57 protein-coding genes (1 of these 57 cut by a window edge) are annotated in these 54,589 nt (G+C 68.1%); 20 read left to right on the forward strand and 37 right to left on the reverse strand.

Annotated elements, in window-relative coordinates; translation table 11 throughout:
• Both VFY73_RS26845 and VFY73_RS26850 read right to left on the reverse strand, forming a co-directional pair.
• Positions 1-2,149: malate synthase G (locus VFY73_RS26845; RefSeq protein ID WP_329724648.1), on the reverse strand; the 2,149-nt coding region annotated here is incomplete at its 3' end.
• A 36-nt stretch (positions 2,150-2,185) separates the two neighbouring features.
• Positions 2,186-2,872: a haloacid dehalogenase type II gene (locus tag VFY73_RS26850; protein ID WP_329724649.1), complete on the reverse strand. Its 687-nt coding sequence runs from the start codon at positions 2,870-2,872 to the stop codon at positions 2,186-2,188.
• 98 nt (positions 2,873-2,970) lie between these two features.
• Here VFY73_RS26850 and VFY73_RS26855 point away from each other — a divergent pair, with 98 nt between their 5' ends.
• The 3 genes from VFY73_RS26855 to VFY73_RS26865 all read left to right on the forward strand — a co-directional run bounded on the left by VFY73_RS26855 (position 2,971) and on the right by VFY73_RS26865 (position 5,069).
• Entirely contained in the window at positions 2,971-3,882 is a 912-nt protein-coding gene (locus tag VFY73_RS26855; RefSeq protein WP_329724650.1) for a LysR family transcriptional regulator, read from the forward strand.
• 306 nt (positions 3,883-4,188) lie between these two features.
• Positions 4,189-4,467: a DUF4148 domain-containing protein gene (locus tag VFY73_RS26860; RefSeq protein WP_329724651.1), complete on the forward strand. Its 279-nt coding sequence runs from the start codon at positions 4,189-4,191 to the stop codon at positions 4,465-4,467.
• A gap of 152 nt (positions 4,468-4,619) precedes the next feature.
• The gene (locus VFY73_RS26865) at positions 4,620-5,069 is read left to right on the forward strand and encodes a DUF4148 domain-containing protein (RefSeq protein ID WP_329724652.1); all 450 of its coding nucleotides are present in this window, start codon (positions 4,620-4,622) and stop codon (positions 5,067-5,069) included.
• Between the two features lie 204 nt (positions 5,070-5,273).
• On the opposite strand, the gene VFY73_RS26870 is transcribed toward VFY73_RS26865, so the two are convergent.
• From VFY73_RS26870 to recA, 16 genes are all read right to left on the reverse strand, one after another.
• On the reverse strand, positions 5,274-6,740 hold the full coding sequence (locus tag VFY73_RS26870) for a M20 family metallopeptidase (protein WP_329724653.1): 1,467 nt from the start codon (positions 6,738-6,740) through the stop codon (positions 5,274-5,276).
• Positions 6,741-6,840: 100 nt separating this feature from the next.
• Positions 6,841-8,586, reverse strand: a complete 1,746-nt coding sequence (locus VFY73_RS26875; protein WP_329724654.1) for a PglL family O-oligosaccharyltransferase — start codon at positions 8,584-8,586, stop codon at positions 6,841-6,843.
• 38 nt (positions 8,587-8,624) lie between these two features.
• A complete protein-coding gene (locus tag VFY73_RS26880) occupies positions 8,625-10,079 on the reverse strand; it encodes an O-antigen ligase family protein (protein WP_329724655.1) in 1,455 nt (484 codons plus the stop codon).
• Complete coding sequence (locus tag VFY73_RS26885; RefSeq protein WP_329724656.1) at positions 10,076-11,188, reverse strand: O-antigen ligase family protein; 1,113 nt, start codon at positions 11,186-11,188, stop codon at positions 10,076-10,078. The genes VFY73_RS26880 and VFY73_RS26885 overlap by 4 nt, the downstream gene beginning before the upstream one ends.
• 146 nt (positions 11,189-11,334) lie before the next feature.
• Positions 11,335-13,236, reverse strand: coding sequence for a sulfatase-like hydrolase/transferase (locus VFY73_RS26890; RefSeq protein WP_329724657.1), 1,902 nt, complete (start codon positions 13,234-13,236; stop codon positions 11,335-11,337).
• Positions 13,237-13,348: 112 nt separating this feature from the next.
• Positions 13,349-13,777, reverse strand: a complete 429-nt coding sequence (locus VFY73_RS26895) for a pilin (RefSeq protein ID WP_329724658.1) — start codon at positions 13,775-13,777, stop codon at positions 13,349-13,351.
• A 190-nt stretch (positions 13,778-13,967) separates the two neighbouring features.
• Entirely contained in the window at positions 13,968-14,747 is a 780-nt protein-coding gene (locus VFY73_RS26900; protein WP_329724659.1) for a 3',5'-cyclic-nucleotide phosphodiesterase, read from the reverse strand.
• 254 nt (positions 14,748-15,001) lie between these two features.
• Positions 15,002-15,637 carry an FHA domain-containing protein gene (locus tag VFY73_RS26905; protein WP_329724660.1) on the reverse strand — a complete coding sequence of 212 codons (636 nt, stop codon included), beginning with the start codon at positions 15,635-15,637 and terminating at the stop codon, positions 15,002-15,004.
• Positions 15,638-15,703: 66 nt separating this feature from the next.
• A complete protein-coding gene (locus VFY73_RS26910) occupies positions 15,704-16,492 on the reverse strand; it encodes a Stp1/IreP family PP2C-type Ser/Thr phosphatase (protein ID WP_329724710.1) in 789 nt (262 codons plus the stop codon).
• 20 nt (positions 16,493-16,512) lie between these two features.
• A complete protein-coding gene (locus VFY73_RS26915) occupies positions 16,513-17,436 on the reverse strand; it encodes a serine/threonine-protein kinase (protein ID WP_329724661.1) in 924 nt (307 codons plus the stop codon).
• Between the two features lie 283 nt (positions 17,437-17,719).
• On the reverse strand, positions 17,720-18,463 hold the full coding sequence (locus VFY73_RS26920; protein ID WP_329724662.1) for a TerC family protein: 744 nt from the start codon (positions 18,461-18,463) through the stop codon (positions 17,720-17,722).
• Between the two features lie 178 nt (positions 18,464-18,641).
• Complete coding sequence (gene sucD / locus VFY73_RS26925) at positions 18,642-19,535, reverse strand: succinate--CoA ligase subunit alpha (protein ID WP_329724663.1); 894 nt, start codon at positions 19,533-19,535, stop codon at positions 18,642-18,644.
• Between the two features lie 17 nt (positions 19,536-19,552).
• Positions 19,553-20,713, reverse strand: a complete 1,161-nt coding sequence (gene sucC, locus VFY73_RS26930) for an ADP-forming succinate--CoA ligase subunit beta (RefSeq protein ID WP_329724664.1) — start codon at positions 20,711-20,713, stop codon at positions 19,553-19,555.
• Between the two features lie 57 nt (positions 20,714-20,770).
• Positions 20,771-21,382 (reverse strand): DUF2889 domain-containing protein, encoded by a 612-nt coding sequence (locus tag VFY73_RS26935; RefSeq protein WP_329724665.1) that lies wholly within the window; start codon positions 21,380-21,382, stop codon positions 20,771-20,773.
• Between the two features lie 133 nt (positions 21,383-21,515).
• Positions 21,516-22,079 (reverse strand): regulatory protein RecX, encoded by a 564-nt coding sequence (locus VFY73_RS26940; RefSeq protein ID WP_329724666.1) that lies wholly within the window; start codon positions 22,077-22,079, stop codon positions 21,516-21,518.
• A 27-nt stretch (positions 22,080-22,106) separates the two neighbouring features.
• Positions 22,107-23,153, reverse strand: a complete 1,047-nt coding sequence (gene recA, locus VFY73_RS26945; RefSeq protein WP_329724667.1) for a recombinase RecA — start codon at positions 23,151-23,153, stop codon at positions 22,107-22,109.
• 204 nt (positions 23,154-23,357) lie between these two features.
• On the opposite strand from recA, the gene VFY73_RS26950 reads away from it, so the two are divergent.
• Complete coding sequence (locus tag VFY73_RS26950; protein WP_329724668.1) at positions 23,358-24,029, forward strand: response regulator transcription factor; 672 nt, start codon at positions 23,358-23,360, stop codon at positions 24,027-24,029.
• 119 nt (positions 24,030-24,148) lie between these two features.
• On the forward strand, positions 24,149-25,648 hold the full coding sequence (locus VFY73_RS26955; protein ID WP_329724669.1) for a sensor histidine kinase: 1,500 nt from the start codon (positions 24,149-24,151) through the stop codon (positions 25,646-25,648).
• A gap of 9 nt (positions 25,649-25,657) precedes the next feature.
• On the opposite strand, the gene rodA is transcribed toward VFY73_RS26955, so the two are convergent.
• The 5 genes from rodA to VFY73_RS26980 form a co-directional block, all read right to left on the reverse strand.
• Positions 25,658-26,812 (reverse strand): rod shape-determining protein RodA, encoded by a 1,155-nt coding sequence (rodA, locus tag VFY73_RS26960; RefSeq protein ID WP_329724670.1) that lies wholly within the window; start codon positions 26,810-26,812, stop codon positions 25,658-25,660.
• Positions 26,809-29,031: a penicillin-binding protein 2 gene (mrdA, locus tag VFY73_RS26965; protein ID WP_329724671.1), complete on the reverse strand. Its 2,223-nt coding sequence runs from the start codon at positions 29,029-29,031 to the stop codon at positions 26,809-26,811. The genes rodA and mrdA overlap by 4 nt, the downstream gene beginning before the upstream one ends.
• A gap of 235 nt (positions 29,032-29,266) precedes the next feature.
• Complete coding sequence (gene mreD, locus VFY73_RS26970; RefSeq protein WP_329724672.1) at positions 29,267-29,785, reverse strand: rod shape-determining protein MreD; 519 nt, start codon at positions 29,783-29,785, stop codon at positions 29,267-29,269.
• A gap of 129 nt (positions 29,786-29,914) precedes the next feature.
• Positions 29,915-30,835 carry a rod shape-determining protein MreC gene (gene mreC, locus VFY73_RS26975; protein WP_329724673.1) on the reverse strand — a complete coding sequence of 307 codons (921 nt, stop codon included), beginning with the start codon at positions 30,833-30,835 and terminating at the stop codon, positions 29,915-29,917.
• A gap of 147 nt (positions 30,836-30,982) precedes the next feature.
• Positions 30,983-32,026, reverse strand: a complete 1,044-nt coding sequence (locus VFY73_RS26980) for a rod shape-determining protein (protein WP_329724674.1) — start codon at positions 32,024-32,026, stop codon at positions 30,983-30,985.
• Between the two features lie 403 nt (positions 32,027-32,429).
• On the opposite strand from VFY73_RS26980, the gene gatC reads away from it, so the two are divergent.
• From gatC to gatB, 3 genes are read left to right on the forward strand one after another with little or no spacing between them, the layout of a single operon-like run.
• Entirely contained in the window at positions 32,430-32,729 is a 300-nt protein-coding gene (gene gatC / locus VFY73_RS26985; protein ID WP_329724675.1) for an Asp-tRNA(Asn)/Glu-tRNA(Gln) amidotransferase subunit GatC, read from the forward strand.
• Positions 32,726-34,219 (forward strand): Asp-tRNA(Asn)/Glu-tRNA(Gln) amidotransferase subunit GatA, encoded by a 1,494-nt coding sequence (gatA, locus tag VFY73_RS26990; protein WP_329724676.1) that lies wholly within the window; start codon positions 32,726-32,728, stop codon positions 34,217-34,219. The genes gatC and gatA overlap by 4 nt, the downstream gene beginning before the upstream one ends.
• On the forward strand, positions 34,216-35,685 hold the full coding sequence (gatB, locus tag VFY73_RS26995) for an Asp-tRNA(Asn)/Glu-tRNA(Gln) amidotransferase subunit GatB (protein ID WP_329724677.1): 1,470 nt from the start codon (positions 34,216-34,218) through the stop codon (positions 35,683-35,685). Before gatA ends, gatB begins: the two co-directional genes overlap by 4 nt.
• A gap of 29 nt (positions 35,686-35,714) precedes the next feature.
• Here gatB and VFY73_RS27000 read toward each other — a convergent pair whose 3' ends face one another.
• The 5 genes from VFY73_RS27000 to pyrE all read right to left on the reverse strand — a co-directional run bounded on the left by VFY73_RS27000 (position 35,715) and on the right by pyrE (position 39,549).
• Positions 35,715-36,068 (reverse strand): EF-hand domain-containing protein, encoded by a 354-nt coding sequence (locus VFY73_RS27000; RefSeq protein WP_329724678.1) that lies wholly within the window; start codon positions 36,066-36,068, stop codon positions 35,715-35,717.
• On the reverse strand, positions 36,065-37,678 hold the full coding sequence (locus VFY73_RS27005) for a S10 family peptidase (RefSeq protein ID WP_329724679.1): 1,614 nt from the start codon (positions 37,676-37,678) through the stop codon (positions 36,065-36,067). Before VFY73_RS27005 ends, VFY73_RS27000 begins: the two co-directional genes overlap by 4 nt.
• A 79-nt stretch (positions 37,679-37,757) precedes the next feature.
• A complete protein-coding gene (locus VFY73_RS27010) occupies positions 37,758-38,153 on the reverse strand; it encodes an MliC family protein (protein ID WP_329724680.1) in 396 nt (131 codons plus the stop codon).
• A 23-nt stretch (positions 38,154-38,176) separates the two neighbouring features.
• Complete coding sequence (locus VFY73_RS27015; RefSeq protein WP_329724681.1) at positions 38,177-38,875, reverse strand: hypothetical protein; 699 nt, start codon at positions 38,873-38,875, stop codon at positions 38,177-38,179.
• An 8-nt stretch (positions 38,876-38,883) separates the two neighbouring features.
• A complete protein-coding gene (pyrE, locus tag VFY73_RS27020) occupies positions 38,884-39,549 on the reverse strand; it encodes an orotate phosphoribosyltransferase (RefSeq protein WP_329724682.1) in 666 nt (221 codons plus the stop codon).
• 23 nt (positions 39,550-39,572) lie between these two features.
• Between pyrE and VFY73_RS27025 the strand changes: the two genes are divergently transcribed.
• Positions 39,573-40,361 (forward strand): exodeoxyribonuclease III, encoded by a 789-nt coding sequence (locus VFY73_RS27025; RefSeq protein ID WP_329724683.1) that lies wholly within the window; start codon positions 39,573-39,575, stop codon positions 40,359-40,361.
• Between the two features lie 183 nt (positions 40,362-40,544).
• The gene (locus VFY73_RS27030) at positions 40,545-41,198 is read left to right on the forward strand and encodes a hypothetical protein (protein ID WP_329724684.1); all 654 of its coding nucleotides are present in this window, start codon (positions 40,545-40,547) and stop codon (positions 41,196-41,198) included.
• Positions 41,199-41,208: 10 nt separating this feature from the next.
• Here the strand turns inward: VFY73_RS27030 and VFY73_RS27035 are convergent, their stop codons facing one another.
• Positions 41,209-42,102, reverse strand: coding sequence for a DMT family transporter (locus VFY73_RS27035; RefSeq protein WP_329724685.1), 894 nt, complete (start codon positions 42,100-42,102; stop codon positions 41,209-41,211).
• 203 nt (positions 42,103-42,305) lie between these two features.
• On the opposite strand from VFY73_RS27035, the gene VFY73_RS27040 reads away from it, so the two are divergent.
• The 3 genes from VFY73_RS27040 (at position 42,306) to VFY73_RS27050 (ending at position 44,775) form a co-directional block, all read left to right on the forward strand.
• Positions 42,306-42,944, forward strand: a complete 639-nt coding sequence (locus VFY73_RS27040; protein ID WP_329724686.1) for an MBL fold metallo-hydrolase — start codon at positions 42,306-42,308, stop codon at positions 42,942-42,944.
• Positions 42,945-43,261: 317 nt separating this feature from the next.
• Positions 43,262-43,981 (forward strand): helix-turn-helix domain-containing protein, encoded by a 720-nt coding sequence (locus VFY73_RS27045; protein WP_329724687.1) that lies wholly within the window; start codon positions 43,262-43,264, stop codon positions 43,979-43,981.
• A gap of 122 nt (positions 43,982-44,103) precedes the next feature.
• Positions 44,104-44,775 (forward strand): Crp/Fnr family transcriptional regulator, encoded by a 672-nt coding sequence (locus tag VFY73_RS27050; RefSeq protein WP_329724688.1) that lies wholly within the window; start codon positions 44,104-44,106, stop codon positions 44,773-44,775.
• 24 nt (positions 44,776-44,799) lie between these two features.
• Here VFY73_RS27050 and VFY73_RS27055 read toward each other — a convergent pair whose 3' ends face one another.
• Both VFY73_RS27055 and VFY73_RS27060 read right to left on the reverse strand, forming a co-directional pair.
• A complete protein-coding gene (locus tag VFY73_RS27055; RefSeq protein WP_329724689.1) occupies positions 44,800-45,726 on the reverse strand; it encodes a M48 family metallopeptidase in 927 nt (308 codons plus the stop codon).
• A gap of 109 nt (positions 45,727-45,835) precedes the next feature.
• Complete coding sequence (locus VFY73_RS27060; RefSeq protein ID WP_329724690.1) at positions 45,836-47,413, reverse strand: AmpG family muropeptide MFS transporter; 1,578 nt, start codon at positions 47,411-47,413, stop codon at positions 45,836-45,838.
• A gap of 160 nt (positions 47,414-47,573) precedes the next feature.
• Here VFY73_RS27060 and VFY73_RS27065 point away from each other — a divergent pair, with 160 nt between their 5' ends.
• A complete protein-coding gene (locus tag VFY73_RS27065) occupies positions 47,574-48,251 on the forward strand; it encodes a hypothetical protein (RefSeq protein WP_329724691.1) in 678 nt (225 codons plus the stop codon).
• Between the two features lie 90 nt (positions 48,252-48,341).
• Here VFY73_RS27065 and VFY73_RS27070 read toward each other — a convergent pair whose 3' ends face one another.
• Positions 48,342-48,518 (reverse strand): hypothetical protein, encoded by a 177-nt coding sequence (locus tag VFY73_RS27070; RefSeq protein ID WP_329724692.1) that lies wholly within the window; start codon positions 48,516-48,518, stop codon positions 48,342-48,344.
• A gap of 123 nt (positions 48,519-48,641) precedes the next feature.
• Between VFY73_RS27070 and VFY73_RS27075 the strand changes: the two genes are divergently transcribed.
• The 5 genes from VFY73_RS27075 to trxC all read left to right on the forward strand — a co-directional run bounded on the left by VFY73_RS27075 (position 48,642) and on the right by trxC (position 51,318).
• A complete protein-coding gene (locus tag VFY73_RS27075; protein WP_329724693.1) occupies positions 48,642-49,574 on the forward strand; it encodes a LysR family transcriptional regulator in 933 nt (310 codons plus the stop codon).
• A gap of 337 nt (positions 49,575-49,911) precedes the next feature.
• A complete protein-coding gene (locus VFY73_RS27080) occupies positions 49,912-50,145 on the forward strand; it encodes a hypothetical protein (RefSeq protein WP_414654540.1) in 234 nt (77 codons plus the stop codon).
• A 166-nt stretch (positions 50,146-50,311) separates the two neighbouring features.
• Positions 50,312-50,545 (forward strand): hypothetical protein, encoded by a 234-nt coding sequence (locus VFY73_RS27085; protein ID WP_329724694.1) that lies wholly within the window; start codon positions 50,312-50,314, stop codon positions 50,543-50,545.
• Positions 50,546-50,590: 45 nt separating this feature from the next.
• On the forward strand, positions 50,591-50,794 hold the full coding sequence (locus VFY73_RS27090) for a CrpP-related protein (RefSeq protein WP_329724695.1): 204 nt from the start codon (positions 50,591-50,593) through the stop codon (positions 50,792-50,794).
• Positions 50,795-50,865: 71 nt separating this feature from the next.
• Positions 50,866-51,318 carry a thioredoxin TrxC gene (trxC, locus tag VFY73_RS27095; RefSeq protein ID WP_329724696.1) on the forward strand — a complete coding sequence of 151 codons (453 nt, stop codon included), beginning with the start codon at positions 50,866-50,868 and terminating at the stop codon, positions 51,316-51,318.
• Positions 51,319-51,339: 21 nt separating this feature from the next.
• On the opposite strand, the gene VFY73_RS27100 is transcribed toward trxC, so the two are convergent.
• From VFY73_RS27100 to VFY73_RS27120, 5 genes are all read right to left on the reverse strand, one after another.
• Positions 51,340-52,218 (reverse strand): transglutaminase family protein, encoded by an 879-nt coding sequence (locus tag VFY73_RS27100; protein ID WP_329724697.1) that lies wholly within the window; start codon positions 52,216-52,218, stop codon positions 51,340-51,342.
• 70 nt (positions 52,219-52,288) lie between these two features.
• Positions 52,289-52,807: an SRPBCC domain-containing protein gene (locus VFY73_RS27105; protein ID WP_329724698.1), complete on the reverse strand. Its 519-nt coding sequence runs from the start codon at positions 52,805-52,807 to the stop codon at positions 52,289-52,291.
• Positions 52,804-53,190, reverse strand: coding sequence for a metalloregulator ArsR/SmtB family transcription factor (locus tag VFY73_RS27110; RefSeq protein WP_329724699.1), 387 nt, complete (start codon positions 53,188-53,190; stop codon positions 52,804-52,806). Before VFY73_RS27110 ends, VFY73_RS27105 begins: the two co-directional genes overlap by 4 nt.
• Positions 53,191-53,260: 70 nt before the next feature.
• A complete protein-coding gene (locus VFY73_RS27115; protein WP_329724700.1) occupies positions 53,261-53,698 on the reverse strand; it encodes a VOC family protein in 438 nt (145 codons plus the stop codon).
• A gap of 40 nt (positions 53,699-53,738) precedes the next feature.
• Positions 53,739-54,161 carry a cupin domain-containing protein gene (locus VFY73_RS27120; RefSeq protein ID WP_329724701.1) on the reverse strand — a complete coding sequence of 141 codons (423 nt, stop codon included), beginning with the start codon at positions 54,159-54,161 and terminating at the stop codon, positions 53,739-53,741.
• 396 nt (positions 54,162-54,557) lie between these two features.
• Here VFY73_RS27120 and VFY73_RS27125 point away from each other — a divergent pair, with 396 nt between their 5' ends.
• Positions 54,558-54,589, forward strand: the 5' end (the start) of a protein-coding gene (locus tag VFY73_RS27125; RefSeq protein WP_329724702.1) for a TonB-dependent receptor. It continues 2,500 nt past the right edge of the window; only the first 32 of its 2,532 coding nucleotides appear in the window; the start codon lies at positions 54,558-54,560; its stop codon lies off the right edge, out of view.

The following is a 54,589-nucleotide window of genomic DNA, read 5'->3' on the forward strand; positions in this document are numbered from 1 at the left end:
CCTTGCCCTTGAACACCAGGTCGCATGCGGCCTGATACGCCATCGACGTGTCGAAGCGGCCGGCCATCGGCCGGTACGCCGGATCGCCGGCGTTTTGGCGGTCCACCACCGCAGCCATGCGTTCGAACGTGGCACGCACCTGGGCTTCGTCGACGATGCCGTGGTGCAACCAGTTGGCGATGTGCTGCGAGCTGATGCGCAGCGTCGCGCGGTCTTCCATCAGGCCGACGTTGTGGATGTCGGGCACCTTCGAGCAGCCGACGCCCTGGTCGACCCAGCGCACCACGTAGCCGAGGATGCCCTGTGCGTTGTTGTCCAGCTCCTGCTGCTTCTCGGCGTCGCTCCACTGCGGCGCGGCGACCACCGGGATGCTGAGCAGGCCCTTGAGGATCTCTTCGCGCACGTCCTCGCGAGTCGACTTCTTGTCGGCTTTCTCCAAGTCTTTCTGCACCTGCGCCACATCGACCTGGTGGTAGTGCAGCGCATGCAGCGTGGCGGCCGTCGGGCTGGGCACCCAGGCGGTGTTGGCACCGGCCTTCGGGTGGCCGATCTTCTGCTGCAGCATCGCGGCCATCAGGTCCGGCATCGCCCACATGCCCTTGCCGATCTGAGCGCGGCCGCGCAGTCCGCACTGCAGGCCGACCAGCACGTTGCTGCGTTCGTAGGCCTGGATCCACGCGCTGGTCTTCATGTCGCCCTTGCGCAGCATCGGGCCGGCGTGCATGGCGGTATGCATCTCGTCGCCGGTGCGGTCGAGGAAACCGGTGTTGATGAAGGCCACGCGCGACTTCGCCGCGGCGATGCAGGCCTTCAGGTTCACGCTGGTGCGGCGCTCCTCGTCCATGATGCCGAGCTTGACGGTGTGCTTGGGCAGCCCGAGCAACTTCTCGACGCGGCCGAAGAGCTCATCGGCGAACGCCACTTCCGCGGGGCCATGCATCTTCGGCTTGACGATGTAGACGCTGCCGGTGCGCGAGTTGCGCAGACCGTTCGCGCCGTGGCCCTGCAGGTCGTGCAGGGCGATGGTGGTCGTGACGACCGCATCCATGATCCCTTCCGGAATCTCGCGGCCGTCGGCGCCCCACAGGATCGCCGGGTTGGTCATCAGGTGGCCGACGTTGCGCACGAACAGCAGCGAGCGCCCGTGCAGCGTGACCGCCTCGCCCTTCGGGCCGGTGTAGACGCGATCGGGGTTCAGCCCGCGCGTCATCTGCTGACCGCCCTTGACGAAGGTCTCGGTCAGCGTGCCTTTCAGGATGCCCAGCCAGTTGCCATAGGCCTGCACCTTGTCAGCCGCGTCGACGACGGCCACCGAGTCTTCGAGGTCGAGAATCGTCGACAGCGCGGATTCGATCACCAGGTCAGCCACACCGGCCGGATCGTTCGCGCCGATCGGCGTCGAGCGGTCGATGCGGATGTCCAGGTGCAGGCCGTGGTGCTGCAGCAGCACCGACGACGGTGCGGCCGCGTCACCCTGGTAGCCGACGAACTGCTTGGCCTTCTTCAAGCCGGTGGTCGTGCCGTTCTTCAACGTGACGACCAGCGCACCGCCTTCGATGCGGTAGCCGGTCGAGTCGACGTGGGTGCCCTTGGCCAGCGGTGCGGTGCGGTCCAGCACGTGGCGCGCATAGTCGATGACCTTGGCACCACGCACCGGGTTGTAACCCTTGCCCTTCTCGGCGCCGTCGGTTTCGGGCAAGGCGTCGGTGCCGTACAGCGCGTCGTACAGCGAACCCCAGCGCGCGTTGGCGGCGTTCAGCGCATAGCGCGCATTGGTGATCGGCACCACCAACTGCGGGCCGGCCTGCGTGGCCAGCTCGGCGTCGACGTTCTTGGTCTTGGCCTTCACGTCGCCCGGGTCGGCAACGAGGTAGCCGATCTTCTGCAGGTGTTTGCGGTAGGCCTTCAGCTTGGCCTTCTTGTCGAGCGGGCCGGGATTGGCGCGGTGCCAGTCGTCCATCGCCGTCTGCAGGCGATCGCGCTCGGCCAGCAGCGCGGCGTTCTTCGGCGCCAGCTCGTGCACGATGCGGTCGAAGCCGGCCCAGAAATCGCCTGCATCGACGCCGGTGCCAGGCAGCACCTGCTCGTCGATGAAGGTCTTCAGTTCGGTATCGACCTGCAGGCCGTGGAGCGTCGTGCGGTTGGTCATTGTCAATGCCTCGTTATGTGATGGATCGAAAGAGGGTCAGGAGGGAAAGAAGTCGAGCACGTCGCGCAAGCTGGTGCCGGTGCGTGTCGGCGTCGTGCCCAGGCGTTCGAGCGGCAGCCCGGCGCGGTTCACCCACAAGGTCGTGAAGCCATACCAGGTGGCGCCAATCGCGTCCCAGCCGTTGCTGGACACGAACAGGATCTCGCGCGCCTGCAGGCCCAGGGCGGTCGGGCCGATCGCGTACGCGGCGGGGTCGGTCTTGAAGCGCTGCGTGGCATGCACGCTGAGCACCGGGTCGAGCAACTCGGCCATGCCCGCGCTCTTGACCGCGCTGGCCAACATCGGCGGGTCGCCGTTCGACAGGATGCCGGCACGGATGCCACGCTGCTTCAACGCCGCCAGCACGGCGTGGTTTTCGGGAAAGGCCGAGAGGTGGCGGTACTCGTTCAGCAGGCGCTGTTCGGCCTCGGCGGTCAGGGCCAGGCCCAGGCGCTCGGCCGAAAACTGCAGCGCTGCACGGGTCAGCGTCCAGAACGGCTGGTAACGCCCGCTCATCGAGGTGAGCCGGGAGTATTCGATCTGCTTGTCGCGCCACATCTGGGCCAGGCGCTCGCCGGCCCCCGGGAACAGCTGTTCCGCGGCCAGACCGACGCTGTAGACGTCGAACAAGGTGCCATAGGCGTCGAACAACACCGCGCGCGGCGCGGGGGTGGCTTTGTCCATGGGGCAGAATTTATTCGATACCTGGCTCGCCATTACCAACGCCGAACGCGATGGATTTGTGACTTTGACGCACAGATCGAGCACCGTACCATCGCAACGTGGACCGCCTGAAGCAGATCGAGACCTTTGTCGCCGTGGCGGCGAAGGGCAGCCTGACGGCCGCGGCACTGGCCGAGGGCGTCGCGCCGGCGGTCATCGGCCGGCGCATGGATGCGCTCGAGGCCCGGTTGGGCGTGAAGCTGCTGCAGCGCACGACCCGGCGCATCAGCCTGACGCACGAGGGCAGCGCATTCCTCGAGAACTGCCAGCGGCTGATCGCCGACTTCAACAACGCCGAGGCCAGCGTGTCGGCCGGCGGCGTGAAGGCGAGCGGCCACTTGCGCGTGACCGGCCCAGCCGGCTTTGGCCGCCGCCACCTGGCGCCGCTGGTGCCGTCGTTCCTGTCCCGGCATCCGGACGTCAGCCTGTCGCTGAACCTGTCGGACCGGGTCGTTGACCTGGTCAATGAAGGCTACGACTGTGCGGTGCGCGTCGGGGACCTGCCCGATTCGAGCTTGGTCAGCGTGCGGCTGGCCGACAACCGCCGGCTGTGCGTGGCCTCGCCGGGGTACCTGCAGCGCGCCGGCGCGCCGGCACATCCCAGTGAACTGATGCGCCACCAATGCCTGACGCTCAGCTCCGAGGCCAGCCAGTCGCGTGGCTGGGCCTTCTCGGTCGATGGCGAGGTGACCCACCTGCGGCCGGGTGGCCGGCTCGATTGCAGCGATGGCCAAGTGCTGCACGAGTGGTGCCGCGAGGGGCTGGGCATCGCCTGGCGCAGCACCTGGGAGGTGCAGGCCGACATCGCGAGCGGCCGGCTGGTCAGCGTGCTCGACGACTTTGCGGCACCGCCGAACGGCATCTACGCCGTCTTCCCCAGCGCCCGCCACCTGCCGCTGCGGGTCAGGCTGTGGATCGACTTCCTCAAGCACAGCTATGGCGATGCCGGCTACTGGGCCCGCGCTGTGTGAGCGACCCGTGCAGCCCGGTCAAGCGGCGCTGTAAGGCCCGGGCCCGGTCGCTCGACAAGGGTTCACCCTCGGTTTCCTAGCACAGAGTCCGGGTAATCCCGGGGTTTGATTGTTCGCGAATCGTTAACACGCAATAAACGCAGCGGGCATTTATTGCCTGGGCAGCAATCTCTACAGTTGCATCCATCGATGAGCCGCAACCGTATAACGACTCACCGAGGCTGGACAAGACGGAGCGCGACAGTAGGTGCTCACCGCCATGCCCGGACAAGTTTTTATCAACGTTTCACTCAAAGGATGACCACCATGTTCGCCAAGCAAGCCCAGATCGCCGTCGCCGCCCTCGCCTTTGCCGCCGCCGGCAGTGCCTTCGCCGCCGACCAGCAGCGCAACGTGTTCGACACCGAAACCAACCTGCGCGCCCCGGCCGCTGAAGCGAAGCTGACGCGCGAGCAAGTCCGCGCCGAGTTCCTGGCCGCCCGCGCCAGCGGTGAAGTCAACGTCTTTGACAACGAGACCGTCGCCTACGTCAAGCCGGTCGTCCGCGCCGACCAGACCCGTCTGGCTCAAGTCAAGGCCAAGTAAGTCCCGCGAGGGGCGCCGCCCAACTGCTGCCGCACCGACTCGTCCGACTGCTTCAAAGAAACGATACACGCCGATACCGGGCTGAAAGGACGCGCCACGAGCGCTCCCGCACGATGAGGCCCTGTCTCACCAAGACCTGAAAGGACACCACCATGAATGCCAAGCAAGCTCAATTCGCCCTCGCCGCCGTGGCCCTGTCGCTCGCCAGCGGCGCGTTCGCCCAGTCGGCGCAACGCAATGTTTTCGACACCGAAACCGACCTGCGCATGCCCGCGGCTGCGTCGGCCAATGGCCTGACCCGCGACGCGGTGCAAGCCGAGTACGTCGCCAAGCGTGATGCCAAGGGCATCTCCGAGTTCAATCCCCACGCCTGGTATTTCGCTCAGAACGCCGACTCGGCGCCGGCGCTGATGGCCCTGTTCTCGCCCAAGTCGGAGCAAACCGCGGTGGCCAAGGCCGAAGGTCGTACCCGGGCTGAAGTGCGCGCCGAAGTGCTGGCCGCCCGTGCCAACGGCGAACTGAACCCGTTCGACACCGAGACCAACCAGCGCGTGCCGCAAGACGTGCGCCGCCCGGCCCCGACGGCGCTGGCCCAGCGCTGAGCGTCAGCCGCTGACCGCGGCGACGCAGGGCCTGCATCGGGCCTGGCAGTCGCCCAAAGCAAAAAGGGCGGGGAAAACTCCCCGCCCTTTCGCATTCCCCGACCCCTCTGCAATTCGCCACTCGACTCTATGCAAGCCGGTGGCGGCTGCCACCCACAAAAGGTTGATCTGCGGCCCGTGTGCAGCAGGGGTTTGTGCGAAGCCTCACGGATGAGCAGCCATCACCTCGGCCACCGAGGCCGTCAGACGCTGGCCGTAGCCCAAGTGCAGGAATTCGTTCGGCCCGTGCGCATTGCTCTTCGGGCCCAGCACACCGCAGACCATCATCTGGGCCTGCGGGAAGCCCTGCTGCAGCAGGTTCATCAAAGGAATCGTCCCGCCCTGGCCGATGTAGCCGAGCGGCTCGCCGAAGTGCGTGCGTGACGCGGCGTCGAGCGCAGATTCCAGCCACGGTGTGGTGGCCGGCGCGTTCCAGCCGGTGGCACCCCAGTCCCCGGCCCGCCCGTCGGGCTGGAAAGTGACCTTGGCGTTGTAAGGCGCGTTGTCTTCCAGCAGCGCCTTCAGCGCGACGGCCGCTTCGTGGCCCGGCACCAGCGGCGGCAGCCGCAGGCTCAGCTTGAATGCGGTGTAGGGGCGCAGCACGTTGCCGGCGTTCGACAGGGGCGGCACGCCGTCGACGCCGGTGATCGACAGCGTCGGCCGCCAGGTGCGGTTCAGCAGCGCCTCGACCGGGTCGGTGGTGGTTGGCAGCGCGACACCGCCGTCGGCGCCGCAGGCCCAGGGGTAGCGCTTCCAGACCTCGTCGCCCAGCGTTTCAGCCGTTTGGCGAGCCTGCGCAACCCGCTCGGCTGGGATCGCGCAATGAAAGACGCCGGGCAGCAAATTGCCGGTCTTCGAATCCTCCAGCCGATCCAGCACCTGGCGCAGGATGCGAAAGCTCGACGGCACCAGGCCGCTGGCATCGCCCGAGTGAATGCCTTCGGTCAGGATCTCCACCTTCAGCGTGCCGGTGATGTTGCCGCGCAGGCTGCTGGTCAGCCAGAGCTGGTCGTAGTTGCCGGCGCCTGAATCGAGGCAGACGACCAGGCTGACGTCGCCGAGGCGTTCTTTCAGCTTTTCGAGGTAGAACGGCAGGTCGAACGAGCCGGACTCCTCGCAGCTTTCGATCAGGCCGACGATGCGCGGATGCGGGATGTTCTGCGCCTTCAGCGCTTCGATCGCGCTGACCGCGGCGTAGATGGCATAACCATCGTCGGCGCCGCCGCGGCCATAGAGCTTGCCGTCCTCGATCTTCGGTGTCCACGGGCCCAGATCCGAACGCCAGCCGTTGAACTCGGGCTGCTTGTCCAGGTGGCCGTACATCAGCGCGGTCTGCGTGCTGCCGGCGCGGGTCGATTCGACCTCGAAGAAGATCACCGGCGTGCGGCCTTCGGCGCGGATCACCTCCAATGTCAAGCCTGGAACCTTGCGGCTTTCGACCCAGGCGGCGGCGTCGCGCACGACCTTGTCGATCAGGCCGTGTTGCTGCCACTCGGGGTCGAACAGTGGGCTCTTGGCCGGCACGGCAATGTACTCGGTCAGCTGCGGCACGATGCGTTCGCGCCAGGCGGCGTCGACGAAGCGGCCGAGCGCGGCCGAGTCCAGCGATGGGAGTTTGTCGGGGGCGTTCATGATGTGAACCTCGGTGTGACGACGATGGCCGAAAAGTGCGGCCGGTAGGCCGAGCCAGCGATTGTGCGCTGGCCGGTCCCAGGCCCTGAAGCGCCGCGGCTTATTCGGTGCGGGTCTGGAAATCGCGCCAGGTCAGCCCGGCCGGCGGCGGCACGCACTGGAACGGTGGCGGCGAGGTGGCCATCTTGGCGGGGTCGTTGCAGACAGCGAAGAAGTCGGCAGACGCGGGATTGCGGAACTCGCGCAAGCGCGCCGCCAGGTAGCTGGCCTTGTCGCGGTGGCCGGACTCCGCGAGAGCCTGGGCCCACGCGAGCATCAAGCGCGTGTCGAGCAGCGAATGGGTCGTCGTGTTGAAGGCGGCCATTGCCGCCGAGGGCGGGTTGGTGGTGGTCGCGGCTGCGTAGTCGGCATGGTGCGAGAAGAAGACACTGCCTTGGCCCCGCTCGATCCGTTCGGACAATGGGCCAGCGTCATCGGTCGGGGCGTAGATCGCGACGACCTTCCAATAGTCGTACAACGCGAACAGGCTGCCGGCGACCATCAGCACGCCGGCCAGGCGCATCACGACGGGCGCACCGAACCGCGTTGCGGGCAGCTCATGCTTCGGTTTCGCGGGCTCGGGCGTGCGCAGCGCATAGCCCCACGCCCACGCCGTGGGCAGCAAGAAGTACGCATACCACAGCGGGTACTCGAAGAGGCTGTGCACGCCGATCATCAGGACCATCATGAAGGCGGCGCGCGAGCCGGCACCCTCTTCGCCCGGCACCCGCCATGACCGCACACCGGCCTGGACCAGCGCCCACAGCAGCAGGCCGAGGACGAGGCTGCCGAGCGGGATACCGAGTTCGACCCACAGCTGCAGCGGCAGGTTGTGCGTGTGATCGAAAAAGGCGACGGGGCGGTCGGGGAACGGCGTCAGCGTCCAGGCGAAGTTGAATTCACCGAAACCGACACCGGTCCACGGCTGTTGCCGAATGAGCGTCAAGGTATTGGCCCAGATGCCGAAGCGCGACGACGACACGTCGCCCTCGGCCAGCCGCTCTTCGCCGCCGAAGGTGTGGCCTGTCGCGTGAGCCCAGCCGGCCATGGCCAACGCGATCAGCAGATAGGCCACCGGCGCGCTGACCAACGCGGCGCGGACCCAGCGCGCGAGCCGCCTGTCGACCAAACCCCACAGCGCGAGCAGGATCACGCCGACGATGCCGGTTCGCGAGGCTGTCAACACAACGGCCCACAGCAGCAAAGCGCCGAGCAACAGAGCAACGCGTCGATCAACTTGCCAAGCCGCGACCCGGCCCGCCTGGGCCAACGGCACCCAGGCAATCAAGGCCCACAAAAGCAGGCTGCTCAGATGATTCGGTTGGCGCAGGTTACCGACGGCGCGGCCGGGCAGCCCCGAGGCGGCGATGAAGGTGCCGTCGGCCAGGGCGGGCGCAAAGACCTGGATCACTGCGATGCCTGTGCTGGCTAGGCCGGCCGCCAGCAAGACCGCCTGGAAAGCCGGCATGGCGCTGTGTTCGGCAGGCGCGGCCACAGGGCGCAGGACCGCGAATGTGGTCACGAGCAGCGCGGCGCCGATCAATGCTGCCATTGACAAGGCCAATGACGAGGGCAGACCGTCCAGCCAATGCACCACACAGGCGGTCAGACCCATCAGCAGCAGCGTGCCTTGCAGGGGCCCTGCCAACGGCCCGTCGAGCCTTGGGCTGCGAGGCGCCGCCACGATGGCCGCCCCCCACAGGCCCACTGCGAGCAACTGATTCATCAAGGTGGCGGACGGCGAGGCGTTGTACGCCAGCAGGGTCGGCGCAATCAGGGCGAAGGCGAGGGCCACGTAGAACGGCATGGGCCGCCATTGTTCCAGCCTTTCGCCGGCCCCGGCGGTCAGAACCAGCCGTGAGACCAGAAGCGCGGGTTGGTCTTCTCGTTGTGAACGAGATCTCTGCGCACGTGTTCGAGGTGCGCCCTCAGGTCGAGCGCTTCGGGCAAGACGGAGGCCACGAGCCAGATCTGGGACATCAACACCGCGACACCCGCCAGACGCCGTCCCCATCGGCCTGTGAGCGTCGCTGCTGTGCCAGCACTGCCGCCATGATGCATGCGCATCCACGCCCACGACCAGGCCGCGCACAGGGCGATCCACATCTGCGATACCGGCATCACGAAGTTGCCGGAGACGAAGCCGTCGATGAGCACCGCGACACAGGCGATCCACAACGTGGCGCCTTGCGTGCCGTCAGACTGCATCGATACCGAACGCACGGCTTGCCGCATCCGTTCCAGCCCACGCCAAGCCAACCCGAGCAGCAACACCAGCATCGGCAGCCCCCACTCGGCGGCTACCTGAAGGTAGACGTTGTGCGGGTGGGCGGCCTTGGGGTTGGGGATGTGCGCATAGTGCATCGGCCCGATGCCGAGCCACGTGGAAGCGCAGAGCTGGTCCCAGGCAATGCCCCACAGTTGCAGCCGCGCGCTGTCGGATGCCAGCGAGGCGACCGAGCGCGCCTCAGGAGCTGGCATGCGGTCGCCGGTCAGTGCGGGAAGCAGTGCGAGCGTTGCATAGAGTGCACCGCCGAGCAGCGCGGCCAACAGGATCGTGCGGATGATTGGCCACGCCGTGGCGCGGCCGAGCGCCAGGAGTCCGAGCAACGCAGCGCCGAGGACCGCCGCGGCGGTGCCACGCGCGCCGGTTCCCAAGATGACCACGACATAGACCACGAGCGACATCCAGCCCCACCACCACAGCAGGCCCCGGCGCCGCTGGAAGGTCACCGCGCCAGCCAGCAAAGGCAGCGCCACGGCCTGGGCATGGTTGAAGAATCGATAGTTGTCGTAGCCGATGATCAGTTCCTGCCAGATCAATGGCCGGCCCGAGAGCACGGTTGCCGTGGCAAGCATCAGCACCACGAAGGCATAGAGACCGCAGGCCCCCAGCACTGCCACTCGAGCGGATGCGTGGCCGGCTGCGCAGATGCCTTTCATCCCGAGGTGAATCACCGCGGCGATGCCGACGATCAATGCAAGCTCACGACCGGCCATGGCAGGCACGTCCGACGCTGCCACGCTGGCGATCGCCAGCACGCCGAGCAGGGCGAGCGTCCAGGGTCTCGAGGGAACGAGCCACGACCGCGCGGACCACTGGTAGGCACACCACTGCGCGGCCGCCACGAGCAGGACGGCAAGTTGGGCCATTCGCGCCGCGTCATGAGGGGCGTGGTGGGCATCCTGCACGGCGACAGGCACCAGCACCACAAAAGCGAGCAGCGGCAAAGCTGGAAGCAAGGCCCACGATCGCTTTCCGGGCTTGGAGGACAGCGTCGTCATGTCGTGGCTGCTCATGGCACGAATCTCACCGTGCGTCGCGCCGATGCCATCAGCAAGCCACTGAGGACCGCGAAGATGAGCAGCGGTACAGGGTAATAGAAGGGTCCGTCGACGAGGCCGAAGGCCAGCAAGCCGATCAGCATCGCTACCAACCAGCGTGTCTCGTCGTCGGCGCGCGCCAGCGCGAACCACCCGCGAGGACGCGCCTGGCTGCGAGCCAGATGGTTCACCAGCATGCCAATCAGCAACGTGCCGATCAAGCCGAACTCCTCGAGCAGCTGCAGCAGGACGTTGTGAGCTTGACTGGTGCGGGCGATGTAAGGTCCATAGCTGCCGCAACAGTTCAAGAAGCTGTGCCCGTCCGGGCCATAGCCCCACCACGGGTGCAGGGCGATCGCCTTGAGTACGTCCGTCCACAGCGGCAGTCGGCCGGAGGCCGCGGCAACTTCTCCGTGCTGAGCGCGATCGATCAGGCTGCCGCCACCGATCAGCCCCAGTTCGCCGAGCACCCAGCTCATGCCAAAGGCGAGCAAGGTCGATGCAGCCCCGAACGCCAGCAGCCGCCCGCGTTGGTCTTTGGGCGCCAAGCCGCATCCAGCTGCCAGGAAGATCAGCCAGCCCAGCAACGCGCCACGTGAACCGAGTTGCACGATGCCGTACAGCGCAGCGGTACCGAGCACCAACCCCGTCAAACCCAGACGTCGCCATCGAAGAGCAACGGCAATAGCCGCCGCGGCTGCGAGGTAGCCGAGGTATCCGAAATGGCGAATGTTGGCGTGGTACGGCATGCGAGGGCTGGCATTGGCTCCATTGCCTTGCAGTTGCAGCAGCCAGAACACCACCTCGACGAGCACCGCAGCGTGAACGAGTGCGATCGCCAGCCAGTACGGTGCGGCGCCCGGGGCGTCGTCATCGCGATGGAGCAGGTAGATTGACAGGCCCAGCAAGGCGAGCGCGTAGTAGAGCTCCAGTCGGTCCCAGGCGATGAACACTCGAGGTGAGGCCAACGTCGAGACCATCATTGATACGGCCACGGCGCCGACCAGCCATCGAACCCTCATCGACAGGCGCATGCTGGCATGTCCATCCAGCAGGCGCAGCAGCATCAGCGAGGCGGCGGCCACGGCGATGTTGCCGACGACCTGTTGCACATGGCCATCCTGGTAGGGCTTGTGGCCGGTGATGCTGACATAGGCCAGCGCGGCGAACACCAGGGCTCCCGCCCAGGGGCGCAGCGCTGATGGAACCGAAGGGCGATCCTGCGTGCCGGTCATCCGGCAGCCTTTGCACTGGCCTGCGCTGTGGCCTTGGCGCCGAGCTGCATGAGGGCGCGGCGATAGGCGTCGATGCGAGCGACGTCCTCCGGCAGCGGTTGCATTTCCTCTGGCGGCAGCCCGGTCGTCAGCCGGTAGGCGCGGTAACGGCCATCGACGGGCTTGAACACCGTGATGCGATCAGCACACCGCAGGCCGACATCCTTCTTCGCGAGCAGCCCTTCGAGGTGTTCTTCGCGCAGGCGCAGCCTGCCCTTCGAATCAACTTCGTACAAACTGGCGCCCTCCGCAGCAACGCGCCTGGCATCCAGATGGCGATAGTCGCTGGCGCTGGGAAGTCGAAGCTCCGTTTCGACAACAATGCAATCCGAACCGGGACGCAGCTGCACTTCACCGCTGCGCATGAAATGCTCCGCCGCCGCCCGCACGTCGAGCAGTGAAACCTGCTCGGACCGGATGGACGGTGCGTGCTGCACGCGGCCTCCACGGTAGTGCAGCGTGGCCATCACGATGCGGCTCTGGTGCTCGCTCAGCAGGTCGGCACCATGGCCGTAGCCTGCACGGCGTACCAACGTACCGCCGGCTTCTCGCAGCGGCTCGTCGTCGCCGACCGCCTCCCCGTGATCGGACAGCAGGATCACCATCGTGTCGTCGAGCCGCCCTTGGGCGGCCAGCACTTGCATCAGCCGGCCCACTTGCACATCGGCGGTTGTCAGCGCCTCGATGTGACGGGCCCGGATGGCATTGGCGTCGGGATGCTTCACCGTGGCGTGCCGGGTCTTGAATGGGAAGTGCCCGCTGAGAAAGTGAACCGCAAGAAACAGCGGCTGCGGCGAGGCGGTCGCGCCGGCGATCTCGTCGACAAAACCCTGGGCGTCATAGTTGGCAGCAGACGCGACGTTCAGGTAGGAGTACGGCAACAGCCATCTGGCGAGTCGATTTTGAAGCAGCACGTTGGCCAGCGGTGTGTCGTTGAACGGTTGGACAACAAAGTCCAGCACGCCGGCGCGCGGGCCGACGACCGCGTCGAAGCCGAAGCTTTCATCGATGTTGTTGAAGCGCCGCTCGTCTATCGCATAGACGCTGCGATAGCCCTGGGCCTTCAGTGTCGTGCCCAGCAAATCCTGACGCTGCGCGTGCTCGATCCCGCGCAGGTTGAACAGCGCACCGTGGCCGGCGGCGGGCTGGCCGCTGAGGATGGAGGCCCAGGCCGGGTAGGTCCGACCCAGTGGGGTGTAGGCTCGTTCGTAGGCTGTCGATTGGGACAGCAGCGCGCTCAAGTTTGGCAGGTGGGCTCGCTCACGCTGCATCAAGTGAGCGGAAAGCGAATCGACGCCGATGATCACGATGTTGCGCTGGTCGCCCTGCCCCTTCGGGTGGTCGTGATTCGACCAGCCTGTCAGGACCAGGGCCAACGTCGCGGCCAGTGCAGTACCCCCCAGCCACAACTTGGGTTGGCGCGGCACAGGCGGGTGACGCACGAGAACAAGGGCCAGCAGGCCGGCCAGCACCGTACTGGTGGCTGCGAACGCGACCCCATGCGGCGCCGCGCTGAACCAAACCGAATAGCCGGAACGGGCGAAGAGCATGCCGTTGCCGGACACCATCCACAACCATACGAGGGTGAGTGTCGCCCACGAGGCGATCGGTCGCGCCGTGCCGGTTCGGCTGGCCCACTGGCTGGCGAGCCAGGTGGTTGCTGCGTAGACGATCAGCAGCAAGCCGAGTTGTGTGCCCAGGTTGAGGGCCAGGCCCAGGACGACGGGGACTCGGACCATCGATTCCATCAGCGCCCCCATGGTGGGGGCATGCCAAGTGGTGCCGAGTGAAGCCAGGGGCAGCGCTGGCAGCGCGTACGCCGTCGCAAAAAGAACAAAGGCGATCAGGTGGCGGGCCATCATGGACGACGTGGCGGGCGCGTGTGGGTCGCAAAAACAACAAAGCCCCGAGGGCTAGCCGCGGGGCCTTGTGCTGGGGGATCCTCGACAAGAGCCGAGGATCCTTGTTTCATCAGGTGCCAGCAGCGTTGCGGCACTCGGACGGAACGTACTTGAACTGATCCGAGTCGGAGGTGCAAGACCACGCCACGCCAGCGCTGCTGGAGCTCGGCGACAGGGTGATCGTGACGGTGCCAACCGACGACACGCGGGAATCGACTTCGGCGGTCAGGACGCCTTCAGCGCACCCGAGAATCGTGCCGCCGACTTGGGTCGTGCCGTCTGCGTTCACGCCAGCGCAGAGATCGTCGCCGGTCTTGCCCGAAGCCAGGTTCTCGCCGACGGTCGACTTGGCGCCGCTGGCGATGCCAACACCTTCCGAGACGCGGGCACGGATCGTGTAGTCCTGATAAGCCGGCAGCGCAACCGCGGCCAGGATGCCGATGATCGCCACGACGATCATCAGTTCGATGAGGGTGAAACCTTGTTGGACGCGCTTCATGGTGAAACTCCTTGATCAGCGGGTGGGGGAAGAAAACGTTGGGGGGCTGGATCGCCCTTATCCCCCTAATTGCGAAACGCGTGCCAGCTTTTTCGGGCTTGTCTGGCGTGAACTTTGCACTGCCATTGACGGATCTGGTCGCTTTTTGCTGCCCAGTTCTGTCGATGCCCGCCTCGGGTGACGAAATTTGTCAGTCGAGGTGGAGGGTTTGGCCGGCGGCCAGGGCCTGCAGGCGCCGCCCGGGCAGGCGTTGTGCCAGTTCGGCGCGGATGGTGTCCAGCTCGCCGGGCTTGATGTGGGTCAGCAGCACGTCGGTGCCGTCTGGCACGTGGCGCAGTTCGTCGGCCAGCGACGACGGGCAGTGGTGGTGGCTGTCGGCGGCAATGGCGCGTTCGCTTTCGGCAAAGGCCACCTCGATCACCAGCTGCGCAACCGAACGCCCGGCCAGCGCCGCCCACAGCGCCGGATTCGGGCCGGTATCGCCGGTATAGACCCAGCTGCGGCCGCTGGGCGCATTGACGGCGTAGCCGCAGGCAGGCACGGCATGTGCGGCGGGCAGCACATCAATGGCCCGTTGGGCGGCGCCCAGATGGAGGGTCTGTCCGATGGCGAGCGGCCGCAGTTGCAGCACCGGCTGGCTGGCACTGGGCAGGCGCGTGAAATCGGGCCACAGCCGGTCGTTGAACAGGTGCTGGCGCAACACTTGCAAGGTCTCAGGCAGCGCATGGACCTGGATCGGCGCCCTGCCCTGACGGCGGCGCATCACGCTGTCGGCCATCAGCGGCACCCCCAGCACGTGGTCGAGGTGCGAGTGGCTGAGCAGGATGTGGTCGATGCGCGCCAGCTCGTCGAGCGTCAAGTCGCCAACGCCGGTGCCTGCGTCGATCAGCACATCGTCGTCGAGCAGGAAGCTGGTGGTCCGGCAGCCTTGGGCGATCGAACCCGAGCAGCCGAGAATGCGGATGTTCATGCGGCGGCAAGCGCGGGCGCCGAAAAGGTGACGAGCGGCAAGATGGATGGCGCCCCGGGGCGCAGGTCAGCGCGACAGGATTGCCGACGCATCGGGCCCGATGGTGCTGCGGCCCGCGCCGCAGCGCAAGATGCCAAGTGGGCAGATCGGGTGTCATGTTCGCCGATCGAGCTGTGCAGCGCGATCGGCTGTGAACAGCGTCACATTCGCGCCACGCCCGTCGGGGCACGCGTGGCGATGCCAGGGTCGACCGGTCAGCCCTGGATGAACTGCATCTGCGTGCCCGCGAGGTCAATGATGTCGCCGTTCTTCAGCGAGATCACGCCATCACCGACCGGGCTGCCGTTGACGGTGGGGTGCGACACACCTTCGACGTGCGAGAGCACATAGCCGGTCGGCCGCTTTGCGATCGAGGCCACCTGCACGCCGGGTTTGCCAACGGTGGTGACGGCCTTGGTCAGCAGCACTTCACGGCCGGCCGCGCCGCCGTTGAGCACCTTGATCGAGGCCGGGATCATCGCGTGCACCGGCGGCGGAATGGTCACCGGATTGGCCGGGTTGAAGCCCGGGCGCAGCACCATGGTCTTTTCGTAGTCGGGCACTTCGTCGACCAGGTACTTGATGCGGTACTTGCCGATCTCGACAGTGTCGTTGTGCACCAGCAGCTGCTTCTTGATCGCCTTGCCGTTGATGTAGGTGCCGTTGGTGCTGTTGAGGTCTTCGATGAACACATCGTGACCCACCGCCAGCATCACCGCATGCTCGCCGCTGACGGCGAGGTTGTCGATCACGATGTCGTTGTACGGACGCCGACCGAGGGTGGTGCGATCTTTGGTGATCGGCACTTCCTTGATCACGACGTTGTCTAGCGAAACGACCAGCTTGCCCATGCCTGTCCTCTTGTTGTCACAGTTCGAACCCGTAGGCTCGACCTACGTGTGAACCACCTTGCCCCCTCAGGCGCGGCGGAACGGCCACCATGCACGCCCGGCGTGGGCGGCTCCCCCTTTGGCGCGTACCAGGACCACCGAGATATTATCCCGCCCGCCCGCCGCATTGGCAGCGGCGATGAGCGCGTTCGCGGTGGCCTCCAAACTGTCGCTTGCACGCATCACCTGCGCGATGGCGGCGTCGGGCAGCATGTCCGACAGGCCGTCCGAGCACAACATCACCAGGTCGCCAGGGCGCAATTCATGCCCGACGACCTCCAGCTCGACCGCCGGCTCGACGCCCACCGCCCGTGTCACCAGGTTGCGGTTCATCGAGTAGACCGCCTCCTCCGGCGTCAACAGGCCGGCGTCGATCTGCTCTTGCAGCAAGGAATGATCCCGGCTCAATTGCTCCAGCTTGCCGCCACGAAGCCGGTAGGCGCGCGAGTCGCCGATGTGGCCGACCCACAGCCGGTCGTCGTTGAACAGCGCACTGACCAGTGTCGTGCCCATGCCCGCATATTCGGCCCGGCTCTGTGAAGCGTCGTAGACGACCTGGTTGGCATGCTGCGCGCTGGCCATCAGGGCTTGACGGATCTCGTCTTCATCGCGCGGACCGCTGGGCTCGGACAGCCAGCGGGCAATGTCTTCCCACACGCATTCGACAGCCATGGCACTGGCGACTTCGCCTGCGTTGTAGCCGCCCATGCCATCGGCCAGCACGGCCAAGGCCAAGTTCTCGTCGACCCGCACGGCGTCCTCGTTGTTGCTTCGCGCGCGGCCGGTGTCCAGCGCACTGAAGAACTCGAGTTGCATGCTCACGGGCGGGGTCGCGTTCAAGACGGCGTCGCGGTCGGGGGGACAGCCATTGTGCCTGCGTCGGCGGGGCCCGACGCACCGGGAGAAACCAAGGTCGCGCGCAGCGCTGCGCCGACGTGACGCAGTTCGCGAGCCAATGCTGCGCCATTGGCTGGCCGGTCTTCGGGCCGCTTGGCCAGCAGCCGCGCCACCAGGTCCGACAGCTCCGTCGGCAGGTCAGGTCGCAACGTGGTCAAGGGCGGGGCTGGCTGGGTGGTGATGGCCAGCAGAAGGTCGCCCATCGAAGCGGCTTCGAAGGGCAATCGCCCGGTCAGCAGCTCGAACAGCACCACGCCCAGTGCGTACAGGTCGCAGCGGCCGTCCACCGGCGCGCCGGCCAGTTGCTCGGGTGCCATGTAGACGGGGGTGCCGGCGAGCACGCCGCTGCGGCTGCGTTCGGCATCGCTCAAGTGGGCGCAGCCGAAATCCGCGATCTTCAGCACGGCACGGCCGGGACTGAACAGCAGGTTTGCGGGTTTGATGTCACGGTGCACCACCCCGTGGGTGTGCGCATGGTCCAGCGCCTCGGCGGCTTGCGCCATCAGCTCGATGACCAACGGCTCGGGCAGCAGCCGCGGCGCCGCTGCATAGCGCGCCAGGTCGCTGCCCGGGACCCACTCCATGGCGATCCAGCCGACCGCGCTGTCGCCATGGCCTTCCACGCCGGCCCCGCGGGTGCGCACGATGCCGGGGTGGCGCAGGCGCGACGCCGCCTGCGACTCACGCAGAAAGCGATCGCGGGTCAACTCGCCGTGGTGCAGCCGCACTGTCTTGATGGCCACCGGGCCGCCGCTGTCGGGATCGGTCGCGAGGTGCAACTCGCCCAAGGCTCCGTGGGCGAACGTGCGCACCAGCGGGTAGCCGCCGATGGTCACCCCAGGCATTTCGCTGGCATCGGCCATGGCAGACGGCGACGGCAGCTGACGATCGCGCTGCCATGGCCAATGGCGCCATAACGCCCGGCTCCAGAACGTGGTCCCGTTGCCACCCATTCGCTTGAACCCCCCAATGCGTGTGTGGTTGAACCACCTTATCACAGGCTTTTTGGTCGCACTGTCAGCGCTGGTGACCGGCATGACGCCCAAAGGGGCGACAGGCGCCCATGACGATCGGTTCTAGGGGGTGGCGGCCTTCAACAGGCGCCGCGGCCAACGCCGTCACGCAGCGGCGTATCGGCTGCGTTGCTCAGCCGGCTTCGGGCGCCGGAGCGCGCCGCAGCGCGACGACCTTGCCGATGACGAGCACCAGCAGCGCGCCGATGGCACCGGCGGCGTAGCGCGTGACCGCGCTGACCTCGGCTGCAGCGGCCGGCGACTTGGCGGCGTCGGTCGGGAAGTAGCCGATCACGGCGGGGTCCGAGACGGCCATCGTGCCGGCGATCCAGCCCAGCAGCATGCCGCCCAGCGTGATGATGAGCGGAAAGCGGTCCATCAATTTGATCACCAGCTGGCTGCCCCAGACGATGATCGGGATACTGACCAGCAGGCCGAAGATGACCAGCGGCATCTGGTGGTCGCCGCCCGCGGTCTGGGCCGCGCCGGCGATCGCGATGACGTTGTCGACGCTCATCACCAGGTCGGCGACGACCACGGTTTTCACCGCGGCCCACAGCTTGTCGCTCGATTGGATGTTGGCATGGCCGCCGTCATCGTCGGGTGCCAGCAGCTTGACGCCGATCCACACCAGCAGCGCTGCCCCGACAAGCTTCAAGTAGGGAATCGCCAACAGCGTCAGCGCGAAGAAGATCAGGATCACCCGCAGCACGATCGCGCCGGCCGTGCCCCAAATGATGCCTTTCATGCGCTGCGAGTCAGGCAGCCGGCGGCAGGCCAGTGCGATCACCACCGCGTTGTCGCCGCCCAGCAGGATGTCGATCATGATGATCTGGCCGACGGCGACCCAGAATTCGGGCTGCATGAACTGTTCCATCAGGGACTTCCTCGCGGTGGTGGCGTGAGCGCCGGCGCAGTGTAGGGGTTTGCACGAGGGCTGGCGTTCGTGGAACTACAGACAGGCCAGGCCCTGGAAATGGCAAAGCCGCACGCAGCGGCTTTCGGTTGGATCGGGCGGCGGACAGGCGGGGCAAGCCCGCCGACCAGCCCCGGACTCAGAGCAGGCCCTTGAGCAGTTTGCCCATCTCCGACGGATTGCGGGTGATCGTGAAGCCGCACTCTTCCATGATCGCCAGCTTCGCGTCCGCGGTGTCGGCGCCACCGCTGATCAGTGCACCGGCATGGCCCATGCGCTTGCCCGGGGGCGCGGTGACGCCGGCAATGAAGCCGACGATCGGCTTCTTCATGTTGGCCTTGCACCAGCGCGCGGCTTCGGCTTCGTCCGGGCCGCCGATCTCGCCGATCATGATGACCGCATCGGTGTCCGGGTCGTCGTTGAAGGCCTTCATCACGTCGATGTGCTTCAGGCCGTTGATCGGGTCGCCGCCGATGCCGACCGCCGACGATTGGCCCAGGCCGATCTCGGTCAGCTGCGCCACGGCTTCATAGGTCAAGGTCCCTGAGCGCGACACGACGCCGATGCGGCCCTTGCGGTGGATGTGGCCCGGCATGATGCCGATCTTGATCTCGTCCGGCGTGATCAGGCCGGGGCAGTTGGGGCCCAGCAGCAGCGTCTTCTTGCCACCGGCGGCCTCCTTGGCCTTCATCTTGTTGCGCACTTCCAGCATGTCCCGCACAGGGATGCCTTCGGTGATGCAGATCGCCAGGTCCAGGTCGGCCTCGACGGCTTCCCAGATCGCGGCCGCCGCGCCCGCGGGCGGCACGTAGATCACGCTGACGGTCGCGCCGGTCTGGCCGGCCGCTTCCTTGACGCTCGCGTAGATCGGGATGCCTTCGAAGTCTTCGCCGGCCTTCTTCGGGTTCACGCCGGCGACGAAGCAGTTCTTGCCGTTGGCGTAGTCGCGGCAGCCGCGGGTGTGGAACTGGCCGGTCTTCCCCGTGATGCCCTGGGTGATGACCTTGGTGTCTTTGTTGATGTAGATGGACATGTGCTGTGCTCCTGGGCTTACTTCACCGCAGCGACGATCTTGGTCGCCGCTTCGGCCATCGTGTCTGCGCTGATGATGGGCAGGCCCGAGTCGGCCAGCATCTTCTTGCCCAGGTCTTCGTTGGTGCCCTTCATGCGCACCACCAGCGGCACCGACAGGTTCACCGCCTTGCACGCCGCGATCACGCCGTCGGCGATGGTGTCGCACTTCATGATGCCGCCGAAGATGTTGACCAGAATGCCTTTGACATCCGGGTTCTTCAGCATGATCTTGAAGGCCTCGGTGACCTTTTCGGCCGTCGCGCCACCGCCGACGTCCAGGAAGTTGGCCGGCTCGCCGCCGAACAGCTTGATGGTGTCCATCGTCGCCATCGCCAGGCCCGCGCCGTTGACCAGGCAGCCGATGTTGCCGTCCAGGCTGATGTAGGCGAGGTCGAACTTGCTGGCTTCGATTTCCGCCGGGTCTTCCTCGTCGAGGTCGCGGTAGGCGACGATCTCGGGGTGACGGAACAGCGCGTTGGCGTCGAAGTTGAACTTCGCGTCCAGCGCGATCAGGTTGCCCTTGCTGTCACGGTTGAGCGGGTTGATCTCGACCAGCGAGGCGTCCGTCTCCATGTAGCAGCGGTACAGGTTCTTGAACAGCGTGACCGCCTGGTCGACCGTAGAGCCCGTCATGCCGACAGCCGCGGCGACCTTGCGCACCTGGTCGTCGGTCAACCCGGTCAGCGGGTCGATCAGCTCGGTGATGATCTTCTCGGGCGTCGAGTGGGCCACTTCCTCGATGTCCATGCCGCCTTCGCTCGAGCAGATCAGCGCGACCTTTTGCGAGGCGCGGTCGGTGACCAGCGAGACGTAGAACTCCTTCTGGATGTCCGCGCCTTCTTCGATGTACAGGCGACGCACCTTCTGGCCTTCGGGGCCGGTCTGGTGTGTCTTCAACTGCATGCCCAGGATCTGGCCGGCCAGCGTCTTGACGTCGTCCATCGACTTGGCCAGCTTGACGCCGCCGCCCTTGCCGCGGCCGCCCGCGTGGATCTGGGCCTTGACGACCCAGACGGCACCGCCCAGCTTTTGCGCGGCCTCGGTGGCCTCCTGCACGGTGAACGCCGGGTAGCCGCGGGGCACCGGCACATCGAACTGGCGCAGGAGTTCCTTGCCTTGGTATTCGTGGATCTTCATGGGGCTGGTTTCGTGAGTTCAGGACGAAAGCGGGAGGCGACGTGGGCGCTTGGGCGCTCAGTCGCCGCCGCCGGCGGCGGCCGGTCCGGATGCCGGCGTCGGATTTTGCGTCAGTTTGTTGGCACCGGGCTGACGGTACCAACGGGGGTAGTAAAGACGCACGGCTTCACCGTCGGCCGCCAGCGCGTGGCAGCGGTCGAGCTGGAAGGGTTGGGTGTCGCTGTCGGGGTGCACCTTCAGCACATCACCGGCGAAAGCCTGCACGACGGCGGTGGGCAGCACATCGGCCAGCTCGGTCAGATGGGTGCAGCCGCGCACGCCACCCAGGCGCTCGCGCACTGCGCGCTTGAAGCCGCGCATCAGGTTCAGGCCGGTCAACGCGGTGTAGCGGTCGCCATGCTGGTCGCAATGACCGGGGTACGGCATGGCCAGCGATTCAGCACCGGCGGCGACGATGTTGAACGCCGTGTCGACCACCAGGCGCAGGTGCAGATCGTGGATCGGCTCGCCGGCGGGGCGCTCGCGGCCGGGGGCGCCGGTCGGGCGCGTCTTGCTGTCGAGCACCAGGGCGTCGATCTCCCACAAGCCATCGCTGCGCGCATAGGCCTGGACCTGGATCGAACGCTGGTGCTTGAGCTGGCGTTGGGGGTCGGCGGGAGGCAGCGGCATGGGCGAAACAGCGGGTGCGCCGCAGGGCATCCCTAGATCAGGGGCCTGGCGGGCAGCTTTTCACTGTAGCACGCGTGCTGCAACGCAACATACGTGGTGGCCGTAGCGCCCTGCACGCCAGCGGCCCGAGTGTCTATTCGTCCTCACGACCACCCACCACCCGGCGCACCACGTCGCCGGCAAAGCCGCGCCCGCCCAGGAATCGCATCTGGCGTGCGCGTTCGGCCGGCTCGGTGGCGGGCTCGCCGCCGTACTTGCGGCGCCAGACCTCGCGTGCGCGCTCCAGTTCGGTCTCGCGCAGCTGGCGGGCGGTGTCGGGGTCCATCTGGACACCGTGGCGGGCCAGTTCCTGCTTGATGCGCGCCGTGCCCTGACGCTTGGCGCGGGCATGGACGCGGCTTTCGGCGAAACGGGCGTCGCTCAGGCGGCGCGCGGCTTCGAGCTCGTCGAGCAGGGCGTCGACTTCGCCAGCGGCCGCTTCGGCGTCACAGGGCTCCGCGGCCGGCGCGACGTCGTCGGCCGGATCCCACGGGTCACGCGGGCCCTGCGCGGCTTCACGTGCGGCCGCGGCCGCCTCGACCTGCGCGCGTTTGCGGGCATGGGCCAGCAGCTTGTTGCGCAACTCGGCCCGGCTGTGCTCGCGGCGGGCCAGCAGCGCATAGGCCTGCGCCTTCAGGCTGAGTAGCGGGCGTTTCACGCCGCCCTCACGCGGATGGCGGTGCCGTTATTTGGCCGCGTCGCCAGCCGCCTCGACCAGCAGCGGCACGCCCATCGCTTCGCGCACCTTGTTTTCGATCTCGCGCGCCAGCTCGGGGTTCTCGCGCAGGAACTCGCGCGAGTTGTCCTTGCCCTGGCCGATCTTCTCGCCGTTGTAGGCGTACCAGGAGCCGGATTTCTCGACAATCTTGGCGGCGACGCCGAGGTCGATGATCTCGCCTTCGCGGCTGATGCCTTCGCCGTAGAGGATGTCGAACTCGGCTTCCTTGAATGGCGGCGAGACCTTGTTCTTGACGACCTTGACGCGGGTCTCGTTGCCGATGATCTCTTCGCCCTTCTTGATCGAGCCGATGCGGCGGATGTCCAGGCGGACCGACGAATAGAACTTCAGTGCGTTGCCGCCGGTGGTGGTTTCGGGGCTGCCGAACATCACGCCGATCTTCATCCGGATCTGGTTGATGAAGATCACCATGCAGTTCGACTTCTTGATCGTCGCGGTCAGCTTGCGCAGCGCCTGGCTCATCAGGCGGGCCTGCAGGCCGGGCAGGCTGTCGCCCATCTCGCCTTCGAGTTCGGCCTTCGGCGTCAGCGCGGCGACCGAGTCGACGATCACCAGGTCGACCGCGCCGGAGCGGACCAGCGAGTCGACGATCTCGAGTGCTTGTTCGCCGGTGTCGGGCTGGCTGATCAGCAGCTCCTGCAGGTTGACGCCCAGCTTTTGCGCGTACCCGATGTCCAGCGCATGTTCGGCATCGATGAAGGCGGCCACGCCGCCCTTCTTCTGCATCTCGGCCACGACCTGCAGCGTCAGCGTGGTCTTGCCCGACGATTCGGGGCCGTAGATCTCGACCACCCGGCCGCGCGGCAGGCCGCCGACGCCCAGGGCGATGTCCAGGCCCAGCGAGCCGGTGGAGACGACCTCGATGTCTTCGATCACCTCACCCTCGCCCAGGCGCATGATCGAACCCTTGCCGAACTGCTTTTCGATCTGGGCCAGCGCGGCCGCCAGGGCCTTGGATTTCTCGGTGTTCAGGTTTTTCACGGGTGCATCCATGGCGGCGGGCCTCCTCATTCGGGTCGATCGGTAGTCAGCGAAGTGGGCCGATTATGTCAGAAGCTGGATATCTGTACAGTGGATTTTCAGGCCTTGTCTGCCGTCAATCTGGGGACAGGGTGGCTCCCTAGAATCGTCGGCAGGTGGCCGACGAATCAGCATTGATCGACGATCGAAGAGCCGCTTGCCAAGGAGACAAGGCCGATGCGCATCCTGATTGCGGAAGATGACCAGGTTCTGGCCGACGGGCTGCTGCGCTCGCTGCGCGGGGCCGGCTATGCGGTCGACCATGTGGCCAGCGGCAGCGAGGCCGACGCCGCGCTGGCTTCGCACGAGTTTGACCTGGTGATCCTCGACCTGGGCCTGCCCCGCCTGCATGGGCTGGAGGTGCTGCGCAAGCTGCGCGCGCGCGGCTCGAGCATGCCGGTGCTGATCCTGACCGCGGCCGATTCGGTCGAGCAACGCGTCAAGGGGCTCGACCTGGGCGCTGACGATTACATGGCCAAGCCGTTCTCGCTGCAAGAGCTGGAAGCGCGTGTGCGGGCATTGACGCGGCGCGGCTTGGGCACGGCGTCCAGCGTGATCAAGCATGGGCCATTGAGCTTCGACGCGACCGGCCGCGTGGCCTACATCAACGACCAGATGATCGAGCTGTCGGCGCGCGAGATCAGCCTGCTGGAAGTGCTGCTGCAGCGCGCCGGCCGGCTCGTCAGCAAGGACCAGCTGGTGGCACGCCTGTGCGAATGGGGCGAAGAGGTCAGCAACAACGCGATCGAGGTCTACATCCACCGCCTGCGCAAGAAGATCGAGCAGGGTCCGATCCGCATCGCCACCGTGCGCGGCCTCGGCTATTGCCTTGAAAAAATCCAGAGCTAGCGCAACGGCCGCGGCGCGTAGCGCCCGGCCCTCCAAGTGGCGTGCGCGGATCCGGCTTTGCCGGTCCGCTGCGCGAGCGCCCCTGGGGGGCAGCCCCCGGAAGGGGGCGTGGGGGCCCCATGTCTCGTGAACAGAGGTCACTGTTCGGCGAGATCCTGGACTGGATGCTGGTGCCGCTGCTGCTGTTGTGGCCGATGAGCGCGGCCTTGACTTGGCTGGTGGCACAGAACATTGCCGCCCGTCCCTACGACCGCGACCTGGCCCAGCTGACGCGCATGATCGCGCGCCAGATGGTGGTCGCCGATGCCCAACTGCCGCAGGACAAGGCCTTGCGCCTGCCCGAGCCGGCGGCCGCCCTGCTGCGCAGCGACGACGTCGACCGCGTCTACTTCCAGGTCCTGGGCGAGCACGGGGAGCTGTTGGCCGGTGACCGCGAACTGCCGACGCCGGAGACCGACCCGGCCTTTCCGCCGCCGATCGGCGAGGTGCAGTTTCGCGACGAGATGGTCCAGAACGAGCCGGTACGCGTGGCCAGCTTGCGCCTTGTGCCGGCGCCCGGCGAACCCTTGAGCATCGGCCTGGTGCAGGTCGGCGAGACGATGGAAAAGCGCGGCCGCCTGACCACCGAGATCATCAAGGGCGTGCTGCTGCCGCAGTATGTGATCCTGCCGGTGGCCGTGCTGCTGGTCTGGTTCGCGCTGGCACGCGGCATCGCGCCGCTGAGCCAGCTGCAGCAGCGCATCCAGCGCCGTCAGCCCCATGACCTGAGTCCGATCGACCAGCACGACGTGCCGGAAGAGGTGGCGCCGCTGGTGCGCGCGATCAACGATCTGCTGACCCGGCTCGACCAGTCGATGGCGACACAAAAGCACTTCCTGGCCGACGCTGCCCACCAGTTGAAGACGCCGCTGGCGGGGCTGCGCACCCAGGCTGAACTGGCGCAGCGCGAGATCGACGGCGGCACCGGTGACGCACAGTCGATCAAGCGCTCGCTGCAGCACATCGCCCGCTCCAGCCAGCGCGCGGCGCACATGGTCAACCAGCTGTTGGCGATGGCCCGTGCGGAGGACGAGGAGCTGGCGCGCAAGGCGCAGGACTTCAGCCTGGTTCGGCTGGCCACCGAGACCGTGCAGGACTTCGTGCCCAAGGCCATGGACAAGCGCATCGACCTGGGCTACGAGGGCCCCGAGCTCGCCGGCGAAACGGCGCCGTATCTGCGTGGCCAACCGATTCTCGTGCGCGAGATGATCCGCAACCTGGTGGACAACGCGCTGCAGTACACCCCTGAAGGCGGCACGGTCACGGTGAGGGTGACCCCCGACCCATTCGGCCAGGTGTTGGTGCTGCAGGTGGAGGACAACGGCCCCGGCATCGCCGAAGCCGAGCGCGAACTGGTGTTCCAGCCGTTTTACCGCGCGCTCGGCACGAACGTGGATGGCAGCGGCCTGGGGCTGGCCATCGTGCGCGAGATTGCCGACAAGCACCAGGCGACCATCACGGTCGACCAGGCGCGCCCATCGACGGGGGCGCCCGCCGGAGGGCCGGGTACGGTGTTCACGGTGCGATTCCCAGTGCAAACGCAGGGGCGAGACGGCCCCACCGGCGTCGCAGGCGGCTGAGCCTGACGTTCAGCTCTGCATCAGGCGCCGGCTCTTGGCGATCGACATCAGCATCCCCAGCGCCAGGCCCAGCGTGACCATCGCGGTGCCGCCGTAGCTGATGAACGGCAGGGGGATGCCCACCACGGGCAGGATGCCGCTGACCATGCCCATGTTCACCATCGCGTAGGTGAAGAAGCTCAGTGTCAGTGCGCCGCCGAGCAGCCGGGTGAAGACGGTCGGGGCCTCGGCCGCGATGAGCAGGCCGCGTATCAGCACGAAGCTGAAACAGGCGATCAGGCCCAGGGTGCCGACGAGGCCGAACTCCTCTGCGTAGGCCGCGAAGATGAAGTCGGTCGTGCGCTCCGGGATGAACTCCAGGTGCGTCTGCGTGCCCTTCATGAAGCCTTTGCCGGTCGGGCCGCCGGAGCCGATCGCGATGCCACCCTGGATGATGTGGAACCCTTTGCCCAGCGGGTCGGTCGTCGGGTCGAGCAGCGTGCAGACACGATGTTTCTGGTACTCGCGCAGCAGCGGCCATTTCACGTCGTCCTGGCAGATCTGGTCGGCCGACAACACCAGCGCACCAATGGCCAGCACGCCGGCCAACAGCACCGGCAGGATCAAACGCCAGCTCAGGCCGGCAAAGTAGATGACATACAGCCCGCCGGACAGGATCAGGATGGCCGTGCCCAGGTCGGGCTGCTTGACGACCAGTCCGACAGGCACCAGCAGCAATGCACCGGCGACCGCGAAGTCGAGGGGGCGCAGCTGCCCTTCGCGCTTCTGGAACCACCAGGCCAGCATCAGCGGCATCGCGAGTTTCATCAGCTCGCTGGGCTGGATCACGATGCCCAGGTTGATCCAGCGCGTGGCGCCCTTCTTCGTGATGCCGAACAAGGCGGTGGCCACCAGCAGCGCGACGCCGACGGCGTACAGCGGCACCGCGATGCGCATCAGGCGCTGCGGCGGCACCTGCGCGACCAGGAACAGCAACAGCAGCCCGAGCAGCATGTTGCGGCCATGGTCGACGAAGCGGGTGCCGTGGTCGTAGCCGGCCGAGTACATCGTCACCAGCCCCAGCCCACCGAGCACGAACAGGCCCAGCAACAGCGGCAGGTCGAAGCCGGAGAACACCGGCAAGATGCGCTGCCACAGCGGCGGGCGTTCCAGCACCACGCTCATGGCTGGCCTCCTGACGCGCTGGCCGAGGCCGGCGTCGGCCGCGGCGGGGCCGGCCAGGCGCCACGGGCCGCCGAGGCGGGCATGGATGCGGGCGGGGCGCCGGCCTTGGGCGGCGAAACGACCTGGCCGCCGGGTGTGCCGGAGGCGGCGCTGGCCCCTGCGCTGGCCGTTGCCCTGAGTGCGCCAGTCGCAGGCGCAGGCGCAGGCACCGATGCCGCGCCGCCTGCCGGGTCCGGCGTTGCCACCAGCCCCATCGCCACCGACGCGCCCACGCCAGTCGGCAGCGGCACGTCGGCCGGCTTGCGCGGCGTGCCGATCGGTGCCGCGCCCTTGCCTTCACGCACCAGCGCGATGTCCTCTTCACTGGGGTATTGGTCCATCAGCAGGTAGTCCAGCACACGGCGCGCAATGGGCGCGGCCGCGCCCGAGCCCCAACCGGCGTTCTCGACGATCACTGCCAGCGCGACCCGCGGCTCGTCCACTGGCGCGAAGGCGATGTAGAGCGAATGGTCGCGCAGGTGCTCGGCCATGCGGGCGGCGCTGTACTTCTCGTTCGCCCGCGCGCCCACCGCCTGCGCGGTGCCGGTCTTGCCGCCGCTTTGGTAGCCGGCGCCGGCAAACACGCGGGCCGAGGTGCCGGCGATCGTCACGCCGTTCATCGCATCGCGGATCACCGCCACGTGTTCGGGCTTCAACCCGATCGGCTCCAGCGCCTGCGACGAGTTGCTGCGCTTCTCGCGCGTGATCGCGTCTTCGACCTCGTGCACCAGGCGGGGCTTGAAACGCAGCCCGCCCGACGACAGCGCGGCCATCGCATTGGCCATCTGCAGCATCGTGAAGTTGTTGTAGCCCTGGCCGATGCCGAGCGAGATCGTCTCGCCGGCATACCACTTCTGCTGCTCGGGCTTCTTGAAGCGGCGGCGCTTCCAGTCGGTCGACGGCAGGTCGCCGGTCAGCTCGCCGTCCATGTCGATGCCGGTCTTGCGGCCGAGGCCGAAGGGCGCCAGCTGGTCGTGGATCAGGTCCACGCCCATCTCGTTGGCCAGGCTGTAGAAGTACACGTTGCTCGACGACACGATCGCCGCACGCATGTCTTTCGGGCCCGGGCGGTCGGTCTCGGGGCTGCCGAACGTGCGGCCGCCGAAGGTGTAGGTCAGGTTGTCCATCACGACGGTGCTGGCGCTGCGCTTGCCGGAATTCAACGCGGCGATCGACATGAAGGGCTTGAAGGTCGAACCGGGCGGATAGGTGCCGCGGATCGCGCGGTTCAGCAGCGGCTTGTCGATGTTCTCGTTCAGCGCGCTCCAGTTCTCCTGGTCGATGCCGTCGACGAACAGGTTGGGGTCGAAGGTCGGCTTCGAAACGAAGGCCAGCACCTCGCCGTTGCGCGGGTCGATCGCCACCAACGCCCCGCGGCGGTCGCCATAGAGCTGCTCGACCAGTGCCTGCAGCTTGATGTCGATCGACAGGATCAGCGTGTTGCCCGGCGTCGAGGGCTTGCTGTCGAGCCGCCGCACCGCGCGGCCCCCGGCCGAGGTCTCGATCTGCTCGACGCCGGTGCGCCCGTGCAGCTCGCTTTCGTAGGCCTGTTCCAGGCCGAGCTTGCCGATGTACTCGGTGCCGCGGTAGTTGGCCTGGGTCTCCTCCTCCCAGTCCTCCATCGCCTGCTTCTCGGTCTGGTTGATGCGGCCGATGTAGCCGATCAGGTGGCTGCCGGTTTCGCCCAGCGGGTAATTGCGAAACAGCCGTGCCTTGATGTCGACACCGGGGAAGCGGAAGCGCTGCGCGATGAAGCGCGCCATCTCGGTCTCCGACAGCCGGTTGCGGATCGGCAGCGACTCGAAGCTCTTGCTTTCCTCCAGCTGGCGCTTGAAGCGCCGACGGTCGCTCGGCCGGATTTCGACCAGTTCGGCCAGGGCGTTGATCGTCGCCTCCAGATCGTCGACCTTGCTCGGCGTGATCTCCAGCGTGTAGGCGGTGTAGTTGTTGGCCAGCACGATCCCGTGGCGGTCGACGATGCGGCCGCGGTTCGGCACGATCGGCACGATGGCCGTGCGGTTGGCTTCGGCCTGGATGGCCAGCTCGTCGTGGCGCAACACCTGCAGGTAGACCAGGCGCGCGGCCAGCAGGCCGAAGCCGAACAGCACGAACAGCGCGGCCGCCAGAATGCGCAGCCGGAACCGGTCCAGCTCGCGTGCAAGATCCTTGAGCTCTGTCATGGAGCCCCCCGGCGGCTGGATACAGCCGCCGCCCCCCCGAGGGGGGGCGGCGGCCGCTTCGGAGCGGCCGTGCGCTGGCCTGCGGGCTGGAACTCCCCGGCCACCGACCACCGTTCGCCCTGAGCCTGTCGAAGGGCGATCCGATCGTCCTGAGCTCGTCGAAGGGCATGCGCGCCGCAGGGCTTCGACAAGCTCAGCCCGAACGGAGGGGTGAGCAAAGGCGCCGACGACGACATCACAGCGGCCGGTTCTTGTCCGGGTCCGGCGGGCGGCGCTGCGGGGCCAGCATCAGCGCGCTGGCCACCGGCCACAGCGCGGCCTCGATGAAGGGGGCGATGAAGAACGACCAGCCCGGAAAACTGTCGCCGGCCACCAGCCGCACCGCCAGCGAAGCGGCATGCGCGGCAAAGAACAGCGGCAGCACCTGCAGCATCTGCTGCAGCAGGCCGAACCAGACCAGCCGGCGGTGGATCATGATCGCCAGATAGCTCAGCAGTGTGTAGGCCAATGCGTGCTGGCCCAGCAGCGCGCCCTGGTGCACGTCCATCAGCAGCCCGAACAGGAAAGCCCAGCCGATGCCGACGCGGCGCGGCTGGTGCACGTTCCAGAACACCAGCGTCAACGCGACCAGGTCGGGCATGGCTGCGCTGCGGCCCATCGGCATGATGTTCAGCGCGAAGGCCAGCAACAGCGTGAACCACAGGAACAGCGGGTTGACCGGCAGCAGCAGCTGGTCGCCGCGCGGCATGATCATGGCGCGCTCCCAAGGGGCGACGGGCCGTTCCCTAGCCCCTTGACCCCCTCGGGGGGCGGGCCGCCGAAGGCGGACCTGGGGGCGGACAGCATCTGCATGATCATGGCGTTGCCCCCGGGAGTGTCTTGATCATCGCCGGCCTCCACGGCGCGGGCGCGCGTTCTCGGGCTCCGGCGGCGGTTCGGGCCGGGCCGGCAACTGCACGCTCAGCGGCTCCAGCACCAGCACATGGCGCACGCCATCGGGCAAGGCGGTCGGGACCAGCGCGATGCGGGCAAAGGCCGAGTCCGCCCGTCGATCCACCGAGGCCACCTTGGCCACCGGCAAGCCCGGCGGGTAGACGCCGTCGGTGCCGCTGGTGGTCAGCACGTCGCCGGCCTGTACGTCGTCGTTGCCGCCGACGAAGCGCAGCTCCATCGTGCTGCCGTCGCCATTGCCGAAGGCGGCGCTGCGGTGCTGGGTGCGGGTGTTGACCACCGGGATGGCGGCGTCCTTGTCGACCAGAAGCGTGACCTCGGCCGAGAACGGGTAGACGCGCGTCACCTGCCCCAGCACGCCGGTCTCGTTGATCACCGGCGCACCCGCGACCACGCCGTGCTGGTTGCCGCGATCCAGGAACAGCTTGTGCGAAAACGGGTCGGGGGCCTCGTACAGCACCTCGGCGGCCAGCGTCTTCACGCTGACCGCGGGCCGCAGCTCCAGCAGCGCGCGCAGGCGGGCGTTCTCCTGCGCCAGCTGCTCGGCCCGGGCCGAACGCTCGGCCTGGGCGGCCAGGCGGGCTCGCATCGCGTTCTCGTTGTCCAGCGCGGTCTGCAGGCCGGCGAGGTAGTCGCCACCGCTGCCCCAGGCCTGCACCGGTACGGTGAGCACCCGCACCAGCGGCAGCAGCGCAGTGGCCGCGGCGGCGCGCAGCGGCTTGATCAGGCCGACCCGGCCATCTGCGGCCATCAGGAAGATCGCCAGTGCCGCGAACAGCGCGAGCTTGGTTCGCGCCGGCAGACCCTGGCGGAAGAATGGGGGCGGTGTGCGGTCGAGCGTGCCGAGGGGCATGGCGCTGGTTAACCGGGCAGGCGGAACATCGGGCCGTCGCCAACGTCCGTCGGGCCGGGCGGGTGGCGCAAAGGCAGCGAGCCCTGGGGCGGGTTCATGCGGTTGTCAGTCACCGGCCGAAGACACATGGTGGCCGCGCGACGGGCCTCACTCCGAGGTGAAGATCGCGCCCAGGCGCTCCATGCGTTCGAGCGCCATGCCGCAGCCGCGCACCACGCAGGTCAGTGGGTCTTCGGCCACCAGCACCGGCAGCCCGGTCTCCTCGGCCAGCAGGCGGTCCAGGTCGCGCAGCAGCGCGCCACCGCCGGTGAGCATCATGCCGCGCTCGGCGATGTCGGCGCCCAGCTCGGGCGGCGTCTGTTCGAGCGCGTTCTTGACCGCCGAGACGATCTGGTTCAGCGGGTCGGTCAGCGCTTCGAGGATCTCGTTCGAGCTGATCGTGAAGCTGCGCGGCACGCCTTCGGAGAGGTTGCGGCCCTTGACCTCCATCTCCTTGACTTCGGAGCCGGGGAAGGCCGAGCCGATGCTCTTCTTGATGCTTTCGGCGGTCGGTTCGCCGATCAGCATGCCGTAATTGCGGCGGATGTAGTTGATGATCGCTTCGTCGAACTTGTCGCCGCCGACGCGCACCGAGCCCTTGTAGACCATGCCGCCGAGCGAAATGACGCCGACTTCGGTCGTGCCGCCGCCGATGTCGACCACCATCGAACCCGAGGCTTCAGACACCGGCAACCCGGCGCCGATCGCAGCGGCCATCGGCTCTTCGATCAGGTACACCTCGGAGGCGCCCGCGCCCAGCGCCGACTCGCGGATCGCGCGCCGCTCGACCTGGGTCGAGCCGCAGGGCACGCAGATGATGATCCGCGGGCTCGGCTTCAGCAGCGAAGCCGGGTGAACCATCTTGATGAACTGCTTGAGCATCTGCTCGGTGACGGTGAAGTCGGCGATCACGCCGTCCTTCATCGGGCGGATCGCCTCGATGTTGCCGGGCACTTTGCCCAGCATGGCCTTGGCTTCCTTGCCGACGGCCTGGATGGTCTTCTTGCCGCTCGGGCCGCCCTCATGGCGGATCGAGACGACCGAGGGCTCGTCGAGCACGATGCCTTTGCCCCGCACGTAGATCAGGGTGTTGGCGGTGCCCAGGTCGATGGCGAGGTCGGTCGAGAAGTAACGACGCAGTGGTGCGAACATTGGCGGTCAAAAATGGGGGGCTGACAGTGCCGAGGCGAACGCACCACGGACGCCGCAAGGGCGCACGATCGGGTTCAGAGCCTCGGACTGCATGGGATGGGGCGCGGCGTTTGAGCGCGGAAGGCTGGTGCGGTGCGGTGGGGATGGCGCAGGTTAAGGCCGGGACACCGCAAGCTGACGATTCCAAACGTGACCCACGACACCGCGTGTTTCGCGCTGCCCTGCCGGCGTCGTCATCGACCTGTCGAAAGGGCCGCACCAGAGTGAACCGGCGGCTTGTGGATTAACCGGAGATAATACCGCAAGCCCCTATGGCCACCGAGGTACGGCGCCCCTATTTTTGCGGGTCGGCCAAGCCCGAAAGCCGCCGCGCATACTGCGCGCTTCAACCCAAGTCCATCTCATGCCACTCACCCCCGAGGATGTGAGCCGCATCGCCCATTTGGCGCGGCTGGAACTCTCGCCCACCGAGGCCGATGCGATGCTGGGCCAGCTCAATGGCTTCTTCGGCATCGTCGAACAGATGAGCGCGGTCGACACCCGCGGCGTCGAGCCGCTGTACACGCCGTTGTCGGCGGTGCAGGCGGTCGAGCTGCGCTTGCGCGACGACCGTGTCACAGAATCGAACGACCGCGAGGCCAACCAGGCCAGTGCGCCGGCGCTCGAGAACGGTCTGTTCCTCGTGCCGAAGGTGATCGAATGAGCGTCGCCACGAACACCGATCTGCACGATCTGGGCGTTGCGGCGCTGAGCCGTGCACTGGCCGACAAGCAGGTGTCGAGCGCCGAGTTGGTCGACCACCTGCTGGGCCGCATCGCCGACCAGCGTGCGCTCGGCGCCTTCCTGCATGTGGATGCCGACGGCGCCCGCACCGCGGCGAAGACGGCCGATGCTGCGCGCGCGAGTGGCCAGGCTGGCGCGCTGACCGGCGTGCCGATCGCCCACAAGGACATCTTCGTCACCAAGGGTCAGCCCTCGACCGCCGGCTCGAAGATGCTCGAAGCCTATGCCAGCCCGTTCGACGCCACCGTGGTCGCGCGCCTGGCTGCCGCCGGCGTGGTGAGCCTGGGCAAGCTGAACTGCGACGAGTTCGCGATGGGCTCGGCCAACGAGAACTCGGCTTATGGGCCGGTGAAGAACCCGTGGGACACGACGCGGGTGCCGGGCGGCTCGTCGGGCGGCTCGGCCGCCGCGGTGGCGGCGCGCCTGGTGCCAGCCGCGACCGGCACCGACACCGGCGGATCGATCCGCCAGCCGGCCAGCTTCACCGGCATCACCGGCATCAAGCCGACCTACGGCGTGTGCTCACGCTACGGGATGATCGCCTTTGCGTCGAGCCTCGACCAGGCCGGCCCGATGGCCCGCTCGGCCGAGGACTGCGCGCTGTTGCTGTCGGCGATGAGCGGCTTCGACGAGCGCGACGCGACCAGCCTGCAGCGCCCGCCGCAAGACTTCCACGCCCAGATGCTGGCGCCGCGCGCCGGAGCGTCGGCCGCCAAGCCGCTGCAGGGCCTGCGCATCGGCCTGCCGAAGGAGTTCTTCCCGGTCGCGCTGGCCGCGGACGTGAACGGCGCGTTGCGCGCCGCGCTGGCCGAGTACGAGAAGCTGGGGGCGACGCTGGTCGACGTCAGCCTGCCGCGCACCGAGCTGTCGATCCCCGTCTACTACATCATCGCGCCGGCCGAGGCCAGCTCGAACCTGAGTCGCTTCGACGGCGTGCGCTACGGCCACCGCGCGGCCAAGTACGGCGACCTGCTCGACATGTACAAGAAGTCGCGCTCCGAGGCCTTTGGCGCCGAGGTCAAGCGCCGGATCATGATCGGCACCTACGTGCTGAGCCACGGCTACTACGACGCCTACTACCTGCAGGCGCAGAAGCTGCGCCGCATGATCGCCGACGACTTCCAGGCCTGCTTCCAGCAGTGCGACCTGATCGCCGGCCCGGTGGCGCCGACGGTCGCGTGGAAGCTCGGCGAGCAAGGCGACGACCCGATCCAGGCCTACCTGGCCGACATCTTCACGCTGCCCGGCAGCCTGGCCGGCCTGCCCGGCATGAGCGTGCCGGCGGGTTTCGGCGAAGGTGGCATGCCGGTGGGCCTGCAGTTGCTCGGCAACTACTTCGCCGAAGGCCAGCTGCTGCACGCCGCGCACGCCTTCCAGCAAGCCACTGACTTCCACACGCGCAAGCCATGACAAGTGCACCGCAACTCGTTCGCGGCTACGAGGTCGTGATCGGCCTCGAGACCCACGCCCAGCTGTCGACTGCGTCGAAGATCTTCTCCGGTGCGTCGACCCAGTTCGGCGCCGAGCCCAACACCCAGGCCTGCCCAGTCGACCTGGCGCTGCCCGGCACGCTGCCAGTGATCAACCGCGGCGCGGTCGAGCGGGCGATCCGCTTCGGCCTGGCGGTTGGCGCGAAGGTCGCGCCGCTGTCGATCTTTGCCCGCAAGAACTACTTCTACCCCGACCTGCCCAAGGGCTACCAGATCAGCCAGTACGAGACGCCGGTGGTCCAAGGCGGCACCGTGCACTGCTTCGTCGGCGACCAGGCCAAGACGGTGCACCTGACCCGTGCCCACCTGGAAGAAGACGCCGGCAAGTCGATGCACGAAGGGCTGGAGACACCGGGCTGCTCGGGCATCGACCTGAACCGCGCCGGCACGCCGCTGCTGGAGATCGTCACCGAGCCCGACATGCGCTCGGCCGCCGAAGCGGTGGCCTACGCCAAGACGCTGCACACGCTGGTCGTGTGGCTGGGCATCTGTGACGGCAACATGCAGGAGGGCTCGTTTCGCTGCGACGCCAACGTCTCGGTGCGCAAGCCCGGTGCGCCCTACGGCACGCGGCGCGAGATCAAGAACCTGAACAGCTTCCGCTTCCTGCAGATGGCGATCGACGCCGAGGTGCAGTGGCAGATCGACGAGATCGAGGACGGGCGTGCCATCCAACAAGCCACGGTGCTGTTCAACCCGGATGCCAACGGCGGCCGCGGCGCGACCCGCTCGATGCGGACCAAGGAAGACGCCCACGACTACCGCTACTTCCCCGACCCCGACCTGCCGCCGCTGGTGATCGCGCCCGAGTGGATCGCCGAGGTCAAGGCCGCGATGCCCGAGCTGCCCGGCGCGATGGCCGAGCGCTTCGTCACCGCCGATGGCCTGGCCGAGTACGACGCGTCGATGATGACCCAAAGCCTGGCCTTCGCCCGCTACTACGAGGCAGCCCGAGATGCGAGCAAGGCGCCGAAACTGGTCGCCAACTGGCTGATGGGCGAGGTCAGCAAGCGGCTGAACACCGAGGACCGCGACATCGCCGGCGCGCCGGTGGCGCCGGCGATGCTGGCCGCGCTGATTGCGCGCATCCAGGACGGCACGGTCTCGAACAACGCCGCCAAGCAGGTCTTCGAAGCGCTGTGGACCGGCGAAGGCGCGGACGTCGACGCGGTCATCGAGGCCAAGGGCCTGAAGCAGATGAATGACAGCGGCGCGCTGGAGAAGATCGTCGACGAGGTGATCGCCGCCAATGCCAAGTCGGTCGAGGAATACAAGGCCGGCAAGGACAAGGCCTTCAACGCGCTGGTCGGCCAGGTGATGAAGGCCAGCAAGGGCAAGGCCAACCCGGCGCAGGCCGGGGAGCTGTTGAAAGCCCGGTTGAATTGAGGCCCTGACGCGGGCAGGGCGCGCCGCGCCTATCGGGCTGCGGCGCGTTGGGCGATGTAGGCCTGCACCTGGGCCCAGCTGACACTGCCGTGGCCGCCGCTGTCGATCGCGTTGAAATGGCGCGCGACAAACCCCAGCCCCGCCGCCTCGGCCTGGGCGCGGCTGATGTGGCCCTGGCCCGAGGCGTCGGCCGCCTCGAAACGGCCACGCAGCTTGGCCTCGACCTGCGCCTGCAGCACGACCCCTTCGCTGGGTGGCGCGGGCCGGGTGTGCCGCAAGGCTTCGGGCAACGCCGGATCGCGCAGCACGGGCGTGGCCGCGCCGGCGGCCACGCCGGCCAGCAGCGCCGCCGCGATCAGGCCACCCCGGACAACACGCTTCATTCCGCTGCCTCCTGGCTGGCGGTGCGTGCCGCTGCCATCGCACCTTGGTAGAACGACGCCAGATCGGCCTTCTGGGCCCGGCGCGAGTCGTCGTCGAGGTAGGTCATGTGGCCGCCGACATAGGTGCGCACGGTGAAGCGCGGCGCCAGCGCCGGCAGCCGCTGCAGGTCAAGCTCGGTCTGGTAGAACGGCGTCGCCAGATCGTCCACACCCGACAGCGACAGCACCTGCAGCGCCGGGTTCAGTGTCATTGCCGCCGCCAGGTCGGGGATGCCGTCGGGCACGAAGTTGCCGTCGTGCGAGAAGTCCCAGTAATCGATTGCGTTGACGAAGGTGGCATAGGGTGTCCGCGTCCCGTAGCCCAGCACGTTGGGCAGGTAGGCACGGATCGCGTCGCTGAACTCGCTGCTGATGACGGTCGACGACGGGTCGCCTTCCCTTGCCAACGGGCTGCCGACGGGCACCGCCATGCGGGCGTCGTAGCGGCCGGTCAGCTGCCCCGCGATCAGCTGGCGCTGGAAGCGGTGGGGCCCGAGGCTGAACTCCGTTTGCCACAGGCTGAGGGCCGCGCCGGTGTTGTCGATCAGCTGGTTATACAGCTCGTTGCTCGGTGCGCCGGTGCCGGCCAGGTGGTCCTCGACCGCCGGCTGGTAGCTCAGTTCGGCAAAGCTGCGCATCTCGCCGAGGAAGGCGCCGAGGTCGGTCGGCACCGGGTTCGTCAGCTCGAACCAGGCGCCGACAGCCGAGTAGCTGGGCAGGAAGCCGGTGCAGTCGGTGGTGCCGGGCTCGAAGACCGCACAGTTGCTGTTGTAGTCGAGGATCGACGACTGCAGGATCACGCCGGTCAGCGGCACGCCGGCCGACTCCAGCCGTTCGGCCAGCACTGCGCTGCGCAGCGTGCCGTAGCTTTCGCCGAACAGGAACAGCGGCGACGCGGCGCGGCCGTTCAACGCCAGCCAGCGCCGGATGCTGTCGCGAAACAGGTCGGCGTCGGCGTCCACGCCCCAGAAGCTGCGGTTCATGTATGGCGTGATCGCCTCGGACAGGCCGGTGCCGACCGCGTCGATGAACACCAGGTCCGACTGGTCGAGCAGCGACTCGGCGTTGTCGACCAAGGCGAAGGGTCTGGCCGGCGCGATGCTGGGCGCGCCGGTCACCAGCCGTTTCGGCCCGAACGAGCCCAGGTGCAGCCAGACGCTGGCTGAGCCGGGGCCACCGTTGTAGAAGAAGGTCACCGGCCGCATCGCCGGGTCGGCGCCGTCCTGGGTGTAGGCGATGTAGAACATGCTGGCCAGTGGCGTGTCGCCGACCAGCGCGCGGGCCGTCAAGTGGCCGGCGGTGGCGGTGTAGGCCAAGGTGCCGCCACCGAGCGCCAGCGTGTGTTGGGTCACCGCCGCGGCTTCGGTGGCGCTGGTCAACGCGGCGCCGGGCGCGCCGCTGTAGCTGACCGGGTCGTCATAGGCCAGTTCGACGTCGTTGCCGCCATCCCCGCCACCGCTGCCGCCGCAGGCCGTGACCAGCAACGTGAACATGCCGCACAGCGCGGCCGTGGCCAGTCGCGACCCGTGGCGCGGCCGGTTTGACCAGGGAGAAAGCGAGGGCAAACGCATGGCGGGCAGCTTAACGCTGGTCGCTGGCACCGTGTCAGCGCCTGTGACGAGGCCGTCGCCGCGCTGCGCGAACCCGCCGTCAGCGCGACGGGGTGCTGGCGCTCGCCGGCGGGGCGAGGCCCAGGGCCTCGGGTCTCAGCGCCTGCACGACCAGCTTGCACGAGAGCTTGTCCTGCCCCTTGCGTTCCAGCACCGCGTCACGCTTGACCAAGGTGATCGTGACACCGGCCTTGCTCGACACATAACGAGCCTCGCGCGAATCCCGCACGCGCTGCAGCGTCCAGTTCTGGTCTTCGTAGCGCACCCGGGCAGCGCGCGGCGAAAAGTCACCCCGCAGTGTGCTGCCGCCGTCACAGTGGTAGTCGGCGGTCCCGGCGATCGCCGGTGTGCCGAACAGTGCGGCCGCGCCGGCCAGCAGCAAACAGCGCAGCGGCGCAGGGCAGCGGATGGACGGCATCGTGGGCAAGGCGGTCATCAGGGGCTTCCGCAAAGTGGGGGTCAGGGGGCCGAGGGGTTGCGAGCCGGGCCGGACGACGGCGTCGGTGTTGTTCCCGTGCGGCCCAGCGCAGCGCCGGACCACAAGGCGCGCAGCCGCGCCAGTTCGGCGTCGAACTGCTGGTTCAGGCGTTCGCGCTCGGCTTCCTGGTCGCGCAGGATCGTGTTCTGGGCCTCGATCGAGCCTTCGTTGGCGGCAACGCGCGCCTTCAGCGCCTGCGGCAGCACCTTGCCTGGAATGGCCTCGCGTTCACGCTGCAGGGCCTGGTTCTCGACCTCCAGCTCGGCCAGCCGGCGGCGCGCGGCTTCAATCTGCTTGGTGACTGGCTCCTGTGCCCGGGAGCGCGCCGTATCGTGCGCGACCAAGTCGGGGTAGCGTGCCACCAACGCGCGGTCGCGTCGGGCTTCGGCCTCGCGCGCCAGGCGCTGTTGCTCGGCCTGGCGCTTCGCATTCTCGGCTCGGGCTTTTTCTTCTGGGCTTTGTGCCGGGGGCAGCACGCCTTTCGGGCTGCCGTCACGGTTGAGCATGCGTTGCTCCTGGGCCAGGCATTCCGGGATCGGCCGGTCCGAGCTGAGCCGGTGGCCTTGCGCGTCGATGCAGGTGTAGATCGATCGGCCCGGCGAATCGCTGGATTTGCCCGGGGTGGCCGCGCAGACGGTGGCCGTCCACAGCACCAGACAAGCGGCCCCGATCCTGCGCATGGCCTGGCTCACACCCCGTAGCGGTCGCGGTAAGCCTGGACCCGCGCGGTGTTGGCTTTCAGAGTCGGGTCGTCGGTTTCGGCCAGGAATTGCATCAGATCGGCGAGGGTGGCAATGGACAGGACCCGAAGGCCCAGGTCCTGCTCAACGTATTGCACGCCCGATCGGTTGTCCGCCGAGTTGTCGCTGGCGCGCTCCTGCCGGTCCATCGTGATCGCCACCCCGACCGGCGTCGCACCGGCGGCGCGGATCAGGTCGGCGGCCTCGCGCTTGGAGGCACCGTCCGTGATCACGTCATCGATGATCAGCACCCGGCCCTTGACCGGTGCGCCGACCAGCGTGCCGCCCTCGCCGTGGTCCTTGGCTTCCTTGCGGTTGTAGGCGTAGGGCACGCTCTTGCCCTCTTTCGCCAGCCCGATCGCCACCGCCGCGGCCAGCGTGATGCCCTTGTAGGCCGGGCCGAACAGCATGTCGAACTCGAGGCCCGAGGCGATCAGTCGGCGTGCATAAAATTCGCCCAAGCGCGCGAGCTTGGCACCGTCGTCGAACAGACCGGTGTTGAAGAAGTAAGGCGACTGTCGACCAGCCTTGGTCTTGAAGTCGCCGAAGCGCAGCACCCCGGCTTCCACCGAGAATTTCACGAATGCCTGCGCCAGCGGGTCAGTGGAGGCCATGTTCGACATCGAGGACAACACCCATGGGTTTTCGCCTGGTCACGCTCAACCTGAACGGCATTCGTTCAGCCGCCAACAAAGGATTTGTCCAATGGGCTGAGCAGAGTCAAGCCGATTGTATGGGGGTGCAGGAGGTCAAGGCCCAGGCCGCCGATGTGGTCGGCCGCTTCGAGCAGGTGGGGGGCATGAACGGCCACTTTCACTATGCGCAGAAGAAGGGGTACTCGGGCGTCGGTCTGTACACCCGCCACGAGCCCAGCGAGGTGATCACCGGCCTGGGCGAACGCGAGTTCGACGACGAAGGTCGCTATGTCGAAGTGCGCTTCGACAAACCCGGCCGCAAGTTGAGCGTGATCAGCTGTTACTTCCCCAGTGGCTCGTCGGGCGAAGAGCGGCAGCTGGCAAAGTACCGCTTTCTCGAAATCATCTACCCGCACCTGCTGTCGCTCAGGGGCGAGCGTGAATTCATCCTCGTCGGCGACGTCAACATCGCCCACAAGGAAATCGACCTGAAGAACTGGAAGGGCAACCAGAAGAACTCCGGCTTCCTGCCCGAAGAGCGCGCGTGGATGACACGGCTGCTCGAAGAGGCCGGCCTGGTCGACGTGTTCCGGTGCCTGAACGACAAGGCCGATCAGTACACCTGGTGGAGCAACCGCGGCCAAGCCTGGGCCAAGAACGTCGGCTGGCGGCTGGACTACCAACTGGCCACGCCGGCGCTCGCCGCCCATGCCCACCGCGAGCAGATCCACCTCGAACCACGTTTCTCGGACCACGCGCCGTTGACGATCGACTACGGCTTCAGCCTCTGACCGGCGTCGATTACCAGCTGTCACGTTGACGCGCCGATCCGTCATCGCTCGGTGCGGCGGCGCCGGCTAGAGTCACGCCCCGTCGTGCCCCATGACACCCGCAACGATGCGGGGCCGGGCGCGACGCTGCGGTGACGCGCGCCTCACGCGCACCGCCTCTTCAACGTCTTTGGGAGATTCTCGATGCAGATGAAAAGCTGCCGCATGCGCGTGGCCGCTTGTTTGGTGCTGGCTGCCGGCGCCGCGCAAGCCGCCGATCCCTATGCGGCCCTCGGCGCCCCCGGTCTGGTGCTGGGCCTGGCCCACCCGGTCAACCCGCAGGTGTCGATCCGTGCCGACGTCGCCAGCAGTGGCGAGCACAGCGTCAACGGCGACCAGGAGGGCATTGCCTACCGTGGCAACGTGCACTTCCAGCGCCTCGGCCTGTTCGCCGACTGGTTCGTTGCCGGTCGCTTTCGCCTGAGCGGTGGCGCGACCTTCAACGACGGCGAGATGCGCCTGACGGCCTTCGGTGACGGCACGCCGATCAAGATCGGCGACACGACCTACCCGACGACGTCAGCGGACCGCTTCGACGCCAAGGTCAAGTTCCCCGCAGTCACGCCGTACCTGGGTATTGGCTGGGGCCGCCACAGCGAGCAGGTCAAGGGCCTGTCGCTGATGGCCGATCTCGGTGCGTCGATCGGCCAGGCCAGCGTCACCAGCCGGGCCCAGGGGCCGCTGCTGGGCCAGGTCAGCGACGAGGACCTGCACAAGGAAACGCGCGAGCTGCGCGACGGCGCTGGCCGCGTCAGGGCCGTCCCGCAGGCCACGATCGGCATGGCGTACCGGTTCTGACGCCCGGCGTCTAACGCTTGAACACCGCTGCAGCGAGCAGCGGCAGCTGCGCCAGCAGGATGCAGCCCAGGATCACCGCGCAGCCGGCCCAGCCGCTGGGGCTCAGCCGGTCGCCGACCAGCAGCGCGCCGAAGATCGCGGCGAACACCGCTTCGCTCGACAGCACCAGCGCGGCGTCCGCCGCATGGGTGTGGCGCTGTGCCACCACCTGCGCGGTGTAGCCGATGCCGACCGAGACCAGGCCGGTGTAGGCGATCGCGCCGGCCGCTGCCCGGATCCCGTCCCAGCTCATGCTCTCCAGCGCCGCCGCAGCCACCAGGCTGAGCCCGCTGCAGACCGCGAACTGAACACAGGCCACCGTGTAAGGTGCGCCGAGTCGTCCCGCGGCCCAGCCGACCAGCACCACGTGCAGCGCCCACGGCAAGACGCTGGCGATGACCCACCAGTCGCCGACGACCATGTGCACCGCCTGGCCGCCGGTCAGCAACCAGGTGCCCACCACACAGCCCAACGCCGCCGGCCAGGCGACCCAATGCGGCCGGTGGCCGAACAGGGCCCGGGCCAGCAAGGGGACCGCGGGTACATACAGCGCAGTGAGGAAGCTCGCGTTGGTGACGCTGGTCGTCAGCAGGCCGATCTGCTGCAGCGCCGCGCCGAGAAAGATCAGCGTGCCCAGGCCCAGCAACAGCAGCCAGCGCGGCGGACCGCCCGCGGGCTGCGGCGGGGCCGGCCGGCCCCGTTCACGCCAGGCCAGCGGCGCCACCACCAACGCGCCCAGCGCGAAGCGCAGCCCGGTGAAGCCCATCGGCTGCATGCTGTCCATGCCCCAGGCCTGCGGCACGAAAGCCAGGCCCCAGATCGCCGCCACGGCCAGGAGCAACCCGTCGGCTTGCCAGCGTTTCATGGTGAAGGTGGGGTAGGGTCGGCCAAGCCGGCGAGCATAGCCGCAGCGTCGCGCGGCCCCGACCCGCGGCAGACTGGACGGCCCGCCGATCAGGACGGGGGCGCCCGGCGACGAAGACCAGCGCCGACCGCGCCGGTGCGCCAGGCCTGAGAGCCTCAGTCGCCCGGGCCGTCCTCCAGCCCCGCCGTGCGAACATCACGGCCGTGCTGCTCTACCACACCATCCCCGTCACCCCGTTTCAGCAGAACTGCTCGCTCGTCTGGTGCGACCAGACCCAGGAAGCCGCGCTGGTCGACCCCGGCGGTGAGGTCGAGCGGCTGAAGGCGGCCGTGGCCGAGCGCCGGCTGAAGCTGGTGGCGCTGTGGCTGACCCACGCGCACATCGACCATGCCGGCGGCACCGGCACGCTGGCGCGTGAACTCGGCCTGCCGATCATCGGCCCGCACCCGGGTGACCAGTTCTGGATCGACGGGCTGGCGCGCCAAAGCAAGATGTTCGGTTTCCCGCTCGCCGAGCCCTTCACGCCGACCCGCTGGCTGGCCGACGGCGACGCCGTGCAACTCGGCCAAAGCACACTGGCCGTGCGCCACTGCCCCGGCCACACGCCGGGTCATGTGGTTTTCCACAGCGCCGAGGCGCGGCGCTGCTTCGTTGGTGACGTGCTGTTCGCCGGCTCGATCGGCCGCACCGATTTCCCGGGCGGCGACCACGCGACACTGATCGCCAGCATCACCGAGCGCCTGTGGCCGATGGGCGACGAGACCATCTTCGTCCCCGGGCACGGACCGGAGAGCAGTTTCGGCGACGAGCGCCGCAGCAACCCCTTCGTCGCCGGCACCTGAGCCCTGGCGCGGCACGGGCGGTGCGGCCTCGCCGCAGCGCGGACAGTCCTGTGCGGATGGTGAATTTGTCACAAAGCGTGACCGTCATAGTGGCCGCCCACGAGCAAGCCACATGCCTAAGCTTTGCTTCTCACTGGAGCCACGTGTCGTCCACGCGGTCGTGGGCCACAAGGCACGGACTCCGGTGTGCAAGGAGGTTGACCATGGAACTCTTCGTTTCAACGGCTCTTTCCACGTCCGGCCGGGCAATGCCCCGCCCCGCCCTTGGCAGGGACGACGGCGTCGTCCGGACCAGCGGTGCTCTTTGGAGCCATGGCATGTCGGGCCTGGGCCAGGCCCTGGGCTACCGGGGGCCCGAGCGGCGCGGCGGGGCCGCGTTGCTGACGCGGCTGATGACCGTGATGCTGGACGAGATCGACTACGGCCTGCTGTTGCTGGCCGATGGCGGCCGTGTCCTGCATGCCAACCATGCGGCGCGGTCCAGCCTGGCGGCCCCGCAGCACCCGCTGCAGCTGCAAGGCCACGAGCTGCGCACCCGGCTGCAGAAGGATGCGGCGCCTCTGCACCAAGCGCTGCATGCGGCCGCCAGCCGCGGCCTGCGCAGGCTGCTGACGGTGGGTGAAGGCACGCAGCGCGCGGGTATCGCGATCGTGCCGCTGCTGGCGACCCCGGGCAGCCACGCCGCGGCCGCGCCCACGGTGCCAGCGACCCTGATGGTGCTGGGCCGGCGTGAGGTCTGCGGTGACCTGTCGGTGCAGGGCTTCGCCCGCGAGTACCGGCTCTCGCCCAGCGAGGCGCAGGTGCTGAGCGCGCTGTGCGAAGGCTGCTGCCCGAACGAGATCGCCGAGCGGCATGGCGTCAAGATCGCCACCGTGCGCACGCAGATTGCCAACATCCGCGCCAAGACCGGCGCCGACAGCATCCGTGACCTGGTGCAGCAGGTCGCGGTGTTGCCGCCGATGGTCGGCGCGCTGCGGCGCCAGGCCGAAGTGCCGGTGCTGGCCTCGGGTTTTGGGGCGAGCGCGATGACGGCCTGAGCGGGTTGGCTTGGTCGGGCGTGGTGTGCGGGCCACGCCGGCCCGCCACATAGCATGCTATTTCGGCGGCATGGCGTCATCGATGACGCGGCCGCCGCAGCGTGCTTGCTAGCATCGCTGCCATGGCGTCGCCTTCCGCATTCCCTGACGGGGCTGACGAGCTGCTGGCCCGGCTGGCAGCGGTTTCGCCCAGCGTGGCCGCACTGGCGGCACGTGGCGAGGTGCGGCGTTACCGCAAGGGCATGCTGCTGATCCAGGAAGGTGACCAGGGCGACACGCTCTACATCGTCTTGCAGGGCCGGCTGCGTGCGTTTGCCCAAGGCGACAACGGGCGCGAGATCACCTACGGTTCCTATGGCGACGGCGAGTTCATCGGTGAGATGAGCCTGGACGGTGGGCCGCGCTCGGCCAGTGTCGAAACACTGGAAGCCACCGTCTGCGCCGTCGTCACCCGCGCCACGCTGGAACGCCACGTCGCCGACGAGCCGACCTTCGCCTTCGAGCTGTTGTCCAAGGTGATCCGCCGCGCCCGCGCCGCCACCGTGTCGGCCAAGCAGCTGGCGCTGAACGACGTCTACGGCCGGCTCAAGCTGTTGCTCGAAGGCAGCGCGGTGCCGCAGCCAGACGGCAGCCTGTGGATCGCCGAGCGCCTGACCCACCAGCAGATGGCCCACTACCTGGGCTGCTCACGCGAGATGGTCAGCCGCCTGATGAAGGATCTGCAGGATGGCGGCCATGTCAGCGTCGAGGGCAAAGGATTGCGCCTCAAAAGTCGGTTGCCGATGCGCTGGTGAGGCGGCTCCTAAGGATCGCCTCGGTCAATTCGGGGCAGCTGCCGGTGGGCCGTAGACCTTGGGCGGGCGCGGGGCGACGGCGTAGAGCGGCTGGACCTTGGGCAGCGCGGCTTCGATGTCTTTGACGCGGGTCGGGCCGGCGGGGTGGGTGGAGATGAATTCGGGCGGGGCGCCTTCGGCGGCCTTCATCATCTTCTGCCACAGCGTCACGCCGGCCTTGGGGTCGTAGCCGGCGCGGGCGGCGAGGTCGAGCCCGACCAGGTCGGCTTCGGATTCGTCTTCGCGCGAGAAGCGCAGCGTCAGCAGCTGCGCGCCGACGTTCAGCGCCGCATCGCCCAGGTCCCCGAGGCCGAACAACGAGCTGATCAGCCCGGCACCCAGGCGCGTGGCGACCGTCTTGCCCATGCGTTCGCGCGCATGCTCGCGCAGCGCGTGGGCCATCTCGTGGCCCATGATCACCGCGACCTCGTCGTCGCTGAGCTGCAGCCGCAGCAGCAGGCCGCTGAAGACGGCGATCTTGCCGCCCGGCATGCAGAAGGCGTTCAGGTCCTTGCGGTGGATCAGGTTGACCTCCCAACGCCACGTCGCGGCGCGGCTGTTCCAGGCCGCGGCGAACGGAATGATGCGTTGGGCGATCGTGCGCAGCCGGATCAGCTGCGGATCGTCGTCACCGGCCAGCAGGGTCTTGGCGCTGGCGTCACGCTTGAGGTAGCCGTACTGCTGCGTTGCTGCCTGCTCGATCTGTTCGGCCGAGATGAACCGGGTGAAACGCGATTCGCGCCCGACATCGCGCAGCACGCCGTCTTGTGCCTGGCCCAGCGCCGGCAGCAACGTCGCCGCGGAGCCGGCCAGCAGCCAGGCGCCGGTTCGGCGGCGCTGGTGCCGCCAGCAGGCGCAGCCCGTTTCGTGCACCGCAAGCGGAGGCTGGTCAAGCGGTGGGTGGTACGGCATGGACGGCTCGAAAGGACGGGCTGGCGTCCATTGTGGGCCGTTGACGCGATGCCTGCGATCGGCGTCAACCCGCTCGTTGTCGCGCGCGGGCCGTTCGTCAGGGCGGCCTTCAGTCGTCGGTGGCGCCGGCGGTGGCCGGGTCCACTTCCAGCGCCTGCACGCTGGCCCGCATGACCCACAGCATCACCAGCGCCGGCAACGCGAAGATGGTCGAGACGATGAAGAAGGTTGGCCAGCCGATCGTGCTGGCCAGCACGCCGGCCAACGGCCCGACCCAGACCCGGCCGACCGACGCAAAGGCCGACAGCAACGCGTACTGGGTGGCCGAGAAGCGCTGGTTGGTCAGGCTCATCAGGAACGCGACGAAGGCCGCGGTGCCCATGCCGCCGGTCAGGTTCTCCAGCGCAATCACCAGCAGCAGACCACCGTCGACCGGGGTGGGCTGGGCCAGCCTGACGAAGCCCAGGTCGAACGCCGGCAGCGTCATGCCCGGCAGCGCGCCCTGCCCGTGCACCGCCAGCCACCAGAAGCCGAGGTTGCTCAGCATCTGCAGCACGCCGAAGATCAACAGTGCGCGCCACAGCCCCAGGCGCAGCATCAGCGCGCCGCCCAGCAACGCGCCCAGCACCGTCAGCCACAGCCCCAGCACCTTGTTGACCACGCCGACCTCGGCCGGGGTGTAGGCCATGCTCTGCAGCAGGAACGGCGTCATCAGCGAACTGGCAAACGCATCGCCCAGCTTGTAGAGCACGATCAGCACCAGCAGCGCCGCGGCGCCCGGCTGCGAGAAATAGTTCGACAGGCCCGAAAGCAGCGTTTCGAAGCGGGCCTTGCGCGCGGCCCAGGCCGCCAGCGGCAAGGTGACCCCGATGCCGACCAGCAGCAGCCCCAGGTCCAGCCAGCCGCGAGTACCGGGGTGCGCGGCCAGCGGGCCCGCCAGGGCGCTGTGGGCCACGGCGAACAGCCGGTTGGTCAGCAGGTAACCCGCCGCCACCGCCGCCGCCACTGCCAGGAAACCCAACAGGTCGCGCCGCATCGGTGTCCTCGCCACCGGTGGCATCGGCAGGCGCGGCAGCGCAAAGGCGCTGAGCACCGCGGCACCGGCCATCAGGCCGGCCATCAACTGGTAGACATCCGGCCAGGTCCAGCCATTGCCTTGCAGCGGGTCGGTCCAGATCATCGCAACGCCGCCGGAGACGACCATGGCCATCCGGTAGCCCATCGTGTTCAGCGAGGCACCCATGCCACGCTCGCGCGGCGGCAACAGGTCGCTGCGGTAGGCGTCGTAGACGGCGTCCTGCGACGCCGACAGGAAGGCCACCGCCACGGCCACCAGGCCGAACAACGCCAGCTCGGTGCGTGGTGAGACCTCGGCCATCAGCCACAACGCGCCGGCCAGCGCCAGCTGCGTCAGCACCAGCCAGCCGCGCCGCCGGCCGAGCAGCGGCAGGTCGAAGCGGTCCATCAGCGGCGCCCACAGGAACTTGAAGGTGTACGGCAAGCCGACCAGGCTGAGGAAGCCGATCGTCTTCAGGTCCAGCCCGTCCAGGCTCAGCCAGGCCTGCATTGCCTGGCCGGTCAATGCCAGCGGCAGCCCCGAGGCGAAGCCCAGCAGCGTGATGACGACCAAGCGGTGCAACACGCCGAGCGGGTGAGGGCGCGCGCCCGGCAGGGGGGACGAAGGCATGGGGCGCGATTCTAGGAGCGGCTCTCGAGCGCCCTTCGTTCCTTGCGCGCCACCTCCTGTATCACGAGGATGGCGCCGGCTGTTCATTGGCCTCACAATGGACCGGTCAATTTCCAGCGTTGGACGTGCAAGTTCGCACATTCGGCGACGGAGCCTCAATATGATGAACGATATGGCGGGATGGATCTGGCCCTTGGTGGCGGTGGTGATCGGGTTGGCGGCAGGCGTCGTGCTTGGTGCCATGCGTCAGCGTGGGCGCAGGCCGGCCCATTCCGCGGTACGCGATTCCGGCGGGCAGGACCATGGGCCCATATCGGTCTTGCCGGGCCATGTCGCCGGTGAAGGCGGCGGGCGCGATTCGACGCCGCAGCAGCGGCTGCTCGAAAGGCTGCGCGCGGCCAACCTGCAGCTGAGTTCGCAGCTGAAGTCGTTGGCCGAGTCGAACTCGCGCCAGGCGCAAGAGCGTGAGCAGGAGCGCCAGAGCGAGCGCTTGCGCCAGGAGCGCGAGCTCGAAGAGCTGCGCCAGGCCCATGCCAACGAGCTGTCACACCTGATGAACACGCTGGTCGAGCAGGTCGATGGGCTCAACAAGGCGCACGCCGAACAGCTCAAGGCGCTGGAGGCCGAGATCGAGCGTGCGCGCCAAGAGGGCCGCCGTTCGACGACGCACTCGGCGCCCGGTGCGCTGGCCGGCGGCGGCTCGACCCGCCCGGGGGCAATCAGCGGTGGGCCAGCGGCCGCCGCGGGCCCTGCCCCGGCGGCCCCGCCGCGCAGCGGCGCCGCCCAGAGCGACTATTCGGTCACCCTGCCGATGGAAACCTTCCGCGGCGAACGCTGAGCCGGCCGGCCACCCCGGTCGGGGTGCCGGCATGCCGACGTGGCGGACTGCTCCGCCGCACGTTCACATCAGATTCGGGCCAGGCGCGGTTCAGCGCGCCAGCGCGCGGCGCAGGCGCTGCAGCCAACCGGCAGGGCGCGAGCGGATCGGGCTTGCCGGCTCGGTCCCGGCGCGGGTCCGCGGCGTTTCCAGCAGGCGCAGTGGCGGCTGCTGGCTTTCGCCGGGCCAGGCTTCCAGGCTGTGCAGGGGGTGGGAGGTGGCGCTCATGGCTTGGGTGTTTACCCGCATTGATGCGGGGTCAAAGCAATGTAGACCGCCGCAGATTTGCCCGCAATGCATGAGGGTGCAAGGGTAGTTTGCGAAATTGCAGTCATCGGCGACACTGCGCCCATGGCGGACCTCGATTGGAGTGATTTGCGCTACGCGCTGGCCATCGGCCAGGGCGGCTCGCTGGCGGCGGCGGCACGCCAGCTGGGCGTGAACCACACCACGGTGCTGCGCCGGCTCGATGCGCTGGAGGCCCGCCTCGGCGCCCGCCTGTTCGAACGCCAACGCCAGGGCTACCACCCGACCGAAGCCGGGGCACTGCTGCTGGAGCAAGCCCGGCGCATGGCCGACCAGGTCGACGAAATCGAGCGCCGCGTGCAGGGCCGAGACCGCGAGCTGACCGGCCAGTTGCGGCTGACGACCGCCTTCGTCGTGATGGAGCACCTGCTGCCGGCGCCACTGGCCAGCTTCGCCCGCGCCTACCCGGGCATCGAGGTCGAGGTGCTGGAGAACGCGTTCCTGGTCGATCTGGCCCGGCGCAGCCCCGAATCGTCGACCAGCTGGTCGCAGCGCCAGGCCGATGTCGCGTTGCGCCTGTCCAGCACCGTGGCCGAGCACCTGGTGGGCCGGCCACTCGGCGATGCGCCCTGCCGCGTCTACGCGCTGCGTGATGCGCCTGGCCTGCCGCAGGCGGTGACGCCGTTGGCCGAGTTGCTGAAAGACGCGCCGTGGGTGGCCTTCGAGCGTGATGCGCGCACGCGCGTCTACGACCGCTGGATGCGCCAGCACCTGGCGCAGGCGCGCGTGAAGGTGCGCGTCGACATCTTCAACGCGGTGGCGGCGATGCTGCACACCGGCATCGGCGTCGGCGTGCTGCCCTGCTTCATGGAAGCCAGCCACCCCGGGCTGGTCGCGGTGTCCGAGGTGATCCCGGAAATGACCGTGCCGGTCTGGATGCTGACCCACCCGGACCTGCGCGACACGGCCCGTGTGCGTGTGTTCATGCAGCACGTGGGCGACGAGATTGCGCTGCAGCTGCGCCGCCACGGCGGCTGAAGGCCCGCTTGCACGGCCTTGGGATGCCAGGACCAAATCGGCCGCTGAAAGCGGCGCCACGGCCGATCGACTACACTGCGCTGGCGCCTCGCTCCCAACGACGCGTCACCTGACCCGCCGCACGCCCCGATTGGCGATGCTGGATGCAGGTCTTACGAAGGTGTGACATCGCCGTCGACCGGCAGTCACACTTCTTCGACAAACTCGGCGCATCACTTCCGCCGAAGTCGTACCACCCTTCCCCTGTGTCGATGCAACCGCTGGCCGGTCTCGACGCCGTTGGCGCACCCGGTGTGCCGGACCTCTTTTTCGGCGCGTGCCCGTTGGCCGCGCCTGCATGATGATCACCCGCGAAAAAACACTCTCGATCGGCAAATACCTGGTCTCCCCGCTGACCCGACGCACCGACACTGGCGAATACGCCGCGTCAGTCTCGATCCGCAGCGGCTCCGGCAGCGCCACCCACGACCGCATCTTCCGCTTCGTGCCGCAGTTCCCGACGCAGGCCGGCGCCCGCCAATACGCCACCGAGCAAGGCTTGGCCTGGCTGCAGGCGGCAGCCCGGGCCTGAGGCGCAGAACTTGCGTCCCCCATTCACCCGGTTGGCGAGTACGATGCGTGGGCAGGCTTCGGCTTGTCTCATCGTGGCGTCCGACGGTTGCGCCTGACGCCGCCACCCTCCTTGGAGTCTCGCCCTCTTCCAAGCTGCTCGTCCGGGCGCATTGCCAAGGAATACCATGCTGGGCTCTCGTTTACCTCCCGCACGCATTGATGTGCTGCGACGCTCGCTGGCCGACAGCGCCGGCCTGCTGCAACGCCGGCGTGCCGCCGACATCCCGGCCGTCGACATCGACGACTACGTCGCCTTGAACTGGCTGGAGTGGCACGGCGGCACGTTGCGCCTGACCCTCACCGGCGAGAACGTCACCCGGCAGCAAGTCCAGCACTGGTCGAGCACCACCGAGGGTTGACCGTTGATGGGGCGATCGCCGCACGCCGAAAGCCGGCGGACGAGCATGCCGCCGGAAAGCGACAGTGTCCTGGCCGCATGCGGCGCGCAGGCTGCCGCGGCCGGCCTGCCCTGGTATTCGAACCCCTACCTGCGGCAGGACCATGCGCCGCGGGCTACCGGCGAATCGGTCTGCGAATGGGCCCGCAAGCACGACGCCTGGCAGCGCGGCTTCGAGGGCTACGGCTGCACGCCGCCGCCACGCGACTGAACGCCGCTGCCAGCTCGCCTTGGTGGGTGACGCCCGCTTGACGGATCGCTCCTTGCCCCCAACTGGGCGGCATGAACACGCCCGCCGACCTGACCCATGTCGCCTGCCCGTCCTGCGGCGCCACCAACCGCGTACCCAGCGCCCGCCTGGCCGACGACCCGGTCTGCGGCCGTTGCGGCACCGAGTTGCTGAGCGGCCGGCCGGTCGAGCTGACCGATGCCAACTTCGAGCGCGTGACCCGCGCCAGCGGCCTGCCGGTCGTGGTGGACTTCTGGGCGCCCTGGTGCGGCCCCTGCCGCACGATGGCACCGCAGTTCGCGCAGGCCGCGGCACAACTCAAGGGCCGCGCGCTGTTCGTCAAGGTCAACAGCGACGACAACCCCCGTACCTCGGCCCAGTTCGCGGTTCGCAGCATCCCGACGCTGGTCAAGCTGCACGCCGGCCGCGAGGTCGACCGCGTCAGCGGGGCGATGCCGGCGGCTCAGGTGGCGGCGTGGGCCGTGGCGCCTGCGCGGCGCGGGTAACGCGTCGACGGCCAAGCGCCCTCAACTGGTCGACAGCGCCCACTCGCAGTGCTGCGGCTCGACCAGGCCCTGCGCCGCATCGACCACCGCCTGCGTGCGGATCACCGGCGGCTGCGCGGTGACCGCGCCGAAGATCGTCGCGATCGCCACGTCCGCGGCGTCGCGCCCGGTGCCCAGTCGCACGAAGCCCATCGGGATCGCCGTGCCCGACGGGTCGAAGATGTACCAGCGGTCGCCCAGGTAGACCTCGACATAGGCATGGAAGTCCGGCGGCCCCAGCACCGGGTCGGCGCCGTAGTCGGTTCCGGTCGCGAAGCGCGCCGGGATGTTGACGGCGCGGCACAGCGCGATCATCAGGTGCGCGAAGTCGCGGCACACGCCTTGGCGCGCGATCAGCGTGTCGACCGCCGAGGTGCTGGAGTCGGACGTGTTCGACGTGAAGCTGACACGGCTTTGCACCCACTGCATGATCGCTTGCACCCGGCTGTGGCCTTGCCACAAGCCACCGAATTCGGCGATCGCGGTGCGCACCAGCCGGTCCGACTGGCAGTAGCGACTCGGGTACAGGTAGCCCAGCACCTCGGGCGGCAGGTGCTGTATCGCCACCTCGCCCAGCGTCGCGGGATCGGCACGGTGGTGCGCGAGGTCCACCGTGGCGCCATAGACCAGCGACAACGGGCCGGGCAGTGCGTGCAGCCGCAGGTACCGGTTGCCAGAGAACGGGTCGGTGTCCAGCCGTGACATCACCGGTTGGCTGAGGTGGAGCCGCTCGGCGGACACGGACTGGCACGGCGTCGGCGCCGCGTGGATGTTCCAGATGAAATCGGCCCCGTGCTCACCGACGTGGTAGTTGAGCTCGACTTCGAGCTGGAGGCGGACGGTAGGGGCGGAAGCTGGCATCACCCGAGTGTGCGCGCAACGGCCACCGTTTGCGCACGGCCGCCGCTTTGGCCTTCAGAAGAAAGGCGCTTCAACCCGGCGGGGCGGTACCCCGGCGTCGCAGCGCCGTCAGCTGGTCGCCCCACCACATGCCCATCGTGCGGATGAAGCCCGGCACCTCCTGGCCATGGCGCACCGGGTGATCGGGCCGCAGCGAGGCCCATCCGCGGTGCTCGACGCTGACCTGCGTGTGGCCCGATTCGGTGCGTGCGAACAGCACCTCGACCTCGGTCGTTTCGTCCGGTGCAAAGTTGATCGCGCGCCAGCTGAAGACCAACCGGCGCGGCGGCTCCCAGACCTGCACGCGGCCGATCTCGTGCACCCGCTCGACGCCCCCGGCGTCATGCCACGACTCGAAGACGCGGCCGCCGACGCCCGGCTCCATCGCCACCAGGCCGCGGTCGCCGGGTGCGATGCGAAAGCGCTGGCCGCGCCGCCACCACAGGTCCATCTGCTCGGTGAACACGCGAAACGCGGCCTCGGGCGTCACCGCGAGGCCGACCATCGCCCGTGCCCGATCGCCCGGTGGCGACACACTTGCGGCGCTCACCGCCGCCCTTTCGCGGCAGCCGCCCGGCGGCGTGGCGCGGCCTTCGGCGCGGGCGCGGCCGCCACCGCTTCGGCGTGCGCCTTGAATGCCAGCAACTGGTCGTCCCAGAAGGCCTGCAGCTCTTGCAGCCAATCGCGCAGCGGCGCAAAGCCTGTCGGCTCCAGCCGATAAAGGCGCACCCGCGCGTCGTGGTCGGGCTCGTCGTCGGTGATCAGGCCCGAGCGGCGCAGCACGCGCAGGTGGCGGCTCAGCGCCGGTGGCGTCATCGCCAGCGCGTCGGCCAGTTCGCCGGCGCGCTGCGGGCCGCTGCGCAACAGCTCGACCACCGCGCGCCGCGTTGGGTCGGCCAGCGCGCTGAGTGCCGTGTCGATGTCGTGGTTCATAAGACACCCTGGGGCCTGCGGCCCTGTCCCTCCGAGAGGGAATGAGGCCCTTCGGGCGGCCGTGCGGGCCTCATCCGCGGATGCGCTGGCTGATCCACCACATGTGGCCTTCGGGGTCGAGCGCGCCGTAGCTGCGGTCGGCCCAGTAGTCGTCGCCATAGTCGTGTACAGCCGGCTCGCTGACGATCTTCGCGCCGGCTTTGCGCGCGCGCTCGCAGTGCGCGTCGACATCGTCGACATAGATCATCAGCGACTGGGTCACGCCGCCGGCGCTCAGCGGGCTCAGCATCTTGGTGCCGAAGCGCGCGATCTCGTCGCGCTCCTGGCCGACCATGATCAGCCCCTCGCCATAGGTCAGCTCGCTGTGCTCGATCCGGCCGCCTTCGCCCTCCACCTTCAGCCGAACTTCGAAGCCAAAGGCCTCGCACAACCAGTCGATCGCTTTCGCAGCGTCGCGGTAACTCAGGCTCGACGAGATGCGGGGCCAGTCGGCGGGGGTGGGTTTCATGCAATCTCCTGGGGTGCGGCGGGGCGGTTCGGTGACGGGTTCAGCGGTGGCCGTGGCCATGGGCGCGGAACCACTCGACGATGCTCGGCATGTCCTTCTCGAAGTTGCCGGGCGTCGAGACGTTCAGCAGCCCGGCGCGGGCCGGCGTGCGGTTCTCGAAATCGTGCGTGACGCCGCCGGGCACCAACACGAACGCGCCCCGCTGCGCATCGACCCAGTGGTCATCGACCAGCACCGACACCGTGCCCTCAATGACGTAGAACACATCGTCCTCCGGGTGCGAATGCGGGCCCGGCCCCTTGGCCATCGGCTCGAGCCACCATTCGGAGATCGAGCAGGCGCCCTGGGTCTCGTCGCCATCGGCCTTGAAGACGGCGCTCATGCCGCCCATCGCGTAGTGGCGGCCTTCGCCAGGGCCCCAGACGACGGCCTGCCGGCGCTCGGCGCTGTGCTGTGGGTTCATCGCGGTTGCACTCCTTGGTGTCGCCGAGGCGCGCGGCTGCAGTGCCCCTCGCATCGGTCGTGTCGATAGGGATGATTCTGTTAATAGTTAACCGTATCGTCAACTAATCACCGCGCCCACGTCAGGGCGAAGCCACGCGCGGCCGGTAGCAGATTTCAACTGTTGCAACTTTCCAGGCCTGCAACGTTCAGGTTTCAGCGGCCGCGTCATCTTCAAAATCCCTGGTTCGTGCCGGCTTCCTACATTGCGCTCAACCGGTGCGGCGCTTAGCCCGCCGGCCTGGTGGGCAGGTGGGCGTGCGGCGATGCCGACAGCCGGCCTGACCGGAGGCAAACCGCGGTGACCGCTCTCCAAGGCGGCGCCAAGGTCCACACAACAAGGATGGGGCAACACGCCATGAACCGTCACCCGACACGACCCGGCAAGAC

This window comes from Ideonella sp. (assembly GCF_036277275.1).
Taxonomy (GTDB): domain Bacteria; phylum Pseudomonadota; class Gammaproteobacteria; order Burkholderiales; family Burkholderiaceae_C; genus Ideonella.

What these genes read in the sequence shown, in the direction of transcription:
- mreC (WP_329724673.1), bottom strand. Translation starts at nt 30,835, where the DNA reads ATGCCCCTCGGCACGCTCGACCGCACACCGCCCCCATTCTTCCGCCAG.
- rodA (WP_329724670.1), bottom strand. Translation starts at nt 26,812, where the DNA reads ATGAGCGTGGTGCTGGAACGCCCGCCGCTGTGGCAGCGCATCTTGCCG.
- pyrE (WP_329724682.1), bottom strand. Translation starts at nt 39,549, where the DNA reads ATGGCCTCCACTGACCCGCTGGCGCAGGCATTCGTGAAATTCTCGGTG.
- trxC (WP_329724696.1), top strand. Translation starts at nt 50,866, where the DNA reads ATGAACACGCCCGCCGACCTGACCCATGTCGCCTGCCCGTCCTGCGGC.
- VFY73_RS27110 (WP_329724699.1), bottom strand. Translation starts at nt 53,190, where the DNA reads ATGAACCACGACATCGACACGGCACTCAGCGCGCTGGCCGACCCAACG.
- VFY73_RS27075 (WP_329724693.1), top strand. Translation starts at nt 48,642, where the DNA reads ATGGCGGACCTCGATTGGAGTGATTTGCGCTACGCGCTGGCCATCGGC.
- VFY73_RS27030 (WP_329724684.1), top strand. Translation starts at nt 40,545, where the DNA reads ATGCAGATGAAAAGCTGCCGCATGCGCGTGGCCGCTTGTTTGGTGCTG.
- VFY73_RS27000 (WP_329724678.1), bottom strand. Translation starts at nt 36,068, where the DNA reads ATGAAGCGTGTTGTCCGGGGTGGCCTGATCGCGGCGGCGCTGCTGGCC.
- gatC (WP_329724675.1), top strand. Translation starts at nt 32,430, where the DNA reads ATGCCACTCACCCCCGAGGATGTGAGCCGCATCGCCCATTTGGCGCGG.
- VFY73_RS26850 (WP_329724649.1), bottom strand. Translation starts at nt 2,872, where the DNA reads ATGGACAAAGCCACCCCCGCGCCGCGCGCGGTGTTGTTCGACGCCTAT.
- sucD (WP_329724663.1), bottom strand. Translation starts at nt 19,535, where the DNA reads ATGTCCATCTACATCAACAAAGACACCAAGGTCATCACCCAGGGCATC.
- VFY73_RS26920 (WP_329724662.1), bottom strand. Translation starts at nt 18,463, where the DNA reads ATGGAACAGTTCATGCAGCCCGAATTCTGGGTCGCCGTCGGCCAGATC.
- VFY73_RS26890 (WP_329724657.1), bottom strand. Translation starts at nt 13,236, where the DNA reads ATGGCCCGCCACCTGATCGCCTTTGTTCTTTTTGCGACGGCGTACGCG.
- VFY73_RS27080 (WP_414654540.1), top strand. Translation starts at nt 49,912, where the DNA reads ATGATGATCACCCGCGAAAAAACACTCTCGATCGGCAAATACCTGGTC.
- VFY73_RS27060 (WP_329724690.1), bottom strand. Translation starts at nt 47,413, where the DNA reads ATGCCTTCGTCCCCCCTGCCGGGCGCGCGCCCTCACCCGCTCGGCGTG.
- VFY73_RS26860 (WP_329724651.1), top strand. Translation starts at nt 4,189, where the DNA reads ATGTTCGCCAAGCAAGCCCAGATCGCCGTCGCCGCCCTCGCCTTTGCC.
- VFY73_RS27025 (WP_329724683.1), top strand. Translation starts at nt 39,573, where the DNA reads ATGGGTTTTCGCCTGGTCACGCTCAACCTGAACGGCATTCGTTCAGCC.
- VFY73_RS27050 (WP_329724688.1), top strand. Translation starts at nt 44,104, where the DNA reads ATGGCGTCGCCTTCCGCATTCCCTGACGGGGCTGACGAGCTGCTGGCC.
- VFY73_RS26910 (WP_329724710.1), bottom strand. Translation starts at nt 16,492, where the DNA reads ATGCAACTCGAGTTCTTCAGTGCGCTGGACACCGGCCGCGCGCGAAGC.
- gatA (WP_329724676.1), top strand. Translation starts at nt 32,726, where the DNA reads ATGAGCGTCGCCACGAACACCGATCTGCACGATCTGGGCGTTGCGGCG.
- VFY73_RS27010 (WP_329724680.1), bottom strand. Translation starts at nt 38,153, where the DNA reads ATGACCGCCTTGCCCACGATGCCGTCCATCCGCTGCCCTGCGCCGCTG.
- VFY73_RS27065 (WP_329724691.1), top strand. Translation starts at nt 47,574, where the DNA reads ATGATGAACGATATGGCGGGATGGATCTGGCCCTTGGTGGCGGTGGTG.
- VFY73_RS27005 (WP_329724679.1), bottom strand. Translation starts at nt 37,678, where the DNA reads ATGCGTTTGCCCTCGCTTTCTCCCTGGTCAAACCGGCCGCGCCACGGG.
- VFY73_RS27045 (WP_329724687.1), top strand. Translation starts at nt 43,262, where the DNA reads ATGTCGGGCCTGGGCCAGGCCCTGGGCTACCGGGGGCCCGAGCGGCGC.
- VFY73_RS27115 (WP_329724700.1), bottom strand. Translation starts at nt 53,698, where the DNA reads ATGAAACCCACCCCCGCCGACTGGCCCCGCATCTCGTCGAGCCTGAGT.
- recA (WP_329724667.1), bottom strand. Translation starts at nt 23,153, where the DNA reads ATGGATGCACCCGTGAAAAACCTGAACACCGAGAAATCCAAGGCCCTG.
- VFY73_RS26900 (WP_329724659.1), bottom strand. Translation starts at nt 14,747, where the DNA reads ATGAACATCCGCATTCTCGGCTGCTCGGGTTCGATCGCCCAAGGCTGC.
- VFY73_RS26880 (WP_329724655.1), bottom strand. Translation starts at nt 10,079, where the DNA reads ATGAGCAGCCACGACATGACGACGCTGTCCTCCAAGCCCGGAAAGCGA.
- VFY73_RS26895 (WP_329724658.1), bottom strand. Translation starts at nt 13,777, where the DNA reads ATGAAGCGCGTCCAACAAGGTTTCACCCTCATCGAACTGATGATCGTC.
- VFY73_RS27090 (WP_329724695.1), top strand. Translation starts at nt 50,591, where the DNA reads ATGCCGCCGGAAAGCGACAGTGTCCTGGCCGCATGCGGCGCGCAGGCT.
- sucC (WP_329724664.1), bottom strand. Translation starts at nt 20,713, where the DNA reads ATGAAGATCCACGAATACCAAGGCAAGGAACTCCTGCGCCAGTTCGAT.
- VFY73_RS26955 (WP_329724669.1), top strand. Translation starts at nt 24,149, where the DNA reads ATGTCTCGTGAACAGAGGTCACTGTTCGGCGAGATCCTGGACTGGATG.
- VFY73_RS26980 (WP_329724674.1), bottom strand. Translation starts at nt 32,026, where the DNA reads ATGTTCGCACCACTGCGTCGTTACTTCTCGACCGACCTCGCCATCGAC.
- mreD (WP_329724672.1), bottom strand. Translation starts at nt 29,785, where the DNA reads ATGATCATGCCGCGCGGCGACCAGCTGCTGCTGCCGGTCAACCCGCTG.
- gatB (WP_329724677.1), top strand. Translation starts at nt 34,216, where the DNA reads ATGACAAGTGCACCGCAACTCGTTCGCGGCTACGAGGTCGTGATCGGC.
- VFY73_RS26915 (WP_329724661.1), bottom strand. Translation starts at nt 17,436, where the DNA reads ATGGCCGATGCCAGCGAAATGCCTGGGGTGACCATCGGCGGCTACCCG.
- VFY73_RS27070 (WP_329724692.1), bottom strand. Translation starts at nt 48,518, where the DNA reads ATGAGCGCCACCTCCCACCCCCTGCACAGCCTGGAAGCCTGGCCCGGC.
- VFY73_RS27120 (WP_329724701.1), bottom strand. Translation starts at nt 54,161, where the DNA reads ATGAACCCACAGCACAGCGCCGAGCGCCGGCAGGCCGTCGTCTGGGGC.
- VFY73_RS26865 (WP_329724652.1), top strand. Translation starts at nt 4,620, where the DNA reads ATGAATGCCAAGCAAGCTCAATTCGCCCTCGCCGCCGTGGCCCTGTCG.
- VFY73_RS27015 (WP_329724681.1), bottom strand. Translation starts at nt 38,875, where the DNA reads ATGCGCAGGATCGGGGCCGCTTGTCTGGTGCTGTGGACGGCCACCGTC.
- VFY73_RS26905 (WP_329724660.1), bottom strand. Translation starts at nt 15,637, where the DNA reads ATGGGCAAGCTGGTCGTTTCGCTAGACAACGTCGTGATCAAGGAAGTG.
- VFY73_RS27055 (WP_329724689.1), bottom strand. Translation starts at nt 45,726, where the DNA reads ATGCCGTACCACCCACCGCTTGACCAGCCTCCGCTTGCGGTGCACGAA.
- VFY73_RS27100 (WP_329724697.1), bottom strand. Translation starts at nt 52,218, where the DNA reads ATGCCAGCTTCCGCCCCTACCGTCCGCCTCCAGCTCGAAGTCGAGCTC.
- mrdA (WP_329724671.1), bottom strand. Translation starts at nt 29,031, where the DNA reads ATGACAGAGCTCAAGGATCTTGCACGCGAGCTGGACCGGTTCCGGCTG.
- VFY73_RS27035 (WP_329724685.1), bottom strand. Translation starts at nt 42,102, where the DNA reads ATGAAACGCTGGCAAGCCGACGGGTTGCTCCTGGCCGTGGCGGCGATC.
- VFY73_RS26935 (WP_329724665.1), bottom strand. Translation starts at nt 21,382, where the DNA reads ATGCCGCTGCCTCCCGCCGACCCCCAACGCCAGCTCAAGCACCAGCGT.
- VFY73_RS27085 (WP_329724694.1), top strand. Translation starts at nt 50,312, where the DNA reads ATGCTGGGCTCTCGTTTACCTCCCGCACGCATTGATGTGCTGCGACGC.
- VFY73_RS26950 (WP_329724668.1), top strand. Translation starts at nt 23,358, where the DNA reads ATGCGCATCCTGATTGCGGAAGATGACCAGGTTCTGGCCGACGGGCTG.
- VFY73_RS26870 (WP_329724653.1), bottom strand. Translation starts at nt 6,740, where the DNA reads ATGAACGCCCCCGACAAACTCCCATCGCTGGACTCGGCCGCGCTCGGC.
- VFY73_RS26875 (WP_329724654.1), bottom strand. Translation starts at nt 8,586, where the DNA reads ATGCCGTTCTACGTGGCCCTCGCCTTCGCCCTGATTGCGCCGACCCTG.